Origin of the sequence: Maribacter caenipelagi, assembly GCF_004364175.1 — a bacterium.
GTDB lineage: Bacteria > Bacteroidota > Bacteroidia > Flavobacteriales > Flavobacteriaceae > Maribacter > Maribacter caenipelagi.
Map to the genome: position 1 here is coordinate 1 of NZ_SNZW01000016.1, position 57,671 is coordinate 57,671.

Sequence of the window (57,671 nt, forward strand, 5' to 3'; positions counted from 1 at the left end):
GTTTGCGCCGATGGTACTGCTATACCAAGTGGGAGAGTAGGTAGCCGCCTTTTTCGAAAGCCCTTTACAGAAATGTAAGGGGCTTTTTTTATACCTAATAGCCTAGGGAGAGGAGTGATGGTCTCATCTCTTGTTCTATTTTTGCCTTATAATTCATTAGAATAATCATTGAATGGAATATTGGATTGTAGGAATGTTCGGTATTATAATAACTAATTTAAATGTCTTACTTAAAATCATTAGAGAAAGAAGAAAAGTTCAATACCATTTCTCACGGTATCGGGGCATTATTGGCTATAGTAGGAATGATTTTATTGATTAATGCTAATAATCATAAATCTGAATATTCTACGTGGGGAATAGTTATATATAGTATGTCATTAATAAGCATGTTATCAGTATCTACAATATATCATGCAGTCGTCAATAAAATTTGGAAACTTAGAATGAGAATTCTAGACCATATAAATATTTATTACTTAATAGCTGGTACATATACTCCTGTAGCTTTAATAACACTTTTAAACGGTAATGGATGGTTGGTTTTCTTTGCTGTATGGGGTATAGCTACTATTGGAACTATTTTAAAGCTATTCTTCACAGGTAGATTTGAAATTGTATCATTATTATTATACTTGGCAATGGGCTGGCTGATTGTATTTGATTTTCAGAATTTAGTTGATAATACTTCTGAACTGGGAATTCAATTACTCATGATTGGTGGGGCATTCTATACTATTGGTATTATATTTTATGCAGTAAGAAGAATTCCGTACAACCATTTTATCTGGCATCTTTTTGTTCTAGCTGGTGCAATATGTCATTGGTTCTTTATCTACTTGGATGTCATTTAAGAAGTATATGGCTCCATTGATAATTTACGAATCTATAATATTTTTATATTCCTTGTAAAACGTTTCTATTTTTAACATCGATCGATTTAAGAACTCCATGGTCTCTCTCCAACTATTCTTGTTGTGTATGGATACATTTTTAAGTTGAATATATATTCTGGAAATGTCCTTTTTGTTATCTAGAATAAAGAAATCTTCATAAATAGCTTCAGGTAGATATTCATCTACTAATATTGATTTTAAAGCTACAAGTTTATCCCAAACCTTTACACGTTGTTCTAGATCTGAATCTACATCAATGGAAACCATTGCCATTTTTAAATCAAAATGAAACTTAAAGGATAGTCCTTTTACCTTTGTCTTATATAAGGTCCATTTATTCGGAAATGATTTTCCAAAAGCGATCCAAAATTCTTCACGTAATTTTCTTGAGTCTTCTTTACTGAACATTTATAAAAAATATGCGATTGTTATCCCTAGTATAATCACCAATAACTTTCTTAAATTGAATTTATGCCCTTCAGAACTTTCAAATAATATTACGGTAGAAATATGTAAAAATACTCCAATTACTAATGCATTTAAATAGACTCCATAGGTGGATAATAAATCAATAGTATGTGCTAAATAGGTGCCTAGGGGTGTCATTATAGAAAATAATACCATAAAGAGTCCGGCTAATACTGGTTTAATATTAGAGCCTAAAAGAAAGATACTTAATATAATGGCTATTGGAATTTTATGAATTAAAATACCAAATATGATAGTATCATTACTACCAATAGGAAGACCTTCAAGAAGTGAATGTATACAAAGACTTATAAAGAGTAACCACGGAAAATTTTGACTCTCTTTTGAGATATGTACATGACCATGTTCAGCTCCTTTAGAGAAGAATTCTAAAAATATTTGAAACAATATTCCCAACATTATAAAAACGCCAATGGACCTAGAATCAATTGTCGAATATACTTCAGGGAGCATTTCAAAGATGGTAAGCGCTAAAAGAAAAGCACCACTAAATGCTAGTAAGAGTTTAAATGATTCGTTTTTTTGTGGTTTGGTGATGACCACAAAAAGAAAACTAATAAGCACTCCCAGAATAGGTAAAATATAAATCATGTAGATGTTGATAAACCTTTTAAAAAAGGAAATAGGTCATTAATTAAACAGGCGTCAAAATTAGCGTATTTTTGCGGTACGAGAAAAGATGAATATGGGTAATAATTTTAAAATGGTCGCAAAGACCTTATTTGGTTTTGAAGAACTGCTTTCGAAAGAACTTAGAAATCTTGGTGCTAGTAATGTTGTAGAGGGAACTAGAAATGTATCTTTTGAGGGAGATACTGGGTTTATGTACAAAGCCAATCTATGTTTAAGAACAGCAATTAAAATTATAAAACCTATACATTCATTTCGTGTTAGAGATGAAAATGATTTGTATAAGAAAATTTATGCAATGGATTGGACAGAATATCTTTCTGTTAGTGAAACATTTGCTATTGATGCTACGGTGAACTCAGAACAGTTTACACATTCATTGTATGTATCGCAAAACACAAAAGATGCGATAGTTGATAAATTTAGAGATACAGATGGCACAAGACCAGATGTAGATGTTAAGGATCCTGATCTTCGTATAAATATTCACATTCATAATAATGACTGTAATGTTTCTTTAGATAGTTCTGGTTATTCATTGCATAAAAGAGGTTACCGTACCGCAACCAATATTGCGCCTATAAATGAAGTTTTAGCTTCAGGTTTGCTGTTGTTGAGTGGTTGGGACGGTCAATGTGACTTTCTTGACCCAATGTGTGGTAGTGGTACAATGTTAACAGAGGCAGCAATGATCGCATGTAATATACCAGCTAATATTAATAGAAAAGGTTTTGCTTTTGAGAAGTGGACAGATTTTGATGCTGATTTATTTGAGAAAATTATTGATTCAAGTTTAAAGAAAACGAGGGAGTTTCATCATAAGATTATTGGTTACGATAAAGCACCTTCTGCTGTAAGAAAGGCACAAGATAATATTGAGAATGCAAATCTTGATGAATATATAACTGTCGAAAGAAAAGATTTCTTTAAAACCTCTAAACAAACAGAAGGAACATTGCACATGTGTTTTAACCCACCATACGGTGAGCGTTTAGATATTGAAATGGAGAACTTTTATAGTGCGATAGGTGACACTTTAAAACAAGGCTACCCAGGTACTAATGCTTGGTTTATAACAAGTAACCTACCTGCTCTTAAATTTGTAGGCTTAAGACCTTCTCGCAAGATTAAAGTGTTTAACAGCCACTTAGAGTCTCGTTTGGTAAAGTATGAGATGTACGAAGGAAGTAAGAAAGCGAAGTATCAAAAAAACGCGGAGCAATGAAGTTAAAATACAAAGTTCTAATCTATAATTTTTTAAGTTTCGCAGTACTATTTGTCTTATTTCGTTATATTTTATACGTGAGTATATCTATGAACTCTCTTTATTTATCTGCTATAGCAGCTATTGCTGCTTCTATTTTAGCTCCGAAATTTGCAATAACTAGGATAGAGGGCTTTGAGAAAATAGTAATGAAATGGGTATTTATAAAAGGATTCAAGGTTTTATAAGCGTTCTTTTGGCTTGGGTGGACCTTCTGGTTCTGTAGAATTTTCAATCTTTTTCTTGATCTTATTTTTCTTTTTATAAAGAGGTAAGTAATAAGAAATGCTGTAGTTATATCCTATTCCGAAATTACTATCCCAGGTTACCTTATTAAAACCGGGTATCCAAAGATTTGGAAAGCGTTCATCATCATCTTCTTTTTGACTCAAAATAAGACCTAGTCGTATACTTGCTCCCAGATATAGATTAGAGAACAATTCAACTTTCGTACCAAAAACGCCCTCAATCCATGTAGCAGAAAGACCCGAAAATTTTTCAGGAATATCAGAGCCATTTGCAAAACCATCTGGACTCCAGTACCTATTCGTATCGAAATATTGATAATTATTAAGCGTATTGTCGAATGTACTGAATGCTAATCGACCACCCATGTAAATTAGGTTTTGCTCACCGTACCAGTTCGCATAAGTATTTTTGTTTACACCTAATTTTATGTAATTACCCGAGGTGGTGAAGTTATATAGGTCTTCTTGTCGCGTTTTCTCTTCTGTACCTAATTCTGCCGCTAAATATAAATTTTGGGTTAATCTATAATCAGCTACTATTTCAAAACCTTTATAATTATCATCTAAAGCTCCGGTTAAAATTCGGCTTAAATCAATTCCCAAGCCTAAGCCATATGACTGTTTGTACTCAATAGTATCTTTTGGGTTTAGATCAATAGGCTTATTTTGACTAAATGCCGACCAAGTAATTATTAAGAATAAAAGATTAATGAAATATCTTGACATGTGTAGAATCTGAGTTAGTGACTAACGATTGTGTTATTTCGATGTCTTGAATCCAATTATCGGAATCTTGTGTTGCATTTGCTTCTAGTTCATCATAGTTAACTACAAAACCACAACCACGAGAGAGAAAGTCTTCAATTCTTGAATATGTAAAATTAATGGTGTCAACATTACCTGTTTCAGCTCCATCATCGTTGGCAGCAGAGTTGCTTATTAATATAAAACTAGTAGCATCTTCGTCAGTTTTTAAAGGAATTGATATGGTACTTAAATTGCTGCGATCTGTCACCGTATTAACGGTAATAGTTTGCCCAACACCAACTACTCTTATATTAGGAACTTCCTTTAAGGTAGCTGTATCTGATATATCATAAAATTCTATGACGAGTAGGGGAGTATCACCTTCTACGCAGATATCATCTTTCTCACACGATGATGAGAACATTATCCCTAGAAAAATCAATAATCCGATTTGAAATCTTCTCATTTTAAACTTTCTTTTCTAAAAGTACAACATTTTCTACGTGATGGGTCTGTGGAAACATATCTACTGGCTGAACCTTAGTAATATCATACATCTCTTTCATTAGCTCTAAATCTCTTGCCTGTGTTGCGCTATTACAGCTAACGTAAACTACTTTTTTAGGCGCTATGTTCAATATTTGTTGAACTACATCTTTATGCATACCATCGCGTGGAGGATCTGTGATAATAACATCGGGTACACCGTTTTGAGCAATAAACTGTTCGTTGAACACATTTTTCATGTCACCAACAAAAAAGTCAACGTTTTTTATTTCGTTTCGCTCTGCATTTGCTTTGGCATCTAAAATTGCTTCAGGTACCGATTCTATACCCACTACTTTTTTTGCTTTTTTAGAAACGAATTGTGCAATAGTACCAGTACCTGTGTACAAATCATAAACCAGTTCATCACCCTTTAAATCGGCAAAATTTCTGGTGATTTTATATAGTTCGTAAGCTTGTTCTGAATTTGTTTGATAAAAGGATTTTGCATTGATTTTGAATTTCAAACCTTCCATTTCTTCAAATATGTGGTCTCTTCCAGAAAAACAGATAATTTCTTGATCGTATATTGTATCATTCTGTTTAGGGTTAATAACATATAATAAAGACGTAATCTCGGGAAAAGTTACAGAAAGGTGATTTAAGAGTAATTCTCTTTTTTCTTTATCATTTTCAAAAAATTGTACCAATATCATGATTTCACCGATAGACGACGTACGTATCATTAAAGTACGTAGCATGCCATATTGATTTCTTGGATTAAAAAAAGTTAATCCGTTCTCCGTAGCAAATCTTTTGGTTTCTAAACGTATTGCGTTTGATGGATCTTTTTGTAGGTGACATTTTTTAATGTCCAAAATCTTGTCCCACATGCCCGGTATATGAAACCCTAAGGCATTTCTATCTTCTATTTGATTATCAGATTTTACTTCTTCAAGGGTTAACCAACGGCTATCTGAAAAAGAAAATTCCATTTTGTTTCTATAGAAGTATTGTTGCGCTGAGCCAAGAATTGGCGTAAGCTCGGGCAAATCTAAATGACCTATTCTTTTTAGGTTATTTTCCACTTCTTTCTGCTTGTAAAAAAGTTGGTGCTCGTAGCCCATATCTTGCCACTTGCAGCCTCCACAAACATTAAAATGCTGACAAACCGGGTCTACCCTTTTATCTGAAAGACTATGAAAGTTAATAGCCGTACCTTCAAAATACGCTTTTCTCTTTTTGGTAGTTTGTACATCTACCACGTCGCCAGGTACGGTGTTATTTAAGAAAATAACCCTACCATCTGGAGCTTTACCAATAGTTTTACCCTTTGCAGCAGCATCGGTTACCATTACATTTTCAAAAACCACTCGCTTTGTCTTTTTTCGCATGTGGCAAAAGTAAGCATCCGTTGGCATTTATTATAACTAATAAACATAGTAGGTCTGTTATATTTAGTTAAAAAAGTGTGATTAATATGGTAGAAAAGCAATCATTTGTTTTGTGAAAATGAAAAAGTCCGGAAACCTTGAATGTAAGATTTCCGGACTTTAAAAAATTAAATAAATTTTTGCTGCTATTTAGTTTTATTGAATTTATTTAAAATTCTTTCCATTTGTTTACCGGCGGCTTCTCTACCTCCAAGTCCAAATGATAAAGCAATAGTTACCGCAATGGTACCTAATGTAATACCAAAAGCCATATTTATAATTTCATCGCCAAGACCCATTGTCTTAAGACCCATTGCCAAGAAAATAGCTAAAATACACATTCTTACAATTGAAGCAATAAAAAGACTGCTATCATCTTTCGCCATTGCTTTGTGGGCTGTTGAAGCTATCCAGTTCCCTATGATTAAAATTACCAATCCGAAAAGGATATTTCCAGAAACACCTACTAAAGTGTCTAGTACATTGGTAAGTTTTTCAAATTCTAATTTTTCTAATGCAGTAGTAATTCCGAAAAGAACAATAAAAAAGTAAACAACATTACCTATAAGTTTTGCAAGGTTTGTATTCGATGATAAGCTGCTTAAATTCATTCGGTTGACGATACCGTCTAAATTTAAACTTTCTAATAAATCGGTTACTAAGCCAGCAACAAATTTACCTCCGATAACGAAGATTAATAGAATAAGTACAGCAACAATTATTTTAGGAATTGCATTGAAGAACTGTTCTAGCATATGTGTAGCTGGTACAGAAATAGCATCCATATTTAATATATTCAGAGCCGTTATCAATAATGGTATAAATATAAAAATGAAAACTACTTTTTTAAGTATGTTTACTAAATCTAAATTCTCTGGTAATTTTAATTTAGGTACAAAGCTTTGTATAGTTTCGCCAGAAAGACCTACTAGTTCAGAAACTATGGTAGCCAACATATAACCGATGTAGCCCACTAGACCTGCACCTACTATATTAGGTATGTAATCTGTAAAGCCATTTAATAAATTTTTGACTGGGTCTAATACACTTGTCATGCCTAGCTTTTCTAAAGCTAGCATGAAAACAAAAATCATGATAAAGAAGTATACAAGTTTCCCTATAAAGGAAGAAAGTACAACTTTACCTGAGCCGAGTTTACTATCGATATTGGTTCGTTTAATTAATTTGGTAATAAACCTTTTTAGAAATCCGGCAATAAACCATCCTATTAAAAGAATAAGTATTGCGCCAATTGTAGTAGGTAAAAAATCTCCAACTGAGTTAGAAAGGCTAGTCATCATGTTCTCTAAATAATTCATAGTGTTCTTTTTATAATAAATTGGTTGTATTTATTAGGACACAAATTTTTGTTAATGGTCACATATTATCGTAGTTCATAGGTTCTTTTAGGTTTTATAGTAGTTCAAAAAAAATATTTATTAAGTTTGTATTTCTACAGGATGATTTCTCTCCCACGCTGAATTTTCGCCCCGTTAACTTTTCGGGATTTGAAAGGAAAAAGGTATAGAAGGAATTGCTAAAGTTTTATTTAAAGTAATTTTTATCATGTCAATTTTAGAAAACATCACTTCTAAGGATGCTATTGCATTAGAAGAAAAACACGGAGCTCACAATTACCACCCATTACCTGTTGTATTAAGCAAAGGAGAAGGTGTTCATGTTTGGGATGTGGAAGGAAAAAAGTATTATGATTTCCTTTCTGCATACTCCGCAGTAAATCAGGGTCATTGTCACCCAAAAATTGTAAACGCGATGACAGAGCAAGCCAAAACATTGTCTTTGACCTCTAGAGCATTTTACAATGATATGTTGGGTAAGTATGAGAAATATGCAACAGAAACTTTTCATTTCGATAAGTTGTTGCCAATGAATACGGGTGCAGAAGCTGTAGAGACGGCTTTGAAGATCTGTAGAAAATGGGCATATGAAGAGAAGGGAATTGCAGAGAATGCGGCTGAAATCATTGTTTGTGAGAATAATTTTCACGGTCGTACAACTACGATTATCTCTTTCTCTAACGATCCTGTAGCTCGTAAGAATTTTGGACCATATACAGACGGATTCATTAAAATAGAGTATGATAGTTTATCTGCCCTTGAAGAAGTTCTTAAAACAAATTCGAATATAGCAGGTTTCTTAGTAGAACCTATTCAAGGTGAAGCAGGAGTTTATGTGCCTTCTGAAGGTTATTTAAGCGGCGCTAAGGCATTATGCGAAAAGTATAATGTACTTTTTATTGCTGATGAAGTACAGACTGGTATCGCTAGAACAGGTCGTTTATTGGCAACTTGTGGCAATTGTTCTTGTTCAGATAAGCATTGTAGTGGAACACCTGAGATTAAACCAGATATTTTAATATTAGGTAAAGCTCTATCTGGTGGTGCATACCCAGTTTCTGCGGTTTTGGCTAATGATGCCATTATGAATGTAATACGACCAGGAAACCATGGTAGTACTTTTGGTGGTAACCCAATTGCTGCAGCTGTTGGTATGGCTGCTCTAGAAGTAGTAAAAGAAGAGAAACTTGCAGAAAATGCATTTGAATTAGGAGAGCTTTTTAGAGCAGAACTAAATAAGTTTATACCTACTACAGATTTGGTTAATAGTGTTCGTGGTAAAGGTCTTTTAAATGCAATACTTATTAATGATAGTGAAGATAGTTCTACTGCGTGGGATATTTGTATGGCGTTAAAAGAAAACGGATTACTGGCAAAACCGACTCATGGTAATATTATAAGATTTGCGCCACCACTGGTGATGACAAAAGAACAGCTTTTAGATTGTGTTTCTATTATTATTAAAACATTGAAAGAGTTTAAAAACTAGTAATAAAAAATCCCCAATGTAAATCGGGGATTTTTTTTTTGATTATAATATAATTATTGGAAATCTGTTGTCGCGAAAAATGCTATGATCAATCCAAAATAAATAATCGTGAATATTAAGAGAATTGCAGCTAATGCAAGCCCAATGTATGATAAAATCTTACCAGTGTTTACATTTTCATATCCTCTATAATTTCCAGGGTTTGCTTCATAAAAGTTCTTAGCTTTTTTTGCATTGCTTAAACCAATAATACTGAAAATAGCACCAAATGGTCCACAACAGAACAAGGTTAAAACGATAGATAAAATGCCAAAAGTTAATGCGTTACTAGCACCTGGTATTTGTTTGTATTCTGTATTGTTCATTTATTCCATTGGTATTCCAAGTTGTTCATAAATTTCAGAGGTTTGTTCCATATATGCATCCCAGCCACCCATAGAAACTATAGAGTAAACTGTCCATATAAGTGATAAAGCTCCTAAGACTAGTCCAATTATAGCTACTATTTTAGTTGTTTTAAGCGTACTAAAGTTGGAATACTCTTGCGGATTTTCTTGATAAGTTTTAGTGTCTTTGTTTACTAAAATCAATGAAATACCAGACATAATGACTCCTCCTATACCTGCACTTACGCAGCAGCATAAAAAAGAGACAATACTCAATATAAGAGCAATAGTTACATTAGGTAATTTTTGTTGTTCCATAATTTAAAGGTTTAGTTATTAGATAAATTTTAATATGTAATTGGTTAAAATAAAACCTACGGTACTTACCATAAGCGTAATTGTAATTGTGTTCGAATGTTTAAATGGGTATAGCTTATTAAGGCCTAAAAAGCCAAAAAGTAATAACATAGGGTATATAGCCGGGTACATTAAAAAAGCTGATATAAACTCACCCTTTATTAAAAATAATAGTGAACGCTGTAATCCACAGCCAGGGCAATCAACCCCTAATAACTGTTTTGTAAAACAGGGTAGCATAAAACTTTCTAATCCCAGAAAAATAATTAATGCCTTAAGGCGCATCTGTAAATAAATTAATAGTCCGAAAATTACCATTATTTTTGTGTATTCAAAACAAAAACATGTCTCATTTTAATATTGGCGATACCGTAGAAACAATTGATGACGTTATTAAAGGCGTTGTTGAAACTATTAATGGTAATACTATTACAATGTTAAGTGACGATGGTTTTCCGTTAACTTTCGCTGCTCATGAACTAGTATTAATCGCCGATGATATTCGAGTATCTAATTATGAAGTTGCTCAAATTAAAAAGGAAAAGGAAATACCCAAGCGCAGAAAGACGTCTGTTTTAAAGTCAAAAGAAAGAACGGCACCAAAGATGGAAGTTGATTTACATATCAATCAATTAATGAAAAACCCTAAATCGGTGAGTAAGTTCGATATGCTCAACCTACAGTTAGATACTGCCAAACGTCAGTTAGATTTTGCTATCAGTAAAAGAATACAGAAAATTGTATTTATACATGGCGTTGGTGAGGGGGTACTCAAAGAAGAGCTAGGTTATCTATTTCGAAAATACGACAACGTTAAATATTACGATGCCGATTATCAAAAATATGGGTTAGGGGCAACCGAGGTCTATATTTTTCAGAATTTTTAGACTACTCTATTGTCGTAGTTACAGTGCCAAATTCATTTATTTGTAAATCTGTAATTCTACTACCATTTTCATTTAAAAAGGTAATGCCGCTTAGCTGAATGGTATGGGTGAATGTAGTACTATCCTCAGTCGTTGTCGTTACAATTATACTGCCACCTTCAGCTTCAATTTCTTCTAAAACAGTTGGTGTAAGTGGTGGTGGCGAATCGCAAAAATATGCACTAGTAACAGTTTCTGAAAAAATTCTATAACTAATTTGCGAATTACCAGGTACCGCACTTTCTAAGCTAGATACCGTGACTTCATTTTTTAATAGTCCGCTAGGGATGGTCAAAATTAAAGCCTCATCACCATTTATCTTGAACAATACATTTTCGGTCGTGGTAGAAATATCATTGCAACTTTGAACTGTTTCTATACTATCAAAATCAACAGTTTCTATTTGAAGGTCACCATCATTACATCCAAAGAACAAAATCGAACAACCAATTAAAAGGTATTTTTTCATAATTCAAATTTAATTTAAAAATTGGAAATCTGTCTGTAGCTTCACTGTCAATTGTGGGTTAATTAACTATTTTTGTTCTTTATTTATATAAGAGTGCACCTTTATGAAAAATGTATATTTAGATAATGCCGCTACAACGCAAGTTCACCCTAATGTTATTGCAAAAATGCAGGAGGCCTTAGGTACTTATGGCAATCCTTCTTCTACCCATAGTTTTGGTAGAACAGCAAAGACAGCTATTGAAAGTGCGCGTAAAACTATTGCTAAGTATATTAATGCACAACCTTCAGAAATTATTTTTACATCTGGTGGTACCGAGGCAGATAATATGATTATTAGATGTACCGTTCGTGATTTAGACGTAAAGACAATTATTACTACAAGAATTGAGCACCATGCAGTTTTGCATACCGTAGAAGAATTAGAACAAAAGGGCTTAATACAATTATTATATGTGGATTTAGATGCATTTGGTAATCCAGATATTGCCCATTTAGAAATCCTTTTACAAAAAGATGAATCTAAGAAGTTGGTTAGTTTAATGCATGTAAACAATGAAATAGGAAACAAAATCGACTTAGAAGAAATCACACTATTGTCGAAGAAATATGGGGCTTTGGTTCATTCTGATACCGTACAATCTCTTGGTCATTATAATTGGGATGTAAAAGCATTTCCTATTGATTTTTTAGCAGCGGCAGCACATAAGTTTCATGGACCTAAAGGAATTGGTTTTGCTTTTATTCGTAAGAATTCTGGCTTAAGCTGTATGATATCTGGTGGATCACAAGAACGCGGACTTAGAGCTGGTACGGAGTCTTTTCATAATATAGTGGGTCTTGAGGAAGCTTTCATCCATGCTTATGACAACTTAGATGAAGAAAAGAAATATGTTGAGGACTTAAAATCTTACTTTATCGATAAGGTTTATAAAGAAATACAAGGAGCCAAATTTAATGGGCATTCTGGTGATTTGGAGAAAAGTACGTATACACTGGTGAATGTATGTTTACCAATTACAGAAGACAAGGCTATGCTTTTGTTATTTAATCTTGATATGAAAGGGATAGCTTGTTCTAAAGGTAGTGCTTGCCAATCTGGTAGTGATGCTGGTTCACACGTGCTTAACCAAATATTATCTGCTGAAGATATGAAAAAGCCATCTGTGCGATTTTCTTTTTCAACGTATAATACAAAAGAAGATATCGATTATACAATCGATGTTTTAAAAGGTATTATAGAGGCGTAATTAATTTTTACGATCGCGTTTGCGTTCTCTTTCGTAAGGGAATTTTCTAATTGCTAATTTCATCATACGATCAATAAGGTCTGTGGTGTTTTTACCGGTCTTCTTATTGATTTCCTTTTCGTATTTCCAAAGTAATTTACCAGAATCGCCATCGCTTATCTTAATGCCAATACGACCATAATTAGCACCACCAGAGAAATAATCGGTAAAGCTAAATTCTGTAGGTACGCCGTTAGATAATAGAATGTTCAAATCTAAAGTGCCACTGATAATGCCATCTACCCCTAAAATCTCACTAAGCTCCTTCGTTGTATATACATCGATGTTGTCATAGCTAATATTTTTTTTAGCTAGAATAGCTGCGGTGTTTTCTATGTTTTGAAAAGTTACCGGCAGTTTTTTCTTCTTACTTCGTTTAGAGAAGTAAGTTTCTAAAGCATTTTGTACGGCATAACCTTCGTTCTCTTCCAATCTTTTTTGTTCAGATTTAGAGATTTTTTCATTCAAGTCTAAATTAGTCAAGAAGGGTATAATGGCTAGAATATTATGATCAGAGCTTAAGTTGTCAAAACTCGGACTTTCATAAATGTTTTTCTGAGCCATAACGGCAAAAGAAGTAGTAAGTGCTAATAAGAAAAGTATTCTTTTCATCTGAAATGTTTAAAGGCGTAATCCTAATTTTAAATTCAATACTCTTGAAGTAAGGTAATTTGGTACGGCATATTCATTCTTGCTGTCTGCATCTCTTACCCAAGTATTGGTAATTGAATTCTGATTGTTGAATAAATTAAATATTTCAAAACCCAAACTCAATTCTTTAAATTTATGAAGCCAATGTGTTCTTTGAAATTTTTTGTCCTTATTTGCAAAAATATAGGAAATTCCTAAATCTGCACGTTTATAATCTCTTAATCTATTCTGAAAAATGTAAGGGTCGGAATAACTAGGCGACCCGCCAGGTACACCTGTTTGATAAACTAAATTCAAATACATTTTTAAATCGGGTATTCTAGGAATGTAATCTTGAAATAGAATAGCGAATTTTACCCGTTGATCTGTAGGGCGAGGAATGTAGCCTCTATTATTTATATTTTCCTCGGTTTTCAAGTAACCAAGACTTACCCAAGATTCTGTGCCAGGTACAAAGGCACCATTCATTCTAACTTCGGCACCGTAGACATAGGCTTCTGCTTCATTATTAGCAGCATAGCGAATGCGAACATCTTCTAAGGTATACGGATTTACATTTTCTAATTTCTTGAAATATGCTTCGCTAATCAAGGTAAAAGGTCTGTCCCAAAGCAAGAAACTATATTCGTTTCCGGCAACGAGATGAAAGGCTTTTTGTGCTTTTACATCAGGTTGTATAGTACCGGTATTGTCACGTAATTCTCGATAAAAAGGTGGTTGATGATAAACTCCCGCAGATATTCGAAAGAGCATATCCTTATCCCATTCGGGCTTTATAGCGAATTGTGCACGCGGACTAAATACGGTTTGTGATACTTTTTCGACACCAGTACCGCTCACCGTCCAATGATGCGATCGTACACCTATATTATAGTATACATCTGCATTGTTCCATGTTTTTTGGGTGCCTAATTGAACATAGCCAGAAAATCGGTTAGTTTTTACAAAATTTAGAGCATTTAAACCACTATAAGCAACCAGAGGTGCGACAAAAGGTTCAGATGGCTGATTATTAATGAATTCAGGACGAGGTGGTCTTATGGAGAATCCGGCAGAGTCTATAAATTCAGATTCTCGCAGTTGATCTCGTATATCTTCATGGGTATATTTTGCGCCCCATTCCAAAATAGAATTATTTATGGTGTGAGAACCTTTGTGCTCTACGTTAAAAATTAAGGCGTCTAAATCGTTTCTTGTTCGATTGAACTGAGAACCAATTCCGCGAGATGTTACTACCTCACCTGCTGTATCGCTACCTAAATTACTATCAACATCACCAAGTTCATAGGCTGCAATAACATCTGAATATTCTTCTTCAATGGTATGATAGATAGAGGTTATAAGTTTTAAAGTGGTCTTTTCATTTAAAAAATAACTTCCTTTTAAAGCACCTAAAGCTGTAGTGTATTTGTTATTTTCTTGCCCTTCATAATACACCACTAATGCCTGCGGATTGTCTATAGTTCCAAAATTAGTTTGTCTATTTAAAGGTTCGTTTTTATAATCGTTAACTGCTAAGTTTCCTAGAAAATTGAGTTGAAATTTAGGGGAGATTCGATACGTTAAATAACTCTGTACATCGGTAAAAGCTGGGTTAAAATTACTCTGTGTCTGCTGACTATTAACCAATAGGGAGTTGTTTCTATATCGCACACCAGAAACAGAGCTCAATTTTTGGTTTTTAGAAATAGTTTCTAGACTTGCGCTTGCACCAAGAAAACTTAAGTCTGCCCTTAAAGAAAATAGGGTAGGGGTCTTATACTTAATATCTAGAACAGATGCTAGCTTATCGCCATACTTTGCTTGAAAACCACCAGCTGAAAATTTTACGTTTTGTACTAAGTCACTATTTACAAAGCTTAAGCCTTCTTGTTGTGCAGAACGGATTAAAAAAGGTCTATAAACTTCTATTTCGTTTACATACACTAAGTTTTCATCGTAGTTGCCACCACGTACAGCATATTGTGTACTTAATTCATTGTTTGACGATACGCCGGGTAACAGCTTCAAAATTGTTTCTACTCCAGAATTTGCACCTGGTATCTTTCTAATTTTTTCTGGAGATATGTTTAAAATATTACTTGCTTCTTTTTGGCCAGTGGCAGAAACGGTTACTCCGTCTATTTGGGTGACATCACTTTTTAAAATAGGGTTGAACTCAAACGTTTCGTTCGTATTTAATATTAACTTTTCTAATACAACATCCAAATATGCAATGTGAGAGAAAATTATGGTGTTCTCTTCATCTGAGGTAATCTCTAAAATGTAAAACCCGTCAGAATTTGATGTGGTTCCTAAACCTTTACTCGTAATATTTACGTTTGGTAAGGGTTTATTATTATCTCCTAAGACGATACCTGAAATAGTAGCATTCTGAGCAAAACTAATGGAGCTGCACAGCAGTAGTATCAGGCTTAGAACGTTTGGTAGTTTCAAATATATTATTTTCTATAAAAAGAGGTCGTTAGGGTGTTCGTGTTCCCTACATTATCAGTAACGTTAACTTCAAGTACACATTGCGTTTGATCTGCAATCTTATCATCAAAATTATAGGTTAACGTATTGCGTTTAGGCTCATATTCCATTAAAATCCATTCACCATTTAAGGTGGCAGAATATTTATCTACACCACTTAAATCATCTGCTATTTGTACGCTCAGATATTTGTAATTATTTAACCATTGCTTCTCTTTGAAATTTTTAGTTCTAATGGTTGGGGCAACAGAATCTTTAGCTAGGGTATATGTTCCTAAATTACGAGTTCGCGTGGTAAACTCGTTACCACGTTTATAGGTGTTCGCGTGGTTTGGTCTAAGTTTAGAATCTAACCTAGCTATGAATAATTGTTTTTGTTCTTCTTTTGAATATTTAGAAACATCAAAAGTTATCGTAAAATTTCTATGAGCCGGTACTGTGTTGCTATGAATGGTTACCGTGTCTTTTCCCTTCTTCAAATCGATATAGAAATCTTCATAAAAAGTATTTGTTGGGAAATAAACCTTGGCACCACCTAAATCAAAATTATTAGGTTTTTTGGCAATCACGTAATTGTCGGTTTTCGTTATTTCCTTTTTATTACCTAATAAATTCTTTACGCCTTTAATTGGTATATGAAGTTCTATCTTATTACCTGCGTAATCTTTGATCAATAATTTTGCGGTATAGCTTAGGCCTTCGTTTATTTTTATTTTACCATCGTTATATAAATCTTTATAGATGCTCAGGTTGTTTCCTGGAGATTTAAAGCTTTTTTGAATCTTTTGTCTATTTCTACCGTAATAGTCATAATCTACGAGGGTGTTTATGTATCTAGTTTCCCCAAAAGAAAATGACTCAAAATCGTACAGAGAATATATTTTTCCATTTACACTAAGTTCTACACTATATACGCCGTTTTTATTAGCAGCCATATCTAATCTGTCAAAGCCAATAAAACCTACACCAATATCACCTAGGGCAGTAACTTTATCTGCTAAAAATGTTCCATCGCTCTGCTTGCTGAAATTTACCTGTGTTCTTTCATAATTATTATTGACATGAGATTTATCTGTAAGGGGATAAGCAAATAGTTTTTCTAGGATGGGATTTGTAGCATCGGCAACATCTAAACCATACATTAAAGGGTTTGTCGGCTTTTCAGAAATACTGCTTCTTATTTCAAAATGTAAATGCGGACCAGCGGATCCACCCGTATTACCACTATATGCAATTAGTTCACCTTTAGAAACCTTTAATTCTCCGTAATCGGGAAATACCTCGACTTCAAACGACTTTTTATTGTATTGTAATTTTTTGATATACGCTTCAATAGCAGGTGAGAATTTTTGAAGGTGCCCATAAACCGAAGTATACCCATTTGGGTGAGCGATATATAGAACTTTTCCATAGCCCCAAAGAGAAACCTTTATACGGGTAATGGTACCATCGCCGATAGCGTTTATTGGAATTCCTTCTCGCTGCTGTGTTTTAATGTCGACACCAGAATGAAAATGGTTAGAACGTAGCTCACCAAATGTACCCGCTAAAATAATGGGGATATCCATTGGTGGTCCAAAAGCATCTTTCGGATAATTTTCTTGTGCGAAAAGACTAAAACAAAATAATAATAACAGACCAAGGGATATTTTTTTCATAGGTTGACAGCAATACTGCGAAAATAATTAATCATTAACAATTCGATGAAGTTGAGCACGCTAAAATTATTATAAAGAGCTTATTGTAATGTATTCTGGAATTAAGAACAGCAGAATTGCGAATATTTCACAAAACTATTGCTAAGTCATATAATGTATGTTAACTTTGTGTAAATCGCATTGATTGTAATGTATGGGCGAGTTAATTAAAATCGTTGATTCTTTAGAAAATAAAATTAGCAAATTGTTGCATAAACTTGAGGTTTTAAACAATGCTAATATTGAATTGGAAAAGGAATTAAGGAATATAAAATCTTCACAAGAAAATGCCAGTAAGACGGTGTCTGAATGGGAAGAAAAATATAATTCACTCAAACTTGCAAATTCAATGCTTGGCAGTAATACCAATAAAACAGAAGCTAAGCTTAAAATAAATACATTAATACGAGAGTTGGACCATTGTATAGCTCAATTGTCGGAGTAATGTTTATAATAATATGTCAGAAAAGCTCAAAATAAAACTTTCTATTGCTGATAGGGTCTACCCATTGACTATTGACCCTGCTCAGGAAGAAGGCTTGCGTAAAGCCGCTAAAAATATAGAACAGTTGGCTAAAAAATTTGAGCAGAATTACGCAGTTAGAGACAAACAAGATGTTTTGGCCATGTGCGCCTTGCAGTTTGCGTCAAAAATTGAACAGAATGGCATAGAGCAAACAGAAGGAACCAAAGAAGCTGAAGAGCGTTTACAGGCGCTTGAAGATTTGGTGACATCTAAATTAGCTTTGAAATAAAAACGTTCTTTTAAATACATTAAGTTACTGCCCACATTGGTAATACCTTTTGACAAACTCAACATTTATTTTTTTAAAAAGGGTGAGTTTAGATTGTAAAAGCAAGCCCTACTTGTATAGGGATCCTTGATCAGTCTGTTAGCCCTAAACCTGTTTACCGGAGTTTGATCAAAACTTCTCCAATGTGGGCTTTTTTTTATTAATAAATTACACTATGGATAGTACAATGATAATTATTGCCGCAATAGTTGGGCTGGCAATCGGTTTTGCAATAGCAAAATTTTTGGAAAAAGGGAAAGCCTCTAAGACCATAATAAACGCAAAGAAAGACGCTGAACGCATATTAAAAGATGCAAATGCTGAGGGAGAGAGTGTCAAGAAAGAAAAAATTTTACAGGCGAAAGAAAAGTTTTTAGAATTAAAAGCTGAGCATGAAAAGGTAATTAATAGCAAAGACAGAAAGATAAGTGAAGCAGAGAAAAGAACTAGAGATAAAGAGTCTCAAGTAAGTAGTGAACTTGCCAAAAACAAGAACATGAACTCTCAGCTAGATAATAAACTGAAAGACGTAGAGCAGAAAAAAGAACTTTTTGACAAACGTCATGAGGAGTTGGATAAAATGCATAAAAGCCAAATTCAACAGCTAGAAGTTATTTCTGGTCTATCTGCAGACGAAGCTAAAAATCAGTTGGTAGAAAGTTTGAAAGAAACTGCAAAGTCAGATGCTATGGCTTACATACAATCTACAGTTGAAGAATCTAAACTTACAGCACAACAAGAAGCTCGTAAAATTATAATTAATACCATTCAGAGAATTGGTACAGAAGAAGCAGTTGAAAACTGTGTATCTGTTTTCAATATTGAATCTGATGATGTTAAAGGTAGAATTATTGGTAGAGAAGGTAGAAACATAAGAGCTTTAGAAGCTGCGACCGGAGTTGAGATTATTGTTGATGATACGCCAGAAGCTATTATACTTTCTTGCTTTGATTCTGTTAGAAGAGAGGTAGCAAGACTTTCACTTCATAAGTTAGTTACAGATGGTAGAATTCATCCTGCAAGAATTGAAGAGATTGTTAAGAAGACCGAAAAGCAAATAGAGGCAGAAATCGTTGAAATAGGTAAACGTACCGTTATCGACTTGGGTATTCATGGTTTACACCCAGAGCTGATACGTGCCGTTGGTAGAATGAAGTATAGATCTTCTTATGGTCAAAACTTACTACAACACTCAAGAGAAGTTGCCAAACTTTGTGGGGTTATGGCTTCTGAATTAGGATTGAATCCTAAAATCGCTAAACGTGCCGGACTTTTACATGATATAGGTAAAGTACCCAATACTGAAAATGAGATAGAAACACCACACGCTATTCTAGGTATGCAGTGGGCAGAAAAGTTTGGTGAAAAACCAGAGGTCTGTAATGCCATTGGTGCTCACCACGATGAAATTGAAATGAAAACCCTTATTGCTCCTATAGTACAGGTTTGTGATGCCATCAGTGGTGCAAGACCAGGTGCAAGAAGACAAGTGTTAGATTCTTATATTCAGCGTTTAAAAGATCTTGAAGAGATTGCATTTGGTTTTAGTGGTGTACAGAAGGCTTATGCGATACAAGCTGGTAGAGAGCTTCGTGTAATTGTTGAGAGCGAGAAAGTTAACGATGATAGAGCTGCTCAATTGTCTTTTGAGATTTCTCAGAAAATACAAACAGATATGACCTATCCTGGTCAGGTCAAGGTTACTGTAATACGTGAGACAAGAGCTGTCAATGTAGCAAAGTAATTATAATTTAATTTATGAAATTTAAGCCTCTATTATATAGAGGCTTTTTTTCTAATCTAGAGTATCTATTTAGTTCCATATTAGCTATTCTTCTTTTTAAATACTTGATGTGCTATAGTCTTTACGAGCCCGTTCATATTATTTAAGGAAAAGACAGTTCTGTTCTACTTGACAAAATTGCAAAAGTTATATTTCGTATTTAATACTACATAAGTTTCCTGCTTTACGTTTTTAGAATGACTGCACGTTACCTTCAATATACTAATTTATGGGACAGAGTTAAAGTTGATAATTGCCATAAAAAACAAGATTAAATGTTTCATATTCTTATGGTCATTTAAGAGATATTTTTTGAAAGTTTAAAATGAAAAAGCACACCTTCTTGATTAGCATTACGCTTGCCAATAGTAATATCTCCTCCTAATTTTTCTATGAGTTCTTTAATTGTCGTTAAACCAATACCAGTATCTGTTGCTCCGTCTGTACTTAGTTTTTCAAATAATAGGAAAACCTTTTTCCAGTATTTCTCGGGTATTCCTGGTCCGTTATCTTCATAGGTGAAAGAATAAGCGTTTTCGTTTTCGCTAAAAGAAACTATAATTTCAATATTGGACTTATTGGTAAATTTAATACTGTTAGATATTAAGTCTCTAAAAATTTGGTTAAAGCTATTTAAAGAATGTTTTATGCTGTGATCGCAATTTTCTAATTGTAATGAAACAGATTCGCTATCAGAATGTTTGCTGAGTACATGCTGTATTTCTTTTGAAACATTAAAGTCCTCTAGTTTTATCTCAGCATTTGTTATAGAGTTGTAATTGATGATTCCGTTAATTAAGGACTCCATATATTCAACTCTATTATCAATAATACTTAAATAATTTGGTAATTCTGTGTCTTTGAAAAAATCGGAAAAATCTTCTTTAATAAATCCTACCACAGAACTAATGCCTAGAAGGGGGGTTTTCATATCATGCGCCATGCGATACGACAAATGTTTAAGTTGATTATTCTTTATACGTAATTCTTCGTTAATAATCTTTTCCTTAATATTTTGTCTTCGAAGTTCTAGCTGTGCCATTACCTGATCAGCAAGGTCTTTTAAAGATGCTTGTTGCTTTTCGGTAAATGTAGTTCGGGGTTTTATGTCTATCACGCATAATGTGCCTATAGATTCACCCTCTTTAGTATTTAAAGGAGCACCTGCATAAAACTGCACTGATGGTCCACCGGTTACTAAGGGGTTATCGGCAAAGCGTTCATCTTTACTGGCGTCGTTTACTAAAAATAAGGAATCGGGAGTATTAATGGCGTGAGCGCAAAAAGCTAATTCTCTTGGGGTTTCGGTAGCATCTATGCCATGATGGGATTTAAACCATTGTCTGTCTTCATCTATTAATGAAACTAATGCCATAGGGGTATTACAAATGTCTGCTGCAATACGTGTTATGGCATCGTATTCTTTTTCTTCTAAGGTGTCAAGAACATTGAAACTTTGTAATGCTTCTAATCGCTTTTGCTCATTTTTGGGTATCTCTGGCTTAACCATATATTAAATATAACAAATCGCTACTTGTTAAGTAGGTAATTTCGTACTTAACTAACGCGTTCAAATTATAAATGTTATATATATCTCCTTAAAAAAACATTTGTTATTAGGAAGTTGGCTCTTCTTTCTCCTCAACTTCTTCGTCTTCTTTAAGAAGTGTGTTTTTTAAGATGTTCAATTTTTTTAATTTGGCTTTCCAAGCAGCTAATGATTCTTTGTGTTGGTTAACTCTTTTAATTACATCTTGTACTAATGGATTGGTTTCAGATGCGTTAGAGAAGAACTGTAAGTTATTTTCTAGCTGCCTAATTTCGTCTTTGCTCTCATCTATCTTTTTTCTGATAAATGCGCGCTCATTCTGTATAGCACGTTCTTGGTTGTCGTTATTGCTAAGTTGTTGAATCTTGTTACCATATTTCAACAGTTCAGATTCTTGCTTGCTAACACCACATTTTTGATATAGCGCATCTATTATTTTATCGAACTTCTGATTGATGTTTTTCTTTTTGAACGGAACTCTTCCATATGTTTTCCACTCTTCAGAAAATTTCTCGATAGTCTTTAAATCTTTAGCTTTGTCTCCACTTAACTCAAATGCCTTAAGACGGTCAATAAAATCATTTTTAAGTTTAAAATTAGCTTCCTCTTCTTTAAATGCATCATTTTTAAGCGCATTTAACCTATCAAAATAGTGGTTACAGGCAGTTTTGAAATCTTTCCACAATTTGTCGGAGTACTTTCTTGGTACATGTCCAATCTTTTTCCACTGACCTTGTATGCGCTTCATTTCTGAAGTGGTTGCATCAAAATCGTCACTATCCTTTATTGAAACCGCTATTTCTAATAAGGCCCTTTTTTTGTCTAAATTCTCTTGCTGGTCTTTTTTAAGGTTCTTGTAAAAGGCATTTTTGTTCTGATTGAATACACGCACCGCACCCTTAAAACTGTTCCAAGTTTTAGAATTTACTTTTTGTGGTACTTGACCTGCTTTAAAAAAGGCTTCTCTAAGTTCCTCTAATTTTTTTATCTGTTGCTGCAGTGTACCGTGATTGTTAGATACATTTTCACTAAGTGCACTTATCTCTGCAATAATTGCATGCTTACGTTCTAAATTTTCTTCTTTTATTTTATCAAGATTCTTAAAATAATCTTGTCTTCTTTCATGAATAATTTTTGTTGCGGCGCTAAATCGCTCCCAAATTTCTTCCCTATGATCTTTGCCTACCGGACCCAAATCTTCTTTCCAGATTTTGTGCAAAACCTGTAGCTCTCTAAATGCTCTATTTAAATCAGGTTCTTTTGAAAGCTCTTCGGCTCTAGCAACTATTTTACCTTTTTCTTCAAGATTATGCTTGAAATCTAAATCTCTTAAGTCTCTATTGATATTTAAAAAATCATAGAAAATTTCAATATGGTGGTGGTATGTTTTCCAAACATTATTATAGTCTGCACGAGGTATAGCCCCTGCATGGCGCCATTTAGCCTGTATATCTTTGAAATTGTTATACGTAGTATTTATATCTTCTTCAACATTGACCAATGCCTTCAGTTGTTCAATAAGGTCTAATCTATAGGCTAGATTGTCTTTATGGCTTTTTTCTAAGCTTTTATAATGTTGGTTACGTTTGTCTCTGTATTCTGAGTATACTTCGTTGAATTGTTGTTTATCTATAGAGTTATATCTAAAATCAATTTCATTACCACCGTTAGCAATAAACTCTTCTTTTTTTTCTTCTAAAAACTCATCGAATTTTTGATTGAATTCGTCTTTAATAGTGTCAACATGCTTTCTTATCGCTTGAACTTTTTCGTTTTTCACCAACCGCTGTAATTCACCTACCAAATTTTCCATACTCATTTCATGGTAATCTGGCATGGGTATTTCATGTCTTTTTACGGTATCGGTATCTTCAGCGTCTTCAGCATTAGAATCATCAATTTCATTCATTACATCAGTTTCTTCTACCTGTTCGTTAGAAACGGTTGAAGGTTCTGCTGGTAATTCTGTTGATTCTTCAGTAGCATTCACTGTTTCTTCTACTGTATTTTTAGTAGATTCTACTACAGTTTTTTCATCTATTGAATTCTCTGGTAATTGTTGTTCTTTATCCTCAGACATATTCCTAAATTATATGCATACAAGATAGTGACAACCCCAAGACTAGCAAAGAATTGATTGTTCTTTTTAGTTAAAACGTAATAGAGTAATTAAGCAGAAACCTATAATTTACAATGTATTTCTAGTAGATATGCTTAAGGTTAAGAGGTTAACGGTTCCATATTTCCCAAGATTTTTCAGCCTGAAACTCTAACATTTTATGACCGTTAGAAATTGTTGCCCCTTTAGCTTTGCCTGCGGATAAAAATGTAGTTTCTTCAGGATTATATATAAGGTCGAATAGAAGGTGCTCTTTACCTATTTTTGAATACGGAATTGCAGGCTTTTCTTCAATCTTCGGAAAAGTACCCACCGGAGAACAATTTATGATTAAGGTATGTTCAGCTATTATATCATCTGTTAAATCATGATAAGTAAACCCATTGTTTTTACCGCTTCTTGATACAAACGAAAATGCTATGTCTAATTCTTCAAGTACAAATGCAACGGCTTTTGATGCTCCTCCTGTACCTAAAATCAATGCTTTTCTATGATGTTCTTTTAGATATGGTTCTATAGATTTCTCAAATCCATAAGCATCGGTATTGAAGCCGACTAAACCATTCTTAGTGATTTTTATGGTATTTACCGCACCTATTTTATTTGCTGCAATATCGATATCGTCTAAAAAAGCCATTACTTCTTCTTTATAAGGTATGGTGATATTGAGCCCCTGTAGATTTTCAGTATTTTTGAAGATGGTCGGAAATTCTGAAATAGCTTGTAAATCGAAGTTTTGATAAGAGCAATTATCCAACCCCATATCTTCGAATTTTTTTTTAAAATATCCTCTTGAAAATGAATAAGAAATATCTTTACCTATTAAGCCGTAATTAGCTTTCTGTTTTTCTGTTTTTTCCATACCAATCTAAAAGTAGTAAAATACTAATACCAAATATAATACAGATGATAGCCATCCAGTTTTCTACGGTGGTCATATCTGGTAGAAACCGTTCGTAGTTCATTATTATTTGTTTTCCATTAGAATCTAAAATGCTTTCACCATCGATTCCCGTTTTAAAAATAGTTTTTTTCCATGGCCAAACGACACCCAGCGACCCCGTAATGAACCCCAATATAGTTGCCGTAGTAACATGTTTATAATGCTTTAGTACGAAGGTCAATACATGAGAAAGGGTAACTAGACCTGTTGCAGAACCTAATGTAAATACCGCTAAAATCTTTAGAGTGTGTAACCTTTCGGTGTTAGAGGTAAAACTGAAATCACCTACCAATAATTCTGAGAAAGTATCATATAATGCATTAACAGAATCTACCAAAAGTAGTACGTAATTACCTAGTAATATTAATATGAAAGACCCTGAAAGGCCTGGAAGCGTCATACCAGATACACTGATGATGCCACATAAAAAGATAAATAGCAAGTTGTCGTTTTCTTTTGCCGGACTAAGAAAACTAATAGCAACACCTACACTTAGCCCTATAATAGCAGCTGTGAATGTTTTCTTTTTCCAGTAATCGAAATCTTTGCCTATGTAATATATAGAACCTAAGATCATACCGAAAAAAGCAGACCATACATATAGCTCATGTGTTACTAAAAAATAGTCTAATATTTTTGAAACACTGAAATAGCTCACCAGCATTCCGAAAATAAGAAGGGTTAGAAAAGAACCATTTATATATCGGTAGAAACTTTTAAGCCTTCCATTAATAAGAAGCTTAAAAGCTTTGGCATTTATTTTTTGAAGTGAATAAATGAATTCTTCGTAAAAACCACCTACAAATGCAACAATACCACCAGATACACCTGGTACTTTATTGGCAGCACCCATACAAAGTCCCTTTACGACCAAGAAAAATTTATCGGTAAAGGATCGGGGTTGGTTCATGCAGGTTTTCGCTTTACTTCTTAGAAGCTGATTTTTCTAATATAAAAATAAGAGAAAAACCTATTACAGCGGCTAAAATGGCAAAGGTTAATTGATTATCACCCTGAAATGCGAAAGGTGATATGTTTTCGTCTATTATAATTTCTTTTTTACCAATCTGAATTACCTCAATAATATTCTTCCAAGGCCATATTTTGTTCAATGATCCCAAGATGAATCCGGTTAAAACAGCTAAGGTGGCATCTTTATAATTGCTAAACATCCACTTTAAAACTCTAGCAAAACTCAAAATGCCAAAAGCGGCACCAAAGGCAAAGGTGATAATAATGCCAAAATCTTTTTCATTAACGGCTTCTAAAACGGTTTTATAAGAACCCAATAAAACCAATATGAAAGATCCTGATATACCAGGTAAGACCATGGCGCAAATGGCTATGGCGCCAGAAAGAAATATAAAAGGCAAACTTCCTGAACTAGTAGAAGGCGGAAGGGTAGTGATGTAAAAAGCACCAGCTGTTCCAATTATAAATAACAAAATGGCTAAAACGTTCCATTTTTTAATTGATTTAGCTACGAAAATGACACTTGCCAATACCAAACCGAAAAAGAACGACCATGTTATTATTGGGTGCTCTTCTAATAACCAAGCAATAACTTTTGATAACGAGAAAATACTGATCATCATACCGATGACCAATGCTAACAGAAAATTGCCATTTAATTTCTCCCAGAATTTTTTGAACCCTTCTTCTTTAAGAACTTTTAAAGTAGTGAGGTTTACGTTATTTATAGAAGTAATGAATTCTTCGTAAATGCCTGTTACAAAGGCTATTGTACCACCAGAAACGCCTGGTACCAATTCTGCGATACCCATTGCCATACCTTTTAGAGATATGAATGTATAATCTTTGAGTTTTCTATCGTCCATGAAATGTAGAACCTTTTCTAAGAGGTTTTATTGTATTTTCTTACAATTTCTTGTGTCCATTCAGACTTGCCGTATTCCGGAAAATTTTCAGTGAACAAATGAAGTTTTTTTTGCTTTTTATCAATTTTCAATGCATCCATTAACATAATACGTGCATTAATAGGGTCTTCGGCAAGTAGAAGGTAGCCTACAGACTTATATAATAGTTTCAAACTTTCAGGGTAAAACTCTCTTCCTTGAGATAGAATTTGCACAGCTGATGATTCATCTCCATTAATATGAACTACTTCAGCCCAATTCAACCACGTGTCCAATTCATAATTACCTAATTCTACCGCTTGCTTATATGCAAAATCTGCTTGGTCATAATTCTTTAATGCCATGTGAATATTTGCACATTTTTTCCAGTATTGTGGATTCTCACCATCTATATTTAAGGCTTTGTTGATGTAAAAGATGGCTTTTTCAAAATCTTTATTATTAAAATATAGATTTGTAATAGCCAACCAGCCTTTGTCTAATAATGGATCTTCGTGAACTGTTTGGTAGAAATAGTATTTAGCCATTTCGGTATCCTTTAGTTTTTCATAGCATTTTCCTATTCTTAAAAATGCATGAGATGTGGGATCTTCAATAGAAATGGTGGTCTCGTAATTTTCGATGGCCTCTTTATGGCGCCCAAGTTTTTCAAGTACTTTGGCTTTTTCGAAATATGCACCTATAAAAGTATCATCTGAAATAACAGCAAAATCAAATGCGGCCAATGCCTCGGTAAACATTTCTTTGTAATAATATTGCTTACCTAATTGATGCCATGCTACTTCGCAATACGGGTTCTTTTCTAAATAACTGTTCAAGTAAACAATGGCACCATCGTAATCTTCAAGAAACTCAAAGCAATACACTACGTTATAAAGAGAAGAATAATCTTGTTCGTCGAACTCTACACATTTCATAAAGCTCTGTTTCGCATTATCGAAATTGTCCATGAACAAATACTCCATGCCTAAAAGACTATAAATGTCAAAACTATTGTTGGTAAAGCTTAATGCTTTTTGTAGTAATTCAATTGCACCTTGGTGATCATCTCGTTTCGAAAATATATTGGCACGTTGAATGTAAATTTCATCGTTGTAATTATCTAGTCTTTGTAGTTCATCTAAAAGTGCCTCAGCTTTTTCCATCTGGTTTTCGAAAACCATGACTTCTACCTGAAGTAATTTTAATTCAATTGAAGCCGGATGTTGCTGCAGACCTATTTTAATTCCTTTTTTAGCCAAAGAAATCTTCCCATGATTTAGGTAGTGATGCACAATATCTTCAAAATCCTCAGCATCAAAGAAATAGACATCGTCTGTCTTAAGCATTGACTCGAATTTTGTAATTGGCTTGTCCGGTCTCTCGTTAGATTCTAACGCCATAGGAACTATTTGGTTTTACAAGATATTTTAAAAGTAAGTGATTGTGCGGGGTTTCAGCCACTGTTCGAATCGATATTATTAACAAATTAGTTAACAACGTTGATTTGCATGGAGTTAAGAAGTGCTAAAATTATTGCACAACCTTCTCGAATTTCCTTTTCTGAAATAGTTAACGGTGGAGAAATTCTAACTGCTCTATTTTCAAATAATAACCAGAATAGAATTAAGTTCTTTTTCTTTGCTTGTAATACTAATTCATTGGCTGTTTCAGGTGTATCCATTATCAAAGCAAGCATCAATCCTTTACCTCTTACTTCTTTTATCTTCGGATGTTTTAATAGTGATTTAAATAATGCTTCTTTGCTTAGCGTATCAGCTATTAAATTTGAATTCAATAATACATTTAGCGTAGCCAAGCTAGATGCAGCAATTACGGGATTGCCACCAAACGTTGTAATGTGACCCATTTTCGGGTTTTCGCTCAACGTATTCATAATCTCTTTACTTGCTGTAAACGCACCAACGGGCAAGCCAGAAGCCATACCCTTACCGATAACTAAAATATCAGGTATGCAATCGAAATGTTCAAATGCGAACATTTTTCCTGTTCTACCGAAACCTGGCTGAATTTCATCAAGTATTAGTAAGGCACCCATTTCTTTGCAGCGTGCTTTTACTTTCTTTAAATAATTATTTTTTGGGAGTATAAATCCTGCACCACCTTGTATGGTTTCTAATATTACACATGCGGTTTTGGTGGTAATTTTCTCTAAATCTTTTTCGTTGTTGAATTCAATATGATAAATATCTGGTAACAAAGGTCTAAATACACTTTTGCGCTCTTCAAAATCCATAAGGCTTAAGCTACCCATGGTATTACCATGATATGCAGATTTTCCCGCGATAATTTCAGAACGACCTGTATATCTTCTCGCAAGTTTTAAAGCGCCTTCTATTGCTTCTGTTCCTGAATTTACCAAATAAGTAACTTCTAAAGGTGCGGGTAAATTGGCTGCCAATAATTTGGTATATATCGTTGCTGGTGATTGTGAATATTCGCCATACACCATTACATGCATGTATTTATCAACCTGTTTTTTTATTGCTTTGACAACCTCTGGGTGACAATGGCCAAGTGTGCATGCAGAAACACCTGCAACAAAGTCTAAATGTGCATTGCCATCGGTGTCATATATATAACTACCGCTGGCATGAGAAACTTCCATACCTAATGGGTAGGGGGAAGTTTGAGCTTGATATTGTAGAAAATCTTTGTTCATGTGAAATTTCTATTTCACTTTTTTTGGTTTCACAGATTTTTTTGGATCTGTTGCTTTATCTTGTGTTTGTATATTGTTGATAGGGTCAGATTCGTTTTGACTTCTTTGTTGCTCTTCTGCATCAATATCAATAGGGTTGTCAATTCCGTTAATGACAACAAGTTCTAAGTTGTTATCGTCTTCATCAAAAATATCATCTTTGGTGAGAATACGCTCATCACCACGCCACACAAAACCTTTTAATATTCTACTGTTTTTTGGTAAATCTTTTTCTGGAAAAATATCGCCATCTGGATCGGTGTAAAAAGTCAGATTTTCAATATCATTTTCAGCCATGGTTATACGAATTTTACTGCATACCGTTTTATCGATTCCAATAAGTTCGTCATCATCATTGTACATGTAATACACTACTTCTGTATTCTGAACCAAATCGATAATTTTTAGTTCATTTTCTATAAACTGTCCGTACAAATTAATGCCTTTTGCTTGGTTATAGCCAGTCATGCTTACACTATCTAAAGAAATAATAAAAGCATTTTGCAATACTTTTAAAGAATCTAATTTCTCAGTCTCTAGGTTCGATTTTAGGTGAATACTATCACCGGTCATTTGATTGGCACCGTTCCAAATAATCGGATTTTTAATTAGCTGTGTTATACCCGTCTTTTGTTCTGAGTGTATACTGTCGCATTTTCCGCTTAAATCGGTTTTATAGAATTTTGCATTTCTAAAGGCACGTAAAATTCTATCTTCTGGTTTACCGGTGACCATTAATGTATCGCCATGAACAAAAAGCGAATCTCTTTCTTGTACTGAGATTGATACCGCTCTTCTGGTCGCAAAAACGGAATCTTTTGCTTTGAACACCTCTGCATAATGAGCTCTTATTATACCGTTGTTGATGGTATCGGTTACGGTAATGTTGTTTGTTGCCGATGCAAATTCTTTTGCCTTATTGAAGTAAACACTATCCCCTTCAATAATTCGGTTGTTATAGTCTATTCGGGTATTTTTAATACCGTAGCCACTCTCAATTTTAGTGTCATAAAACCCTCTTTCGCAATATATTTTGTAGGTCTCTCCATTGATTGTAGATGGTCCATACATATAAAAATTTTTAGAGGTTGTGTAATAATCTAATTGCTCAGAGTCTACCGTATATTTCGGATTCTCAACATGCACACTATCTAAAAATTGATACTTTTTAAGCTCCATGAAATACTTGCCAATTTTACTTGTCAGTGTATTTGCAGAGTCTACTACAGTACCGTTATCTTGATAAAAAGCTTCTTGTTTTTCTCGATCTAAACGAAGGGTATCTGTTTTTAAGGTCATGTCTGAATTTGTCAGTACAACGTTGCCCCAGGCTTTCGCCAATTTCACATCACCTAAATAGTTGATTTTTTTACTGGTCATTTCTACCGAATCGCCTTGCTTTAGAATAACATTGCCAATAGCTTCTAATCGGTTTTCTAATTGGTAGTAAATAGCAACATCGCACCATAGATCGGCACCTTGATGTTCAAATTGAACTTGTCGGTTATCTTTACTAAAAATAGAGGCACCTGGGTATTCAGCTTCATTTTTAGTGAAGTTGGCACCATAGACAATATTAATTTGTTTTGATTCTTCTTCAGCTGTAACATCTTGGGCTAAACCCAATATTGAAAAAGCTAGAAATAATAAGATGGATGCGCAAAAGGTTTTCAATCTACTTTTTTTTCAAAAATAGAACATTTTAAAAGAGCGCATAAAACTATTAGCATACATTTAGTAAAGTACTACTTTATAGGCTCTGGTTTTTATTTCTTTTTGAATTTTTATCAGAATTCTTAACTTTTTTATTTGAAGCGAGTGCTGCAGTGTGTTCTATATGTTGGTGATTTTGAATTTTCGATTAACCGTTCAATAGATGAGAAATCAATATCAATTGTGGAATCTAAAAATGTTTGTATAGATTGTTGTCATTTTTGAGTAAGTTGATAGCGGTATGTTTCAAAAAATCTAGAGATAAAAAAAACCACTCGAAAGCGGTTTTTTTATTTTTAATATTTGATTTAGAAATTTCTATAATCGCCTTCTAAGAAAGCGTTTGCTTCATCTTCAGAGAATTTAGCATTCTCACTATCCCAATGTAAAACCTGATTTGGGAACCTGCCGGCAATTACACCAAGTAAAATAGTTTCTGTAAGCCTAGATGCATATGAAAATGGTGCCGTGGTTTTATCTGTGCCTAAACAGGCATCTACGAACTGGTGGTAATGTTTAGGTCCTTCCAAATCATAATCTCGAATTGGTTTACCCATATTATTCTCTTTTTCTAGAGCTTCTATTTCTGCTGAAATATCAACATATTTACCGTCTACTATCTTTTTCGGTAGTTGCATAAAATGCGGTAGTAAGAGCCTTCCTTTTTCACCAATGAACATAGCGCCTTGTTCCGGCAGTGTCCCTTCACTCGCGGTTTTAGTATCTAGCGACATTTTATCTTCCATAGAATCTTCAGCTATATCTTTTGCATCTGCCTTGTTTTCACCACCAGGAAGTATTAAATCTTCATGGTCTTTTGGTGCCCCCGGACCATCATACCAAACCCATTTTAAAGTTTCGGTGGTATAATCGGTCTGAGGAAATTCGTAAGTCACGACATTGTTTTGTGGAAAACCGAATCCGTTTGGTTCTCTACATTCATTTTTAATGGTCATAGGAACTTGAAGGTCTAATGCATTATACGGAGTGTCAAAAATATGAACGCCCATATCACCTAAAGTACCACAACCATAATCTACCAATTTTCTCCAATTACCTGGGTGGTAGAAACCTTCTTTATATGGTCGTTCAGCTGAAGTTCCCAGCCATAAGTTCCAATCTAATGATTCTGGTATTGGGTCTGAACCAGTAGGTTCCGGGCCGTCATACCCCCAGTCTTTAGGAGACCATGCACGTACGGTATGTACTTTACCAATAATACCAGATTGTATTAATAAGGTCGCTAATTTATAATCGTAAAAGGAATGTACTTGAATTCCCATTTGGGTAATCAAGCCTTTTTCTGCCGCCAGTTTATTCATTGCTCTAGCTTCAGATACGTAGTGGGTCAATGGTTTTTGACAATATACCGGTTTGTCCATCTCCATAGCCATCATTGAAGCGGGTGCATGGGTATGATCAGGAGTAGAAACGACTACTGCATCGATTTCATCACCCATTTCTTTTAACATTACTCTATAGTCAGAATATGTTTTAGCATTTGGATGCAGTTTTTTTGCTGCTGCCAAGTTATTTGCATCAACATCGCACAATAGAGTTACATCAACTTTATTATGAGATGAAATAGCTTTTAAGTCTTCGGCGCCCATATTACCAACACCAATATGCGCAGTACGAAGTCTAGTTAATTTCTTTACTTCCTTTTTACAAGACCAAAGTCCTGATGGTAATAATACAAATGTGGACAAAGCCGCTGCGTTTTTTAAAAAGTCTCTTTTATTCATTGGTGTGGTGGTTAAAGTTTTTTGATTTTAATGTTTCTAAACCAGATGGGGCTAGAGTGATCTTGGAAGCCAATATAGCCAGTTTTAAATTTGCCATAATCTTCACTGTTTTTCCATTTATCGGAATTCTTTTTTTCGTACCAAGCTTCGTCCCATGGAACAAAGGAAACTACTTTTTTTCCGTTCAGCCAATGTTCTACCTGTTCTGGAGTGAAGATGATTCTTGTAGTGTTCCATTCGCCCACCGGATGCAATATTTTACCATCTGGGTCTGCAGCATGCATGGCATAGTCTGAGGCGGTCTGTTGTAACGGTTTAAGCTCTTCTGGCTTGTCGGTATACCCTAAACTTAAATTGTAATCGGTAAGATCGTGAATGCTGGCATAGTTTTCATCATCTATTAATTGATACTCTGGTGAAACTTCTGGCGGACTATCATAGCCTTCTTTTAAATGATAGAAAATACCACTATTACCACCTTTTGGTAATTTCCACTCGACATAAAGCTCGAAGTTATCAAATTCTTCTGCTCCATAAATAATATCTGTTCCACCTGTATAATCTTGCTCTTTTCCTAATTCGGTGTCAAATTGTAATTCTCCATCTTTGGCAATCCATCCAGGAGGAAGTTCTTTGCCATTATATGCGCGCCAACCTTTGGTGGTGGTGCCATCGAATAAGGTAATCCATTCTCCTTTAGATGGCTGTTCGGTTTTTGATTGCTCCTCTATTGTTTGTTTTTTTTCCGTTTTACAAGCAATTGTTAAAGCAACAAGTGAGAGTAGTGCGGCGAAGGTAGTTTTTTTCATATTTCGAGTAGTTGTTAAAATGTGAAATGTACATTTTATACGATATGGAAATTACAAAAAAAAAGAATGGCGATAAAGGTATTTCCCTATATCGCCATTCCTGTAAGTTGAACAACCTCTCTTGGTCGTTAAATGTCTATCTTGAAATTGTTTGAGTTCTATCTGGACCGACAGAAACAATCTTGATTGGCACTTCTAATTCTTTTTCCAGAAAGTCAATATACTCGTTAAGTTCTTTCGGCAATTGGTCAGCAGAAGTCATTTTGGTTAAATCTTCTTTCCAACAAGCGAACTCAGTGTAAATAGGAGTTACATTTTCTGGCTCTATGTTGTAAGGAAAATGAGTGATGGTTTCACCTTTATATTCGTAAGCGGTACATACTTGTAGGCTATCAAAACCAGAAAGTACATCGCCCTTCATCATATTTAATTGTGTAACGCCATTAACTTGACATGCATATTTTAATGCCACAAGGTCTAACCAACCACAGCGACGAGGTCTACCGGTTACCGCACCAAATTCGTGACCTACTTTAGCCATTTCTTCACCAACTTCATCGAACAGTTCTGTTGGGAAAGGACCAGATCCTACACGTGTAGTATATGCTTTGAAAATACCGTATACCTCTTTTACTTTATTAGGGGCAATACCTAAACCTGTACAAGCACCTGCTGCCGTTGTATTAGATGATGTAACAAATGGGTATGTACCAAAATCGATATCTAATAAAGATCCTTGTGCACCTTCTGCTAAAATCGTTTTACCTGCTTTAATAGCTTGATTCAAATACTCTTCACTATCTATAAAAGTTAATTCTTTTAAACGCTCAATTGCTTCAAAGAATTCTACTTCCATTTCATCCAAATCATACTGTACATCAACATTGTAGAAACTAATCATAGTTTCATGCTTATCTGCTAAATGACGGTATTTTTCTTTCCAAGAATCTAATTCTAAATCTCCAATACGCATACCGTTTCTACCGGTCTTGTCCATGTAAGTTGGACCAATACCTTTTAACGTAGATCCAATTTTAGCCTTTCCTTTAGATGCTTCAGAAGCTGCATCTAACAAACGGTGTGTTGGTAATATTAAATGTGCTTTTCTAGAAATAATAAGTTTTGCCTTGTAGTCAATGTTGAATTGGTCTAAACCTTCTAGTTCTTTTACAAAAACAACTGGATCGATAACAACACCGTTACCAATAACGTTCATTGCTTTTTTATGAAAAATTCCTGAAGGAATAGTTCTAAGTACGTGCTTAATACCGTCGAATTCTAAGGTGTGACCAGCATTTGGACCACCTTGAAAACGCGCAATAATGTCGTAATCTCTAGTTAATACATCAACAATTTTTCCTTTTCCTTCGTCACCCCATTGTAGGCCTAACAATAAATCTACTGCCATCTAAATATTATATACTTGGTTAGTTCTATTTAATTTCTTTTTTGCCTGCATCTTTTGCAGGAGTATTTTTAGTCCCATAAAAATAAAGGGAATGTGTATTTATTGTAATATCAAAAACTTCTTCTATTGTTTTCTTTATCGATTGAATTCTAGGGTCGCAAAATTCCATTACCTCACCGGTATCGGTAAGAATTACGTGGTCATGCTGACGGTCAAAATATGACTTTTCGTATTGTGCCTGATTTTTTCCAAACTGGTGCTTACGTACCAATTTACAATCTAAAAGAAGTTCTATGGTATTGTATAGGGTAGCCCTACTAACACGATAGTTTTTATTCTTCATTTTAATATAAAGTGATTCTATATCAAAATGCTCATCACTTTCATAAATTTCTTGAAGAATAGCGTATCGTTCAGGGGTTTTTCTATGTCCTTTGTCCTCCAAAAAGGTTGTGAAGACGTTTTTTACAATTTCTTGATTTTTATCAGAAGACATATATGCTGTATTAATACACAAAGGTACAGTTAAATTTTAATTTCCTTTTTCTAAATACGTGTAACTTTATCAATACCGTTGATGTTCATAAGATTATCGGTCAGCTTTTTTAATACTGCTTTATTTTTGACCACTACTGTAATCTTACCTTTAAAGGTTCCACCATCGGTGCTGAAATTTAAATTACGCATATTCACGTGCATAATATCAGATATAACTTCTGTAATATCACTAACAAGTCCCATGTTATCAATACCGGTCATTACAATATCTGCTTGGTATTCTTGTTGAGATGAATCTATCCATTTTGCACTGATTATACGGTATGCATAATTAGATTGTAATGAAATTGCATTGGGACAGTTCTTTTTGTGAACCTTAATACCTTCGGAAACACTTACAAAACCAAACACTTCGTCACCAGGTATTGGGTTACAACATTGCGAAAGTTTATATTCTAATTTTTCTTCTTCCTTACCAAAAACAAGCATATCATACTTAGATGTGATTTCATCTTTGTTGATGTCTTCTTGCGTTGGTGATTTGCGCATTCTGTTTTTAAAGAAACTGATGAATGCATTGCTGTAAGAAGAGGCGAAATCTTTGATCATGGCATTATCAATAGAACCAATACCAATTCTGTAAAATAAATCGAGACTTGTTTTTAACTTAAAGAAGGATACCATTTTGTTGATAGAATCCTCATTGAGCGAAATTTTTTGAGATTTTAATTTTCTACGTAAAATCTCTTTTCCGTCTTCAGCAACAGATTTTTTCTCTTCTCTAAGAACAGATTTAATTTTTGCTCTTGCTCTAGCGGTAGTTGCATAGTCTAACCAGTTTTGATTTGGTTTTGCTTGGTCAGATGTTATAATTTCTACTTGATCCCCACTTGATAGCGTGGTGTTCAAAGGAACCAATTTGCCATTTACTTTGGCGCCACGGGTACGCATACCAACTTCTGTATGAATATTGAATGAAAAATCTAAGGGTGTTGCCCCTTTAGGTAATGATTTTAACTCTCCTTTAGGGGTGAATACAAATATCTCTTTTGAATATAGATTGAGTTTGAATTCCTCAACGAAATCAACAGCATTGGCATTTGCGTTCTCAAGCGCTTCTTGAAGTTTGTTCAACCAAACCTCTATACCTTGTTCTTTTTGATCACCATGTTTGTATTTAAAATGCGCGGCATAGCCTTTTTCAGCTATTTCATGCATACGCTCACTTCTGATCTGTACTTCTACCCATTTACCTTTTGGGCCCATTACTGTTATGTGTAGGGCTTCATAACCAGTTGATTTAGGAGAGGATATCCAATCTCGTAATCTAACTGGGTTAGGGGTAAAGTGATCGGTAACTATAGAATATATTTTCCAAGCAAGAAATTTTTCGTTCTGTGAGTCGGATTTATAAATAATTCTAATGGCAAATTTATCATAGATTTCTTCAAAAGTGACATTTTGGGCAATCATCTTTTTCCGCATAGAGAAGATAGATTTCATTCTCCCTTTTATAATGTAGTTGAGTCCTTCTTTTTTAAGTGAATTATCTATAGTGCCAGAAAAAGCATCGATATATGCCTGCTGGTCTTCTTTGCTATCCTCTATTTTATCTTTAATAGAGTTGTAAACCTCTGGTTCTGTATACTTTAAACTTAAATCTTCTAGCTCTGTTTTAATATTGTAAAGCCCTATTCTATGGGCAAGCGGAGCATAGATATACAGTGTTTCTGATGCAATCTTTACTTGCTTATGCTCTGGCATAGAATCCATAGTTAGCATATTGTGATAACGGTCGGCAATTTTTATGATAATTACACGTACATCATCATTTAAAGTCAAGAGCATTTTTCTGAAATTCTCCGCTTGCTGGGAGATGTTCATGTCTTTTTTTAAATGAGATATTTTTGTGAGTCCGTCTACAATGCGCGCCACGGTTTCACCAAATATACGATCAATATCATCTAAAGTGTATTCGGTATCTTCTACAACATCATGTAGCAGGGCAGAGGCAATGGAAACCGCATCAAGACCTATCTCTGAAGCGACTATTTTTGCTACCGCTATCGGGTGAAAAATATAAGCTTCACCCGATTTTCTTCGTTGTGTTTTATGCGCATCAACAGCAACCTCAAAAGCGCTTCGTATTAGTTTTTTATCCTCATCAGATAGGGTTTGGTAACTAATACGCAGTAATTCTTTATACTCGTGAGCTATAAGCTTGTTTTCTTCTTCTATCGCTGCCTGTGTCATACTAGATTAAAAATAAGATAATCTTATATGATGCACAACAAAAATTAAGCCTTTAAATTACGTATGCGATCGATTAATGGCGGATGGGAATAGTGCATGAAAACATATGCAGGATGTGGAGTAAGGTTGCTAAGACTGTTTTTTGATAGCTTTTTTAAAGAAGTTACTAATGGCAAGGCTGCGTAAGTGTTCTTTGCATAGTCATCTGCCTGATATTCAAATTTTCTTGAAAAATGATTCATTAGCAAGCCTGTGACTTCTGAAATCGGACTGTATAAGATTCCGAAACCGATTAATGCGGCATGAAAACTTGGTCTGTCTACACCGATTGCCAAAGAAATTTCAGGATTATTTATAAATAATGATAGTATAAATAGCATAACTCCTGCAAGGACGATTGATGTGGCTAAATTAAATACGATGTGCTTTTTTTTATAATGCCCAATCTCATGGGCTAAAACAGCAACAATTTCTTCTTCTTCTAAATCCTTGATTAAAGTATCATATAGGGTTACGCGCTTCTCTTTTCCGAATCCAGAAAAATAGGCATTTGCTTTTGTAGAGCGTTTAGATCCGTTAATGACAAAAATGTTTTGCAGATCAAAACCTACTTGAGCTGCGTAATTCTCGATTTTCTCTTTTAAACTACCAGCCTCTAAAGGCTCTTGTTTATTGAACAATGGCACAATTAATTTACTGTAGAATAAATTCATGAACAACGTAAAAATTGCTACAAAAGCCCATGTATATAACCAAAAGTTAGTGCCTGCCCATTGAAAAAACCAAATGATCAGTGATAGAATTGCACCGCCAAAAATGATGGTCATTGCCCATTGCTTTAACTTATCAATGAAAAATGTAGCTTTTGTGGTTTTGTTAAATCCGAATTTTTCTTCGATTACAAAGGTTTGGTAGTATGTAAACGGAATGTTGAGAATATCGCTTCCAATCATAATTATACCAAAGAAAACCAATGCTTGTATAATGATGTTATCGCTGATATTTTGAGCTACATTATCTACCCAAGCAAATCCGCCGAATAGTAAAAAGAATAAAATTAAGACTAACGAAAAAATAGAGGTGAAAACGCCGAACTTGTAATTGGTTAATTTATATGCTTGAGATTTTTCATATTCCTCAGTATTGTAAACGTCATTTAAATCTTCAGGTATAGGGTCCTTAAAGCGTTTTGCATTCAAAAAATTCATTACTGTAGCAAGTATGAATTCTGCAATTAAGATAAAAAGAATACAATAAAAGACGAATGTATTATCCATATAGTGTAGTTGCAAACGAAAACCTTAATATAAAAAGTATAAATGTTACTTGTTTATTTTTCGCTGACGTTTCGCTTCAAAGATAAGTATTGCCGCAGATACCGAAACGTTCATAGAGTCTATTTGACCTTCCATTGGAATAATAATATTTTGGGTACTGTTTTCTAACCATTCATCACTTAGTCCCGAATGTTCGGTACCTACTACTATTGCTGTAGGGTTTTTAAAATCGACTGTCGTATAATCTTTAGATGCAGAAAGGGCTGCACAGAATATCTGAAATCCTTCTTTCTTTAAATAAGATATAATTTCTGTAGTGCTGCCTATTTTAACATTTCTAGAAAAAACACAACCAACACTTGATCTAATGATATTCGGATTATATAAATCTGTTTTTGGGTTGGCAATTAAAACAGCGTCTAAGTTTGCTGCATCTGCCGTTCTAAGTAATGCGCCAATATTACCAGGTTTTTCCGGTGCTTCAGCAATAAGTATCAACGGATTTTCAGTCTCGAATTTCAATGTCGAAAGTTGGTGGTCTTTGCTTTTGGCAATTGCGATTACTCCCTCAGTCGTATCTCTATAAGCTAATTTCTTATAGATTTCTGTGCTTACCGAAATAAGTTGATCTGAGTGAAATGATTTTAAGATGTCGCTACTTTCAGAGTGTTCTAAGATATCTTCACAATATAATATCGTTTCTATCTCATATTGAGCGCCAATTGCTAGCTGTAATTCAAGTAGCCCTTCTAAAACAAAAAGACCTGTTTTTTTTCGCTCCCTAGATTTATCTTTTAATAGTAAAACCTTCTTTATAAGTGGGTTTTGGGCGCTGCTTATGTGTTTAGTTGCTTGCATGAAATACAAAAATAAGTCAATTTAGTAAGTCCTCTATAGTTTCTCGACTAACGGGTTTCAAAAAAATAATTAATAATTAATTGAAATGATGAGTAAAATTTACCTTTTAGTTTTAGCCTTGGCTATATTTTCATGTAATGAAGCACCTAAAAAAGAAATGATTGCCGATGCTGTTGAGGAAGTATCGATTCAGGTAAACTTAAATAAATATCCATCCGAATTAAATAAAGTATTTGGAGCTCATGGCGGATTAAAAGCTTGGAAAGGGTATAAAACATTGAATTTTGAAATGCCTAATGAGGAATTCAACGAAATTCAAACAATTGATCTTCATAAAAGGTTCGATAAAATTTCGACTCCTGCGTACACACTTGGTTATAACGATTCGGAAGTTTGGCTTATAGATAATATCGGTGACTATAAAGGAAAACCAAAGTTCTATCACAATTTAATGTTCTATTTCTATGCAATGCCTTTTGTATTATCAGATGATGGAATAATATATGAAGAAGTTGATGCTTTGGTATATGAAGGGGTTTCATACCCAGGTTATAAAATTTCATACAATAGCGGAGTGGGGGCTTCTTCTACAGATGAGTACTACATTCATTATGACGCAAAAACATATGAAATGAGATGGTTAGGGTATACTATGACCTATTTTAGTGGAGAACCATCTGATAAAATTAGCTGGATAAATTATGCGGATTGGGTAAAGGTTGATGAGGTATTATTGCCAAAATCAATTACATGGCATAAAGTAGAAGAGGGTAAAATTAAAGAAGCGGTCAAGACCGTTAACTTTGAGAATGCAAGTTTGTCTACTGCCGCTAAACCAATAGATTTTTATTCTAGACCTGAGAATGCGGTAATTGTAGAGTAAGACATTTCTCAAAATCATATAATTCTTTTAAAATAGGTGCCATTTTTATGGCACCTTATTTTTTATACCTAACTTGGAATTTATCTAATTTTCATAAGACATGAATGTACTTTTTTTTGGCATTACAAAAGATATTGTAGGTAGTTCTGAAATCAGTTTTTCTGATGGATTTAAGCCTGTTAATGTTGCCGAACTTAAAAAACATCTGATTGATTCTTATCCTGAATTTTCAAAATTAAATTCATTGGCGGTAGCTGTAAATAGTGAATATGCCGATGATAATGTATCTTTAATGGGCAATGAGGAAATTGCCATTATACCACCAGTAAGCGGAGGCTAATGAAGAAAGTGATTGAAATAGTTAATATTATTGATACCGCTAAGGTATACGCTGAATTAAGTGATGCCAAAAGTGGCGGAATCTGTGTTTTTGTAGGTGCCGTACGAGAGTTTACAAACAATGAAGAAGTAGTTGCTTTAGAGTTTGAAACCTATAAGTCAATGGCATTAAAAGAGATGGAGAAGATTGCTGACAGGGCCTTGGAAAAATGGTCATTGAACAAAGTGGTCATGAGACATGCAGTTGGTGAAAAAGGTGTTGAAGAACCCGTTGTAGTTGTAGGTGCATCATCTGCACATAGAGATGCCTGTTTTGAGGCATGTAGATTTCTTATTGATACTCTAAAAGAAACTGTTCCAATTTGGAAGAAAGAGAAATTTAAGAATAAAACGGTGTGGGTTTCAGCGCATCCGTGATTTTTGGAGAAGAGAGGTTAGAAGAGAGAAAATAGAAAATAGAGAAGAGGAGCTAGAGTAAAGAGAATAGAGGAAATTGAGTTTGTATTTGAACTTGAACTTGACTCTTGAACTTGATTTTTGAGTTTGAACTTGTATTTAAAAAGTATGTTAGTAGACAACCATAATAGAGCAATTAATTACTTGAGATTGGCGGTGACAGACCGTTGCAATCTTCGATGTAATTATTGCATGCCAGAAGAGGGAATCAATTTTGCCAAAAATGACAAGCTGTTTACTATAGACGAGTTAGTGAAATTAAGTGAGATAGTTGTTTCTCAAGGCATTGATAAAATACGGATTACCGGTGGAGAGCCTTTTGTACGTAAAGATTTAATGGTGTTATTGCGTAGTTTGTCAAAATTAGACGGGTTAAATGACATTTCAGTTACTACGAATGCAACATTAATTGGTCCGCATATAGATGAGTTGAAAGAGCTTGGTATTAAGAATATTAATGTGAGTATGGACGCCATCAATCGTGAGACTTTTGAGCGAATTACGCGTAGGGATCACTATGATGTGGTGTATAATAATATGATTCGCTTAATTACCGAAGGCTTTAATGTTCGTATTAATTTCATTGCTTTAGATGGTCAGAATACAGATGATATTCTACCAATGCTAGAGTTGACCAAACACTACAACGTATCTGTTCGTTATCTTGAAGAAATGCCTTTTAATGGGGGTTCTAAAGAGTTTCAGACTATCAAGTGGGATTTTAAGACCATACTTGAACATATTAGAAGCGAACACCCAAATTACTATAAATTAGAATCTCCAAAAACTTCTACTTCAATAAACTATAAGATTCCGGGTTTTAAGGGAACTTTTGGGGTAATTCCTTCTTTTAGTAGAACATTCTGTGGTAGTTGCAATCGTCTTAGAATTTCTGCTACAGGAGATGTTATTACTTGTTTATATGCCAAAGCAAGTGCAAATCTTAGGGATATTATGAGAGCGGATGATGTAGAGGAAAATATCAAAAAGGAAATTTTAAAGGCTGTCGGCAGTCGCGCAAAAACAGGTTTTGAGGCACAAGAAAAGTACAAAGACGTATTCAGTAATTCAATGACTTCAATAGGAGGGTAATGCAGAAGAAATTATCACATATAGATGAATCTGGAAATGCTACTATGGTAGACGTTTCTCAAAAAACAGCTTCGGTACGTACGGCAATCGCTAGTGGAATAATAAAATTTCCAGCAGATGTTTTTAAAACTTTGTCTGACCAAGATTTTGTTGGTAAAAAAGGGAGTATCGTACAAACCGCTGTTATCGCTGGTATACAGGGAGTAAAGAAAACGGCAGAATTGATTCCGCTGTGTCATCAAATAAACCTATCAAAAATCAATGTTGAAATTGAACCTGCGTTAGATTCATTTCAAATTACATGTACCGTTAAGTGCAATGAGAAGACCGGTGTGGAAATGGAAGCTTTAACCGGAGTTTCTATCGCCGCTTTGACAATATATGATATGTGTAAGGCGCTTTCACAAGATATCATAATTGGTGCAATTCAGCTAGAACAAAAAACAGGAGGGAAGAATGATTTCCAAAGATAAGTTATATGGGTTGGTGCTTTCAGGTGGTAAAAGCACAAGAATGGGCGAAGATAAGGGATTGATTACTTATCACAATCTTCCGCAACGTGAGCATTTATACCACTTGTTAAATGAGGTTTGCGATAAAACTTTTCTAAGTATTCGTCAAGATCAAGAGAGTGAAATTTCTAATTCGTTTGAAACGATAATAGATAATGATGAATTTCGTGGTCCTTACAACGGATTACTATCTGCGCATAAAGCACATCCTGAAGCTGCTTGGTTGGTATTGGCGTGTGATTTACCGTTGATGGATAAAAAAGCTTTGCAGGAATTAATTGCGGCAAGAAATTCAGATAAAATAGCAAGTGCTTTTGCAGATTTGGATAACCCTTTACCAGAGCCACTTTGTGCAATCTGGGAACCAGAAGCTTTACAACAGTCTGTGGCATATTTAGAGGCGGGTAACGGTTCTTGTCCTAGAAAATTTCTTATAAATGCTGAGGTAAACTTGGTGTTTCCAAAACATAAAGAAGTATTGCTCAATGCAAATTCTAGAATAGAGTATGAAGAAGCGCTACTTAAAATAGCACCATGAACAAAGAGCGATACCTAAGACAAATTACTTTGGACGGATTTGGAACTGAGGGTCAGCAAAAACTTAACCAAGCTAAAGTTTTGGTAGTTGGAGCAGGCGGACTCGGAATTCCCGTACTAACTTATTTGAACGCAATGGGTGTTGGTACTTTAGGTGTTGTAGATGCAGATGTTGTTTCTTTATCTAACCTTCATCGTCAAGTTTTATTTACTGAAGCTATGGTGGGTATGCCCAAAGTAGAGGCAATAATTAATCAATTATCAGCTCAGAATTCCAATACTATTATCAATACCTACCCATCTTATTTAACAGTCTCGAACGTACTTGATATTATTAAAGAATATGATATCGTGGTCGATGCTACCGATAATTTTCCAACTAGATATTTAATTAATGATGCTTGTGTAATTTTAAATAAACCTTTTGTTTATGGTGCATTACACGCTTTTGAAGGTCAAGTAAGTGTTTTTAATTATAAAGGTGGACCAACATATCGCTGTTTGTTCCCCACCATGCCATCAGCAGATGCCGTTCCTAATTGTAATGAGAATGGTGTACTGGGTATTTTACCAGGAATCATAGGTAATCTACAAGCTTTAGAAGTAGTAAAGATTATTGCAGAAATAGGGGAGGTGTTATCAGGTGTTTTATTACTTTTTGATACACTGAGCCAACGAACACAGCGAATGAAATTTAAGTTGCAATTGGGGAATAACGAGATAAAAAACCTTGCTTCTAACTACGATTTTGATTGTGAACTTCCTTTAAAATCTATGGAAGCTAACGAACTTCAACAATTGCTTTCAAGTAAGTCCATTGAACTGATAGATGTTCGTACAGATAAAGAATTTCAGAGGAAGCATTTAAAAGAAGCGAAACATATTCCTTTAAGTGAATTAAACAATAGAATATCTGAGGTTGATTTAGAAACCACGGTTTATGTTATTTGTCAGTCTGGGGTTCGTAGTAAAAAGGCTATTGCAACCATGCAAAAATTATTTCCAGGAAAAGATTTTGTAAATGTTACCGGAGGTATGAATCAGATGAAGAATTATGTTGATACCTATTGAGCATTTGATACTCTTATGCATCGGTTTTTTTATCATCGCCACATTATATTCTTCTGTAGGTTTTGGTGGTGGTTCTAGCTATTTGGCACTATTGACGCTATTTTTAACTAGTTTTTTTGCCATTAGATCTATTGCGTTAGTTTGTAATTTGATGGTAGTTTCAGGAAGTACGTATCTGTATTTTAAAAACGGTCACGCAAAATTAAAAGATTTTCTTCCCTTTGTTATTGCAAGTATTCCGCTGGCTTATCTAGGCGCTACATTTCGCTTAAAAGAAAGTGTGTTTTTTATGATTTTAGGATGTTCTCTAATTCTATCCGCATTGTTTTTGGCTGTTCAGACTTTTGAAATGAACAAAGTGAAAAAAGAGGTTGAAGATTATCCAAAATATTTGAGCTATGTTTTAGGAGCGGGTATTGGATTCTTATCTGGATTAGTAGGAATTGGCGGAGGTATTTTTTTAGCTCCAGTTCTAAATCATCTACGGTGGAGCAAAGCCATAAAAATAGCCGCTCTTGCAAGTTTCTTTATTTTGGTAAATTCTGTTTCCGGCTTATTCGGATTGATAACCAGTGAGTCCTTGTCATTGCCATGGCGAGAAACAATTTGTTTGGTCATAGCAGTACTCATAGGCGGACAGCTAGGTATTCGCATCAGTCTTAAAAAACTATCGGCAAATGGTATTAAAAGGGTTACGGCTTTATTGGTTTTTGTAGTGGGTATACGGGTCTTATTGGTAAATGGACTTGGATTGTTTTAAAAGTTTAGACTAATTGGCTGCAATTCTTCCATGGTATAATTTATAATAGTTTTACCTTTAATTCCATGATTACATTTAAAGAAGCATACCAAAAAGTGTTGGAACATCCTCTAGATTTAGGAACGGAGAATGTTCCACTTTTAAGTAGTTTAAATAGAATATTGGCTGAAGATATTTATGCCGATAGAGATTTTCCTCCCTTTGATCGCGCTACCAAAGATGGTATAGCAATTCAATTTTCTGATTTTGCAAATAATGGTCATTCTTTTAGTATTGAAGGTATCGCTGCCGCTGGTGTAGTTCAGCAAGTTTTAAAAGATAAAAGTAATTGCTTGGAAGTGATGACGGGTGCCGTAGTACCAGAGTATTGTGATGCCGTTATCATGTATGAACATATTACTATTGAAGATAATAAGGTAACTATCAATGAGAAGGTTACAAAAGGTCAGAATATACATTATAAGGGTAGTGATGAAAAAGTTGGTGCGCTTCTATTAACCAAAGGAAAAAAAATTAGTCCCGCAGAAATAGGAGTAATGGCTACAGTGGGAAAGTCAACTGTAAAAGTGATGGCTAATCCTAAAATTTGTACCATAGCTACAGGCAATGAATTGGTTGAGGTTAATGAAATTCCAAAACCACATCAAATAAGAAAATCGAATATGCTGACAATTGAGTCCGCATTATTGGACTCTAAAATTGAAGCCAGTTCGCTTCATTTGTTAGATGATAAATCCATCATTCAAAATGAATTAAAGAAAGCTTTAACTGAAAATGATGTGCTTTTGTTAAGTGGTGGTGTATCTAAAGGGAAGTTTGATTTTATTCCAGATGTAATGGAAACATTGGGTGTTGAGAAGGTTTTTCATAGAGTATTACAAAGACCTGGTAAGCCATTTTGGTTCGGAATTCACCCTAAAATGAAGACGGTTGTTTTTTCTTTTCCAGGAAATCCTGTTTCTACATTTGCCAATTATCATCTCTATTTTTTACCGTGGTTACAAAACTCATGGGGAATTTCAATAGATAAATCGTATATTAAGCTAGGTGTAACAATTAATATAAAGCAACCATTGACCAGATTTATACAGGTTGTTACGGCAGAAAAAGAAGGTGTGATTTGGGCAACTCCTGTTGTTGAAAACGGCTCGGGAGATTTAACCAGTTTGGCAAAAGCAGACGGATTTATTTGCTTAGAACCAAGGGATATGGATTATGAAGTAGGCGAGGTTGTACCTTTTGTAAAGACCAGGTAGTAATCAATTAAATTTTTCTATATGAATCCAGTGGTAAAGAATATTTTGGCTGTCGTAGCAGGAGTAGTTGTTGGTAGCATCGTAAATATGGGAATTATTATGATAAGTGGTTCTATAATTCCGCCACCAGAAGGTGGAGATATAACGACAATGGAAGGGTTAAAGGCTACCATGCATTTATTTGAGCCTAAACATTTTATTTTTCCTTTTCTTGCCCATGCTTTGGGAACCCTTGTTGGAGCTTTTGTTGCTACTAAAATAGCCGCAACAAGAAAAATGCTAATGGCTTTAATCATTGGCTTATTTTTCTTGATCGGCGGTACTGCAAATATTGCAATGCTTGGCGGACCAATGTGGTTTACGGCATTAGATATAATAGTGGCTTACATGCCTATGGCATATATAGGCTATATGCTTGGCAAGAAATAAGTACACATATCTGCAAATAAAAAGAGGCTGTCTAAATTTTTAGACAGCCTCTTTTTATAAGTAACATAAACGTACTACTTTCCTTCGTATTTGTTCATGTAACGTTTCCAAATCTCGGTTTGGTGTGTTTCTAATGACACGGTTCTGCCATCTATAAATACATGTGTTAATTGATTGCCTGCCATGTCAAGGGCATCACCTTCAGAAATGAAAAGTGTTGCACTCTTACCATTTTCTAAAGTACCATAAAGATCATCAATGCCTAAAATTTTAGCAGTGTTTCCGGTTAACAATTGAACGGCGACTTCTTTGTCCAATCCTTGTTGTGCAGCTTGACCTGCGTAGAAGGGTAGGTTTCTAGTTTGAAAGTTTTCTGCATCAGAATTTTGTATCCCTACTAATAAACCTGCATCTACCAATAATTTTGGTAGTTTGTAAGGTAGGTCATAATCGTCATCATCAAAAACAGGTAAGTTATGTGTGTATTGCACTAAAACAGGAATGTTGTTACTTTTTAAAAATTCAGGGATTTTGTATGCATGGTAACCACCTATTAACACCACTTCTTTTGCACCATTGCTTTTTAAAGTATTAATAGCATCGATTATTTGTTTTTCATCATCGGCATGAACATACAGTTTTTGACTACCATCAAATATACCTTGCATTGCGGCAAATGCAGGGTTCACCTCTTTTGGATTAGATTTGCCATATGCCGCCGCATTTTTAAAGAATGTAGTTACCTCTTCAATTTGATCACTGTAATCTTTGTTTGGATGATATCCTGGTTCTTCACCTGCCCACCAACGACCTTGCTTGAAAGTAGTTGGCCAATTTAAGTGAACGCCATCATCTACCTTGATAGCTGCATCTTCCCAATTCCATGCATCGAACTGTACTATACTTGATGTACCTGAAATACGACCACCAGTCGGTGCAATTTGAGAAATTAAAACTCCGTTAGGGCGCATACTTTCTACAACTTTAGATTCTGCATTATAAGCAATTAAACTTCTTACATGAGGAATGAAATCTCCTATTTCATCTTCGTCTTTAGAAGCTCTAACAGCATCTATCTCTACCAGCCCCAATGTCTTTGCAGGAGCAATGAAACCTGGGTATACATGTTTTCCTGTAGCGTCTATTACTTTACCTTTTCGGGCAATTTTCATATTAGAATCGCCCACGAAAGTGATTTTTCCGTCTTCGAACATAATTAGAGAACTCTCAATTACTTCACCGTTACCTAAGTGTGCGGTAGCACCTTCAATGGTAATGGCTTCGGCTTGTTTAGAACCGGGCGTTTGTTGCGCCATAGCTGGTATAACTACTATGGCGATGATTAGGGTTATAAATTTTTTCATTTGTATTGTTTTATATTTTTGAACTTTAGCTTGTAGAATTAAAGACTTTCACAAGTGAAATCTCTTTTTACACTTTGTTTCGGACCTTGCGTCTTTTTACCGCCGCTTTTTTCCTTAAGCATCATCGTAACCAACTCGTTTCTTTCTTTTTTAATGGTTTCGCGGTTTTTCTTATCGATTTCCAGATCGAAATAAGTAACCCCTTCAATCATAGTTTTTTCAGCTTTGGAGTATATTGAAAGCGGACTACCAGACCATAATACTAAATCTGCATCTTTACCTTCTTTAATACTACCTACACGATTATCTAAGTGTAGTAATTTAGCAGGGTTTATGGTCACCATTTTCCAAGCTTCCAATTCTGTCATGCCGCCATACTTAATAGTTTTGGCAGCTTCTTGGTTTAATCTTCTGATCATCTCGCGGTCATCACTATTAATTGCCGTTATAACACCTTGCTTTTGCATTATTGCAGCATTGTAAGGTATAGCATCGTTTACTTCAAATTTGTATGCCCACCAGTCACTGAACGTACCTGCACCAACACCGTGTTCAGCCATTTTGTCGGCTACTTTATAACCTTCTAATATGTGGGTAAACGTGTTGATTCGGAATCCGAAATGCTCGGCAACTTTCATCATCATGTTAATCTCGCTCTGTACATAAGAGTGACAAGAAATAAAACGCTCTCCATTAATTATCTCTGCCAGTACTTCCATTTCCTCATCATAACGATAAGGCTCGCCGTTTTTCTTTTTGGTGTCATATTCCTTTGCTCTTTGAAAGTAGTTCATATACAACTGCTCTACACCCATACGTGTTTGTGGAAAACGAGAGAAACTACCCCAGTTACTTTGTTTTACGTTTTCACCAAGGGCGAATTTTATGAACTTTGGCGAGTTGTCATAAATTAATCCGTCTGCTTCTTCTCCCCATTTTAATTTCAAAATAGCCGATCTACCACCAATTGGGTTCGCAGAACCATGCAATAATTGTAAAGAGGTAACTCCACCTGCAAGAGAACGGTAAATTCCCATATGCTCGGGGTCTACTACATCTTCCATTTTTACTTCTGCGGTACTATTTGACCCAGCTTCATTTACTGCTAAAGCCGCAATATGACTATGTTCGTCTATAATACCTGCGGTTAAGTGTTTACCGGTAGCATCAATAACGGTTGCGCCACCGGCACTTAGGTCTTTTCCTATTTTTACAATTTTTCCGTTTTTAACCAATACATCGGTATTTTCTAAAATACCAGCATCTTCACTTGTCCACACGGTAGCATTTTTAAATAATGTATTTTGTGCTTTTGGTTTTGATGCGAATCCGTACCCTACATTAGGGAAGGTTACCGGCATAACTTTGACCGTATCTTCTTTTGCTTTTTTCTCAGCTTCTTTTTCGGTAAACGATTTGGATTTTGTTGCGGTAAAATGTGATTCTGTACCGTTGGGTAATACCAAACGACCAGTTAAGTTGTCTGATGCTTTAGTAACGGCACCTATCATTCTATATGTTTTTTCACCTTTATCTGTAGCAAATGAAAGTGTTACCCAATTATCGTCATAAATAATTTTGGAACTAAGCTTTGTAGTATCTTGCTTTACCTCAATTTTAGGTTTAGAGATTTCTCCAGTTATAGAAACATCATACAATTTTCCTTGTACGGTTAGATTGTAATCACCACGAATGTCTTTTTTATCCATAGAATTAACAACACTTTTTGTGCCTTGAACCCAATTTTCATAAAGCGTGGTAGACTTATCAAAAACATCACCGGAAGTGATTAAGAAATTGGCAAGCGCTCCAGATTTTAAGGAACCTATTTCGTTTGATTTTTCCAGTATCTGAGCAGGTACCGTAGTCAATGCTTCTAGCGCTTTGGTAGTTGAAAGTCCGTATTCTATGGCTCTCATCAACTTTTCTTTGAATTTAGCGGCAGATTTTAAGTCATGTGTAGTAAGTGAAAACTGTACTCCGTTATCGGCCAATACTTTTGGATTGGAAGGAGCTTGATTCCAATAGCGCATGTCTTGTAAAGAAATATAACCTTCAGCATACGGATTAGAAACATCATATGCATCAGGGAAATCTAATGGTATTATATACTTAGCATTTGTCCCTTTTATTTCTTCTATACGCTCAAATTCATTTCCACCACCTAATATAGTGTATTGTATTCCGTTTGCGTCACCAATTTTATCTACACGTAGGTCATGAGATTTATCTTTAGCTTCGAAAATTTGTACTAAATTTTTATTTGCATTCAATGCTTCTAATGAAAGGTCTGTAGTTGTTGCATTCCCTTTGGCGTACCAATCTGCATCGCTATACATTTGTCTTAACAAAGCCAATGTTCCCATTAAAGAACCTGGGTAAGATTGCCCTTTGGTAATACTTCTACTCAATGAAAAATACTGTGCAGAACGATCATCTAGAATTCTGTTTGCATTGGTGCCATTACCGTTTAATGCAATAAGAACACCTGTACCTCTAGCAATACCATCTTGAATGTGAGAGTTAACGACACCAAAACCAGCTTCACGCAATACTTTGGCTTCTTTGTCATCATAGGTAAATTTTTCAATAGCCCTATTTTCGGGCATAATATGATCGTTCCAGTAGTAGCCTTCTCTAGATGGTTCGTATTGGGCTGATCTTCCTCTACCTGATTTCTTTTTTGCTTGTTCTACTCCGAATTTTGAATACACATCAATAAAAGATGGATAAATAGATTTGCCTTCTACATCTATTACAACAGCATTTTTCGGAATGCTAACAGAGCTTGAAGCACTGACCACCTTACCATGTTGAATTAATAATGTTCCTTTTTCGATTACTTGTGTAGGGGTTACAAAGATTTTTGCATTTGTAAAAGCCGTGTAGTTGTTATTGTTGACTTTAACCCCAGCGTTTTCTGGAAAATAATCTTGTGCAGTTAAAAATGAGCCATACCCGAGTAGGCATAGCGCAAAAATTAGTTTTTTCATTACGTTTGGTTTGAATTAGTGTTTTAAAAATACTCGGATTCTGTAGTAAATTCAGTCTATTTCACTTTTGTTTAACACTTGAGTGTACGGTAATTACGAATAGTTAGTATTTTCTTAAAATATTATAAGAAGGGTGGTTAGAATGCCCTAAGATTACGAAGTTCTAAACTTATTTTAAAGAGGATGGTCTTTATGGTAAGCGACTAAAAATAGTACAACTGCATTGTAGCTTCGTATACCTTCAGATTGATTGTTGGCTTTTAGAAATGTATCGAATATTGATTTAAATACCGGTTCCATCGGGTTTTCATAAGAATTCCAAAAAATTGACATTTCTTGAAAATTACTTTTTACCCCAGAATTTAAGAGTAGCATTAATCTATCAAAATCATCTGTATTTGCTCTTCTTATATCACTTAAACAATAACCTAAAGCATAGGCGTAAGCAGCATATTTAAAATATACATCTTCATTATTCGATGTTACCAGGTAACCAATAAAGTTTGTTTCGTTTTCGGCGGAGTAACCTAACTGATGCCCAACTTCGTGACCGGCAACAAAAGGGAATCTAAAGTTAGGCAGTAGGCCATTAACTTGAGCTTCGTTGGTAAACGGATTTAAATATCCGGCGTAGCCCATATATGTTAATCCTGTGCTGAATAATGATTTTTTTATACTTGGTCTATCGTAAGCCAAAAACGGATGTATGGTTTTTAATTGATCATAGCCTTCAATAGTTTTCTTGAAAATTTCCTTTTGTGAATACGGAATTTTAACGGCTACACTAGAGTCTTTGGTAATTGTAAATTGTGATTCGTTGGTTTTGAGAATTAACCGTTCTGTAAATTCTAATAGATCTTGGTAGTCTTTATTCGGTACTAACGCTAACTTTTTTGACAGCGGTTCCCGATAATAATTCATGCCCCACATTACATGAAATGTAAAATATACAACAGAGAGAACCATGGCTATATTCTGTAAAAACTGAAGTTTATGGCGCCAAATATATTTTCGGTTTTTAATTACATATATAAGTACGAGCAGTAGAAGAATAAAGTAAATAATATCGCCTACTGAGAAAGGTACCCATCCAAACAGGAGTCTAAAGAATTTTGAAATTACAGGGTATAATGCGTTGCTGTAATATTCCTCAACTATATCGGTACGCTTACCTAGCCATTTTACAATGATGATTTGGGGAATCAATGAAATTGCAATGGCATTCTTAAAAGATATCTTCATTATCTCAAAAATAGCGAAATCCTTTTTCTATCAGTATTTTTGCAAGCACTAACCGTGAAAAAAAAAGTATGGAAATTAATAAATTGGAGCCAACGGCTGTTTGGAAGAATTTTTCAAGATTGAACGCGGTACCTAGGCCTTCTAAAAAAGAGGAAAGGGTAATTAGATTTATGTTGGAATTTGGTAATGATCTTGGTCTAGAAACTTTTTCTGATGAAATAGGTAATGTTATTATTAGAAAGCCTCCGACCAAAGGTATGGAGGCTAAGAAAATGATAACGCTGCAAAGTCATTTAGATATGGTGCACCAAAAAAATGCAGATACCGTATTTGATTTTGATGCACAAGGTATAGAAATGTATGTTGATGAAGATTGGGTGAAAGCTAGAGGAACTACGTTAGGTGCCGATAATGGTATGGGTGTAGCTGCAATTATGGCTCTTTTAGAGAGTACTGATATTCCTCATCCTGCTCTTGAAGCCTTATTCACTATTGACGAAGAAACGGGTATGACGGGAGCATTTGAATTAAAAGCAGGTGTTCTACAAGGTGAAATTCTTTTGAATTTAGATACCGAAGAAGATGACGAAATTGATATAGGTTGTGCAGGTGGTATTGATGTTACGGCAAAAAGAACCTATAATGAAAAAGATGGTACGCATGGTGATGCCGGTATGGAGATTACCGTAAAAGGTTTAAAGGGTGGTCATAGTGGTATGGATATTCATAAAGGTTTAGGTAATGCCAATAAAATTATGAATCGAATACTTTTCTTAGGTCTTGAATACAATGTTCGTATTAGTTCATTGAACGGTGGCAGTTTAAGAAATGCGATACCAAGAGAAAGTGTCTGTAAATTAAATGTTGGTAGAAAGCACGCCGATCAATTTTTAAAGAAAGTCAATAAGCTTTCTGAAGCAATTAAAGCGGAGTTGAGTGTTCAAGAACCGAATTTACAAATTGAATTAGTAGATGTAAAGCCTGCTAAAAAAGTAATGGGACTTGGAGCTCAAGAAAAATTGATTAAAGCTGTTTATGCGGCGCAAAACGGAGTGTATGCTATGAGTGGTGCTATCGATGATTTGGTAGAAACTTCGAATAATATAGCAATTGTAAAAGTAGACAAAGGAGAAATAACTATTGGTTGTTTAACTCGTTCATCGGTTGATACTGCGAAGTTAGATTTAGCGAATTCTTTACGTTCGGCTTTTGAGATCAGTGGTTTTGATGTTGAACTTAGTGGTTCGTACCCTGGGTGGAATCCGAATCCGAATTCTGAAATTTTAACTGTGGCTAAATCTACCTATATTGATTTGTTTAAAGAACAGCCAAGGGTTGTTGCTTGTCATGCAGGTTTGGAATGTGGTATTTTTGGTCAAAATTATCCTGATGTAGATATGGTAAGTTTCGGACCTACTATACTTGGAGCTCATTCACCAGATGAGCGTGTAAGTATTTCATCTGTTCAGAAATTTTGGAAATTACTTTTAGAGATATTGAAGAACACGAATTAGATTAAAAAATAAAATTTTGTACTAAAGAATCCCTAGTTAAAACTGGGGATTTTTGCTTTTTAACTCTTCTCGCACCATTAATCCGCTTTGCGTTAAATCGCTAGTATTCCATCCTCCGGTAAAACTGGCGTCAGGTAAAAGGGCAGCTGAACTTTCTTCTTTATTGGCTATAGACCAGTTACACCATGATATTTTGTTCTCGTCTAAGAAAGCCCACCAAGTATTAGCTTCGTCAACATCAATATAGCCATCACCAGAAGCATCTGTAGTTCCGAATTCAGTAGCAAAGATGGGAATGTTGTTATCTAATGCTTCTTGAGCGGTATCTCGTAATTCTTGTCTATGTGTGGTAGCATAATAGTGTAAGGTGTAGGCAACATTATCATCTTCAATTTTATTACCTATGACATCATCTACATTTTGCGACCAGTTTCTTGTGCCACAAACTACAATATTATCTGGGTCGTATTTTCTAATTTCAGCGATTACACTCTCATGATAGGGTTTTAAAATAGTGTTCCATGATACATTTAATGGTTCATTGTAAATTTCATAAATGATGTTCGGTTGATTGCCGTACTTCTGTGCAACTTCAGTAAAAAAGGCTTTTGCTTGCGCTTCATAATCTTCTGCATGGTGACTATGCCAATCTACAATAACATATATACCTTCTGCGATTGCAGCATCTATTACAGTAAATACTTTTTCTTTTTCGGTCTCAGGATTTGTTATGTAGCCTTCTGAATCTTCTACTCCCATAGCAGCTCGTACAATGGTACATTGCCAATCATCTTTTAACCATGCTACAGTTTCTGGGGTGTAGTATTCTCCGATCCATTGGCTCCAGAAAAATGACATACCTCGAAGTTGAACCTCCTTGCCATTTTTGTCAAGTATTTTGTTGCCTTCTATGTGTAGCTGCCCGTGTAATGATACCACGGTATCATCTGAATTTGGAGCTGTGGGAGTAGTTGGGGTTGTGGGTGTTTCTTCTGCAGTATTTTCTGTGACAGTTACTGGATTAGTGTTGTCATTATTGCTAGTGCCGCAGGAAAGAAAAATACTAAAGAAAAGAAAAACTATAATCGTAACCCTAAATGGTTTAAACATAAGAGTTCTAATTTAAAAGGTTAACGATTATAGTTTTGTATAGTTATACTATTCAGAAATACCTGTAATTTCTAAGTCAAAAATCAAATCTGCATCTGGGGGGATTGGACCGCCACCTTGTGGACCATATCCTAAATGAGAAGGAATGAACAAACGAACTTTATCACCAACTTTCATTGTTAGAAGTCCCTCTCTAAACCCTGCAATTAAACGAGATTCAGGAGAATAGTCCATTGGTACTGGCATATAACCGCCTCCTTGTTCTCTGTTCCAATCAAAAACACCATACTTCTCTGCAATCTCTTTATAATTACTGTCAAATAAAGTACCGTCCATTAAATAACCAGCATACATTACATTTACTTTTTGACCAACTTTTGGTTTGTCACCAGAACCGCTTTCTAAAGTTAAAACTTTAAGACCAGAAGGTAAAGTCTGAGCTTTTGCTTTTTGAGCTTCGGTGGAAGAAGCAAATTCAGCTTTTATTTTTTGAACTTCAGCTAATTTTTCAGCTTTTTCTTTTTCAATAGCTGCAAGTCTATCTTCTTCACCATCAAAATAATCGGTCATTATTTTAACAGCATCGAACTTACGTGCTTCTTTACCGTTTCTAATGATTTCTACGGTATTCATTAAAACTGGTTCTACAGGTTTGTTGCCTGCGCCTACTGCAACATTTGCAATGGAATCAACTACATCCATACCTTCTACAACTTCACCAAAAACGGTGTGCTTGTTGTTTAGCCAAGGCGTTTCTTTATGTGTGATGAAAAACTGGCTACCGTTAGTTGTAGGGCCAGAGTTTGCCATTGAAAGAATACCTTTTTTATCATGTACTAAAGAATCATTGAATTCGTCCATGAACTTGTAACCAGGGTTTCCGGTTCCTTGTCCTAATGGATCTCCACCTTGAATCATAAAATCCTTCATAATTCTGTGAAATGTTAGTCCGTCATAATATTTTTTGCCTTTGTATTCTTCGCTAACGAAAGTATTTGTTCCTTCGGCCAAAGAAATAAAGTTGGCAACTGTAACGGGAGTTTTATCTTGCTCTAACCGAACAATAATATCGCCTTTAGATGTTTTGATGTCGGCAAACAAACCGTCTCCTAAATCAGCTCTTTTACTGGTTTTACAGCTGGCTAAAACTAAGCCTATAACTGCAAGCAAGTACATTTTTTTAATCATAATGGTCATTTTAATTTACTGTATTGTCTTGTTGTTTTTCTATTTGTAAAATTGTAATTGTTGATTTTATAGGAACATTACTTCCTATTTTGTTTTCATCGCCATGGTAGCCAAATGCAATCGATGATGGGAAAAGAAACGTAGCTCTTTCATTTTCTTTTAACATCTTAACGGCATCCCTAAGGCCTAAAAACAGTTCTTGCTTATCAACTTTGTAAGTAACAACACCAATTTCTTCTTTAGAGTAGATTGTGTCGTTATCTAAAGTTAATATATCATAGCTAAATGCTACTAAATCATCTGATTTAGGCGTATAATCGCTTTCTTCGTTTACGTTTAAATAATGATACCAAGATCCAGAATTACTGTGCGAGTAGTGTTTTAAAGAATCTAGCTTTATAATTTCTTGAATTTTATTTTCTTCTGCTTCAAGTAGTTTGCGGCTTCTTTCAATAGATGCCTTAAAAAAACTCCCGCTTTTTGTTTGGATTGGTTTTCTAGGTTCAGGACCATCGCAACTGATGACCAAGATGACTAAAAATAAAAATGAAACTAATCTCATGATTGTAATTGATTCTTATATAAAGGTAGTAAAGAAGTAAATTTTGTAATGGTTTCTTCTAAATTATCATCACTTTTTCCGCCTGCGGCATTTGTATGTCCGCCACCGTTAAAATGCTTTCTTGCAAAATCATTTACCGAAAACTCGCCGACTGATCTAAAAGAAATTTTATAGATACCTTCTTCTCTGTTTTCTATGAATATTACGGCAAACTTAATGCCATCTAAGGTTAGGCCGTAGTTTACAAAACCTTCTGTATCTCCTTTTTGATAGTTATAGGTGTCTAATTCGTCTTGACTCATGGTTATGTATGCCGTCGAATACTCTTCTAAGATGACCATATTCTTCAATGCGCAACCTAATAAATGTAGTCTACTCGGAGAATTAGTGTCATATATGCGGTGATGAATTTCTGTTCCTTCAGCACCTTTATCCATAAGGTCAGCAATAACTCTATGCGTATTACTTGTAGTCGCTGCGAACTTGAAAGAACCGGTGTCAGTCATAATACCGGTGTAAATACAGTTGGCCATTTCTGGGGTAATACTGTTTTCATTACCTAATTGGTTGATCAGTACATACACCATTTCGCAAGTAGAGCTCATTTTTACATCTGAGTACATAATCTTAGCGTAATCTGATGGCTCTTGGTGATGGTCAACCATAACAAAAGTTGCCTTTGCCGATTCTAGTATCTCGCTCATCTGACCAACACGACCTAAGTGATTAAAGTCTAAGGTAAAAATG

Annotated in this window: 55 protein-coding genes and 1 other RNA gene (1 of these 56 running past the window's edge); 21 read left to right on the forward strand and 35 right to left on the reverse strand. The window is 34.7% G+C overall.

All coding sequences use genetic code 11. From position 1 onward, the window contains the following. Window positions 1-221 precede the first annotated feature (221 nt). The gene (gene trhA, locus DFQ03_RS12590; RefSeq protein ID WP_133673542.1) at window positions 222-854 is read left to right on the forward strand and encodes a PAQR family membrane homeostasis protein TrhA; all 633 of its coding nucleotides are present in this window, start codon (window positions 222-224) and stop codon (window positions 852-854) included. A gap of 24 nt (window positions 855-878) precedes the next feature. Here trhA and DFQ03_RS12595 read toward each other — a convergent pair whose 3' ends face one another. Together DFQ03_RS12595 and DFQ03_RS12600 are read right to left on the reverse strand one after the other, a co-directional pair. Then, window positions 879-1,304, reverse strand: a complete 426-nt coding sequence (locus DFQ03_RS12595) for a DUF4268 domain-containing protein (protein WP_133673543.1) — start codon at window positions 1,302-1,304, stop codon at window positions 879-881. After that, window positions 1,305-1,976 carry a ZIP family metal transporter gene (locus tag DFQ03_RS12600; RefSeq protein WP_133673544.1) on the reverse strand — a complete coding sequence of 224 codons (672 nt, stop codon included), beginning with the start codon at window positions 1,974-1,976 and terminating at the stop codon, window positions 1,305-1,307. A 94-nt stretch (window positions 1,977-2,070) separates the two neighbouring features. On the opposite strand from DFQ03_RS12600, the gene DFQ03_RS12605 reads away from it, so the two are divergent. Both DFQ03_RS12605 and DFQ03_RS18845 read left to right on the forward strand, forming a co-directional pair. Beyond that, the gene (locus DFQ03_RS12605) at window positions 2,071-3,240 is read left to right on the forward strand and encodes a THUMP domain-containing class I SAM-dependent RNA methyltransferase (protein WP_133673545.1); all 1,170 of its coding nucleotides are present in this window, start codon (window positions 2,071-2,073) and stop codon (window positions 3,238-3,240) included. 89 nt (window positions 3,241-3,329) lie between these two features. Then, window positions 3,330-3,467 (forward strand): hypothetical protein, encoded by a 138-nt coding sequence (locus DFQ03_RS18845; RefSeq protein ID WP_166637471.1) that lies wholly within the window; start codon window positions 3,330-3,332, stop codon window positions 3,465-3,467. Here the strand turns inward: DFQ03_RS18845 and DFQ03_RS12610 are convergent. From DFQ03_RS12610 to DFQ03_RS12625, 4 genes are all read right to left on the reverse strand, one after another. Then, on the reverse strand, window positions 3,462-4,253 hold the full coding sequence (locus DFQ03_RS12610) for a DUF6048 family protein (RefSeq protein WP_133673546.1): 792 nt from the start codon (window positions 4,251-4,253) through the stop codon (window positions 3,462-3,464). The two genes, DFQ03_RS18845 and DFQ03_RS12610, sit on opposite strands and share 6 nt — an antisense overlap. After that, window positions 4,234-4,740 carry a DUF6452 family protein gene (locus DFQ03_RS12615; RefSeq protein ID WP_133673547.1) on the reverse strand — a complete coding sequence of 169 codons (507 nt, stop codon included), beginning with the start codon at window positions 4,738-4,740 and terminating at the stop codon, window positions 4,234-4,236. Before DFQ03_RS12615 ends, DFQ03_RS12610 begins: the two co-directional genes overlap by 20 nt. Before the next feature lies 1 nt (window position 4,741). Further along, window positions 4,742-6,154, reverse strand: coding sequence for a 23S rRNA (uracil(1939)-C(5))-methyltransferase RlmD (gene rlmD / locus DFQ03_RS12620; protein WP_133673548.1), 1,413 nt, complete (start codon window positions 6,152-6,154; stop codon window positions 4,742-4,744). A 185-nt stretch (window positions 6,155-6,339) separates the two neighbouring features. Beyond that, window positions 6,340-7,512, reverse strand: a complete 1,173-nt coding sequence (locus DFQ03_RS12625; RefSeq protein ID WP_133673549.1) for a mechanosensitive ion channel — start codon at window positions 7,510-7,512, stop codon at window positions 6,340-6,342. A gap of 247 nt (window positions 7,513-7,759) precedes the next feature. On the opposite strand from DFQ03_RS12625, the gene rocD reads away from it, so the two are divergent. Then, window positions 7,760-9,040, forward strand: coding sequence for an ornithine--oxo-acid transaminase (gene rocD / locus DFQ03_RS12630; protein WP_133673550.1), 1,281 nt, complete (start codon window positions 7,760-7,762; stop codon window positions 9,038-9,040). A gap of 53 nt (window positions 9,041-9,093) precedes the next feature. Here the strand turns inward: rocD and DFQ03_RS12635 are convergent, their stop codons facing one another. Genes DFQ03_RS12635 through DFQ03_RS12645 form a run of 3 tightly spaced genes read right to left on the reverse strand, consistent with a single transcriptional unit; the run spans window position 9,094 to window position 10,101 of the window. Continuing rightward, the gene (locus DFQ03_RS12635) at window positions 9,094-9,405 is read right to left on the reverse strand and encodes a CCC motif membrane protein (RefSeq protein ID WP_133673551.1); all 312 of its coding nucleotides are present in this window, start codon (window positions 9,403-9,405) and stop codon (window positions 9,094-9,096) included. Continuing rightward, the gene (locus DFQ03_RS12640) at window positions 9,406-9,744 is read right to left on the reverse strand and encodes a CCC motif membrane protein (RefSeq protein ID WP_133673552.1); all 339 of its coding nucleotides are present in this window, start codon (window positions 9,742-9,744) and stop codon (window positions 9,406-9,408) included. An 18-nt stretch (window positions 9,745-9,762) separates the two neighbouring features. Next, window positions 9,763-10,101 (reverse strand): DUF2752 domain-containing protein, encoded by a 339-nt coding sequence (locus DFQ03_RS12645; RefSeq protein ID WP_317128179.1) that lies wholly within the window; start codon window positions 10,099-10,101, stop codon window positions 9,763-9,765. Window positions 10,102-10,127: 26 nt separating this feature from the next. On the opposite strand from DFQ03_RS12645, the gene DFQ03_RS12650 reads away from it, so the two are divergent. Further along, window positions 10,128-10,670: a Smr/MutS family protein gene (locus tag DFQ03_RS12650; RefSeq protein ID WP_133673554.1), complete on the forward strand. Its 543-nt coding sequence runs from the start codon at window positions 10,128-10,130 to the stop codon at window positions 10,668-10,670. A 1-nt stretch (window position 10,671) separates the two neighbouring features. Here the strand turns inward: DFQ03_RS12650 and DFQ03_RS12655 are convergent, their stop codons facing one another. Beyond that, window positions 10,672-11,178 (reverse strand): hypothetical protein, encoded by a 507-nt coding sequence (locus DFQ03_RS12655; RefSeq protein WP_133673555.1) that lies wholly within the window; start codon window positions 11,176-11,178, stop codon window positions 10,672-10,674. A 103-nt stretch (window positions 11,179-11,281) separates the two neighbouring features. Between DFQ03_RS12655 and DFQ03_RS12660 the strand changes: the two genes are divergently transcribed. Further along, the gene (locus DFQ03_RS12660) at window positions 11,282-12,427 is read left to right on the forward strand and encodes a cysteine desulfurase family protein (protein ID WP_133673556.1); all 1,146 of its coding nucleotides are present in this window, start codon (window positions 11,282-11,284) and stop codon (window positions 12,425-12,427) included. Here the strand turns inward: DFQ03_RS12660 and DFQ03_RS12665 are convergent, their stop codons facing one another. From DFQ03_RS12665 to DFQ03_RS12675, 3 genes are read right to left on the reverse strand one after another with little or no spacing between them, the layout of a single operon-like run. Continuing rightward, window positions 12,428-13,078: a hypothetical protein gene (locus DFQ03_RS12665; RefSeq protein ID WP_133673557.1), complete on the reverse strand. Its 651-nt coding sequence runs from the start codon at window positions 13,076-13,078 to the stop codon at window positions 12,428-12,430. It abuts the gene before it with no gap. A gap of 9 nt (window positions 13,079-13,087) precedes the next feature. Continuing rightward, on the reverse strand, window positions 13,088-15,553 hold the full coding sequence (locus tag DFQ03_RS12670; RefSeq protein ID WP_133673558.1) for a TonB-dependent receptor: 2,466 nt from the start codon (window positions 15,551-15,553) through the stop codon (window positions 13,088-13,090). Window positions 15,554-15,558: 5 nt separating this feature from the next. Then, on the reverse strand, window positions 15,559-17,250 hold the full coding sequence (locus tag DFQ03_RS12675; RefSeq protein WP_133673559.1) for a M23 family metallopeptidase: 1,692 nt from the start codon (window positions 17,248-17,250) through the stop codon (window positions 15,559-15,561). Between the two features lie 193 nt (window positions 17,251-17,443). On the opposite strand from DFQ03_RS12675, the gene DFQ03_RS12680 reads away from it, so the two are divergent. From DFQ03_RS12680 to rny, 4 genes are all read left to right on the forward strand, one after another. Further along, on the forward strand, window positions 17,444-17,734 hold the full coding sequence (locus DFQ03_RS12680) for a hypothetical protein (RefSeq protein ID WP_133673560.1): 291 nt from the start codon (window positions 17,444-17,446) through the stop codon (window positions 17,732-17,734). Window positions 17,735-17,747: 13 nt separating this feature from the next. After that, window positions 17,748-18,044, forward strand: a complete 297-nt coding sequence (locus tag DFQ03_RS12685; protein ID WP_073246067.1) for a cell division protein ZapA — start codon at window positions 17,748-17,750, stop codon at window positions 18,042-18,044. 56 nt (window positions 18,045-18,100) lie between these two features. Beyond that, window positions 18,101-18,210: non-coding RNA, 6S RNA (gene ssrS / locus DFQ03_RS12690), on the forward strand. Between the two features lie 48 nt (window positions 18,211-18,258). Next, a complete protein-coding gene (gene rny, locus DFQ03_RS12695) occupies window positions 18,259-19,827 on the forward strand; it encodes a ribonuclease Y (RefSeq protein ID WP_133673561.1) in 1,569 nt (522 codons plus the stop codon). Between the two features lie 337 nt (window positions 19,828-20,164). Here rny and DFQ03_RS12700 read toward each other — a convergent pair whose 3' ends face one another. The 15 genes from DFQ03_RS12700 to DFQ03_RS12770 all read right to left on the reverse strand — a co-directional run bounded on the left by DFQ03_RS12700 (window position 20,165) and on the right by DFQ03_RS12770 (window position 39,616). Further along, window positions 20,165-21,376: a sensor histidine kinase gene (locus DFQ03_RS12700; protein WP_133673562.1), complete on the reverse strand. Its 1,212-nt coding sequence runs from the start codon at window positions 21,374-21,376 to the stop codon at window positions 20,165-20,167. 106 nt (window positions 21,377-21,482) lie between these two features. Further along, window positions 21,483-23,495, reverse strand: a complete 2,013-nt coding sequence (locus tag DFQ03_RS12705; protein WP_133673563.1) for a DUF349 domain-containing protein — start codon at window positions 23,493-23,495, stop codon at window positions 21,483-21,485. 148 nt (window positions 23,496-23,643) lie between these two features. Beyond that, entirely contained in the window at window positions 23,644-24,396 is a 753-nt protein-coding gene (locus tag DFQ03_RS12710; protein ID WP_133673564.1) for a shikimate dehydrogenase family protein, read from the reverse strand. Next, complete coding sequence (locus DFQ03_RS12715) at window positions 24,368-25,387, reverse strand: DUF368 domain-containing protein (RefSeq protein ID WP_133673565.1); 1,020 nt, start codon at window positions 25,385-25,387, stop codon at window positions 24,368-24,370. Before DFQ03_RS12715 ends, DFQ03_RS12710 begins: the two co-directional genes overlap by 29 nt. 13 nt (window positions 25,388-25,400) lie before the next feature. After that, a complete protein-coding gene (locus tag DFQ03_RS12720) occupies window positions 25,401-26,315 on the reverse strand; it encodes a DUF368 domain-containing protein (protein ID WP_133673566.1) in 915 nt (304 codons plus the stop codon). Between the two features lie 17 nt (window positions 26,316-26,332). Further along, complete coding sequence (locus DFQ03_RS12725) at window positions 26,333-27,736, reverse strand: tetratricopeptide repeat protein (RefSeq protein WP_133673567.1); 1,404 nt, start codon at window positions 27,734-27,736, stop codon at window positions 26,333-26,335. An 86-nt stretch (window positions 27,737-27,822) separates the two neighbouring features. Then, window positions 27,823-29,016, reverse strand: coding sequence for an aspartate aminotransferase family protein (locus DFQ03_RS12730; RefSeq protein WP_133673568.1), 1,194 nt, complete (start codon window positions 29,014-29,016; stop codon window positions 27,823-27,825). A gap of 9 nt (window positions 29,017-29,025) precedes the next feature. Then, window positions 29,026-30,729 carry an OstA-like protein gene (locus DFQ03_RS12735; protein ID WP_394346270.1) on the reverse strand — a complete coding sequence of 568 codons (1,704 nt, stop codon included), beginning with the start codon at window positions 30,727-30,729 and terminating at the stop codon, window positions 29,026-29,028. Between the two features lie 347 nt (window positions 30,730-31,076). Beyond that, window positions 31,077-32,513, reverse strand: a complete 1,437-nt coding sequence (locus DFQ03_RS12740; RefSeq protein WP_133673569.1) for a Gfo/Idh/MocA family protein — start codon at window positions 32,511-32,513, stop codon at window positions 31,077-31,079. 11 nt (window positions 32,514-32,524) lie between these two features. Then, window positions 32,525-33,322 carry a 3-keto-disaccharide hydrolase gene (locus tag DFQ03_RS12745; RefSeq protein WP_133673570.1) on the reverse strand — a complete coding sequence of 266 codons (798 nt, stop codon included), beginning with the start codon at window positions 33,320-33,322 and terminating at the stop codon, window positions 32,525-32,527. 136 nt (window positions 33,323-33,458) lie between these two features. Next, window positions 33,459-34,730, reverse strand: coding sequence for an adenylosuccinate synthase (locus DFQ03_RS12750; RefSeq protein ID WP_133673571.1), 1,272 nt, complete (start codon window positions 34,728-34,730; stop codon window positions 33,459-33,461). A 25-nt stretch (window positions 34,731-34,755) separates the two neighbouring features. Further along, on the reverse strand, window positions 34,756-35,226 hold the full coding sequence (locus DFQ03_RS12755) for a Fur family transcriptional regulator (protein WP_133673572.1): 471 nt from the start codon (window positions 35,224-35,226) through the stop codon (window positions 34,756-34,758). A 50-nt stretch (window positions 35,227-35,276) separates the two neighbouring features. Continuing rightward, the gene (locus DFQ03_RS12760; RefSeq protein WP_133673573.1) at window positions 35,277-37,481 is read right to left on the reverse strand and encodes a RelA/SpoT family protein; all 2,205 of its coding nucleotides are present in this window, start codon (window positions 37,479-37,481) and stop codon (window positions 35,277-35,279) included. A gap of 44 nt (window positions 37,482-37,525) precedes the next feature. Further along, window positions 37,526-38,758, reverse strand: coding sequence for a M48 family metallopeptidase (locus DFQ03_RS12765; protein ID WP_133673574.1), 1,233 nt, complete (start codon window positions 38,756-38,758; stop codon window positions 37,526-37,528). Window positions 38,759-38,803: 45 nt separating this feature from the next. Next, window positions 38,804-39,616 (reverse strand): TrmH family RNA methyltransferase, encoded by an 813-nt coding sequence (locus tag DFQ03_RS12770; RefSeq protein WP_133673575.1) that lies wholly within the window; start codon window positions 39,614-39,616, stop codon window positions 38,804-38,806. Between the two features lie 85 nt (window positions 39,617-39,701). Between DFQ03_RS12770 and DFQ03_RS12775 the strand changes: the two genes are divergently transcribed. The 10 genes from DFQ03_RS12775 (at window position 39,702) to DFQ03_RS12820 (ending at window position 46,951) form a co-directional block, all read left to right on the forward strand. Beyond that, window positions 39,702-40,499 (forward strand): DUF6503 family protein, encoded by a 798-nt coding sequence (locus DFQ03_RS12775; protein WP_243834494.1) that lies wholly within the window; start codon window positions 39,702-39,704, stop codon window positions 40,497-40,499. Between the two features lie 100 nt (window positions 40,500-40,599). Then, complete coding sequence (locus DFQ03_RS12780) at window positions 40,600-40,839, forward strand: MoaD/ThiS family protein (RefSeq protein ID WP_133673576.1); 240 nt, start codon at window positions 40,600-40,602, stop codon at window positions 40,837-40,839. Further along, on the forward strand, window positions 40,839-41,255 hold the full coding sequence (locus DFQ03_RS12785; RefSeq protein WP_133673577.1) for a molybdenum cofactor biosynthesis protein MoaE: 417 nt from the start codon (window positions 40,839-40,841) through the stop codon (window positions 41,253-41,255). Before DFQ03_RS12780 ends, DFQ03_RS12785 begins: the two co-directional genes overlap by 1 nt. A gap of 147 nt (window positions 41,256-41,402) precedes the next feature. Then, a complete protein-coding gene (gene moaA / locus DFQ03_RS12790) occupies window positions 41,403-42,386 on the forward strand; it encodes a GTP 3',8-cyclase MoaA (protein WP_133673578.1) in 984 nt (327 codons plus the stop codon). Further along, window positions 42,386-42,859 (forward strand): cyclic pyranopterin monophosphate synthase MoaC, encoded by a 474-nt coding sequence (gene moaC / locus DFQ03_RS12795; RefSeq protein WP_133673579.1) that lies wholly within the window; start codon window positions 42,386-42,388, stop codon window positions 42,857-42,859. The genes moaA and moaC overlap by 1 nt, the downstream gene beginning before the upstream one ends. Continuing rightward, the gene (locus DFQ03_RS12800; RefSeq protein WP_133673580.1) at window positions 42,843-43,436 is read left to right on the forward strand and encodes an NTP transferase domain-containing protein; all 594 of its coding nucleotides are present in this window, start codon (window positions 42,843-42,845) and stop codon (window positions 43,434-43,436) included. The genes moaC and DFQ03_RS12800 overlap by 17 nt, the downstream gene beginning before the upstream one ends. Beyond that, window positions 43,433-44,506 (forward strand): HesA/MoeB/ThiF family protein, encoded by a 1,074-nt coding sequence (locus tag DFQ03_RS12805; protein WP_133673581.1) that lies wholly within the window; start codon window positions 43,433-43,435, stop codon window positions 44,504-44,506. The genes DFQ03_RS12800 and DFQ03_RS12805 overlap by 4 nt, the downstream gene beginning before the upstream one ends. Further along, window positions 44,490-45,266: a sulfite exporter TauE/SafE family protein gene (locus DFQ03_RS12810; protein WP_133673582.1), complete on the forward strand. Its 777-nt coding sequence runs from the start codon at window positions 44,490-44,492 to the stop codon at window positions 45,264-45,266. The genes DFQ03_RS12805 and DFQ03_RS12810 overlap by 17 nt, the downstream gene beginning before the upstream one ends. 65 nt (window positions 45,267-45,331) lie before the next feature. Continuing rightward, window positions 45,332-46,522, forward strand: a complete 1,191-nt coding sequence (locus tag DFQ03_RS12815; RefSeq protein WP_133673583.1) for a molybdopterin molybdotransferase MoeA — start codon at window positions 45,332-45,334, stop codon at window positions 46,520-46,522. 21 nt (window positions 46,523-46,543) lie between these two features. Next, window positions 46,544-46,951, forward strand: coding sequence for a hypothetical protein (locus DFQ03_RS12820; RefSeq protein ID WP_133673584.1), 408 nt, complete (start codon window positions 46,544-46,546; stop codon window positions 46,949-46,951). Window positions 46,952-47,025: 74 nt separating this feature from the next. Here DFQ03_RS12820 and DFQ03_RS12825 read toward each other — a convergent pair whose 3' ends face one another. The 3 genes from DFQ03_RS12825 to DFQ03_RS12835 all read right to left on the reverse strand — a co-directional run bounded on the left by DFQ03_RS12825 (window position 47,026) and on the right by DFQ03_RS12835 (window position 52,550). Continuing rightward, window positions 47,026-48,315 carry an amidohydrolase family protein gene (locus DFQ03_RS12825; RefSeq protein ID WP_133673585.1) on the reverse strand — a complete coding sequence of 430 codons (1,290 nt, stop codon included), beginning with the start codon at window positions 48,313-48,315 and terminating at the stop codon, window positions 47,026-47,028. Window positions 48,316-48,353: 38 nt separating this feature from the next. Continuing rightward, a complete protein-coding gene (locus tag DFQ03_RS12830; RefSeq protein ID WP_133673586.1) occupies window positions 48,354-51,308 on the reverse strand; it encodes an amidohydrolase family protein in 2,955 nt (984 codons plus the stop codon). Window positions 51,309-51,482: 174 nt separating this feature from the next. After that, the gene (locus tag DFQ03_RS12835; RefSeq protein ID WP_133673587.1) at window positions 51,483-52,550 is read right to left on the reverse strand and encodes a DUF3810 domain-containing protein; all 1,068 of its coding nucleotides are present in this window, start codon (window positions 52,548-52,550) and stop codon (window positions 51,483-51,485) included. Window positions 52,551-52,618: 68 nt separating this feature from the next. Here DFQ03_RS12835 and DFQ03_RS12840 point away from each other — a divergent pair, with 68 nt between their 5' ends. Continuing rightward, window positions 52,619-54,064 (forward strand): aminoacyl-histidine dipeptidase, encoded by a 1,446-nt coding sequence (locus DFQ03_RS12840; RefSeq protein ID WP_133673588.1) that lies wholly within the window; start codon window positions 52,619-52,621, stop codon window positions 54,062-54,064. Window positions 54,065-54,100: 36 nt separating this feature from the next. On the opposite strand, the gene DFQ03_RS12845 is transcribed toward DFQ03_RS12840, so the two are convergent. The 4 genes in view from DFQ03_RS12845 to DFQ03_RS12860 are tightly spaced (at most 48 nt apart) and all read right to left on the reverse strand, a layout consistent with a single transcriptional unit that may run on beyond the window. Next, a complete protein-coding gene (locus DFQ03_RS12845) occupies window positions 54,101-55,174 on the reverse strand; it encodes a glycoside hydrolase family 5 protein (RefSeq protein ID WP_133673589.1) in 1,074 nt (357 codons plus the stop codon). A 48-nt stretch (window positions 55,175-55,222) separates the two neighbouring features. After that, a complete protein-coding gene (locus DFQ03_RS12850; RefSeq protein WP_166637472.1) occupies window positions 55,223-56,362 on the reverse strand; it encodes a peptidylprolyl isomerase in 1,140 nt (379 codons plus the stop codon). 10 nt (window positions 56,363-56,372) lie between these two features. Then, a complete protein-coding gene (gene gldI / locus DFQ03_RS12855; protein WP_133673590.1) occupies window positions 56,373-56,924 on the reverse strand; it encodes a gliding motility-associated peptidyl-prolyl isomerase GldI in 552 nt (183 codons plus the stop codon). Further along, a protein-coding gene (locus DFQ03_RS12860) for a DHH family phosphoesterase (RefSeq protein ID WP_133673591.1) crosses the window boundary here: on the reverse strand, window positions 56,921-57,671 show its 3' portion. It continues 266 nt past the right edge of the window; only the last 751 of its 1,017 coding nucleotides appear in the window; its start codon lies off the right edge, out of view; its stop codon occupies window positions 56,921-56,923. Before DFQ03_RS12860 ends, gldI begins: the two co-directional genes overlap by 4 nt.

What these genes read in the sequence shown, in the direction of transcription:
- DFQ03_RS12665 (WP_133673557.1), bottom strand. Translation starts at nt 13,078, where the DNA reads ATGAAAAGAATACTTTTCTTATTAGCACTTACTACTTCTTTTGCCGTT.
- DFQ03_RS12840 (WP_133673588.1), top strand. Translation starts at nt 52,619, where the DNA reads ATGGAAATTAATAAATTGGAGCCAACGGCTGTTTGGAAGAATTTTTCA.
- DFQ03_RS12815 (WP_133673583.1), top strand. Translation starts at nt 45,332, where the DNA reads ATGATTACATTTAAAGAAGCATACCAAAAAGTGTTGGAACATCCTCTA.
- DFQ03_RS12660 (WP_133673556.1), top strand. Translation starts at nt 11,282, where the DNA reads ATGAAAAATGTATATTTAGATAATGCCGCTACAACGCAAGTTCACCCT.
- DFQ03_RS12600 (WP_133673544.1), bottom strand. Translation starts at nt 1,976, where the DNA reads ATGATTTATATTTTACCTATTCTGGGAGTGCTTATTAGTTTTCTTTTT.
- DFQ03_RS12710 (WP_133673564.1), bottom strand. Translation starts at nt 24,396, where the DNA reads ATGGAAAAAACAGAAAAACAGAAAGCTAATTACGGCTTAATAGGTAAA.
- DFQ03_RS12715 (WP_133673565.1), bottom strand. Translation starts at nt 25,387, where the DNA reads ATGAACCAACCCCGATCCTTTACCGATAAATTTTTCTTGGTCGTAAAG.
- DFQ03_RS12830 (WP_133673586.1), bottom strand. Translation starts at nt 51,308, where the DNA reads ATGAAAAAACTAATTTTTGCGCTATGCCTACTCGGGTATGGCTCATTT.
- DFQ03_RS12730 (WP_133673568.1), bottom strand. Translation starts at nt 29,016, where the DNA reads ATGAACAAAGATTTTCTACAATATCAAGCTCAAACTTCCCCCTACCCA.
- DFQ03_RS12765 (WP_133673574.1), bottom strand. Translation starts at nt 38,758, where the DNA reads ATGGATAATACATTCGTCTTTTATTGTATTCTTTTTATCTTAATTGCA.
- DFQ03_RS12775 (WP_243834494.1), top strand. Translation starts at nt 39,702, where the DNA reads ATGATGAGTAAAATTTACCTTTTAGTTTTAGCCTTGGCTATATTTTCA.
- DFQ03_RS12705 (WP_133673563.1), bottom strand. Translation starts at nt 23,495, where the DNA reads ATGTCTGAGGATAAAGAACAACAATTACCAGAGAATTCAATAGATGAA.
- DFQ03_RS12610 (WP_133673546.1), bottom strand. Translation starts at nt 4,253, where the DNA reads ATGTCAAGATATTTCATTAATCTTTTATTCTTAATAATTACTTGGTCG.
- DFQ03_RS12605 (WP_133673545.1), top strand. Translation starts at nt 2,071, where the DNA reads ATGGGTAATAATTTTAAAATGGTCGCAAAGACCTTATTTGGTTTTGAA.
- DFQ03_RS12760 (WP_133673573.1), bottom strand. Translation starts at nt 37,481, where the DNA reads ATGACACAGGCAGCGATAGAAGAAGAAAACAAGCTTATAGCTCACGAG.
- DFQ03_RS12850 (WP_166637472.1), bottom strand. Translation starts at nt 56,362, where the DNA reads ATGATTAAAAAAATGTACTTGCTTGCAGTTATAGGCTTAGTTTTAGCC.
- rlmD (WP_133673548.1), bottom strand. Translation starts at nt 6,154, where the DNA reads ATGCGAAAAAAGACAAAGCGAGTGGTTTTTGAAAATGTAATGGTAACC.
- DFQ03_RS12595 (WP_133673543.1), bottom strand. Translation starts at nt 1,304, where the DNA reads ATGTTCAGTAAAGAAGACTCAAGAAAATTACGTGAAGAATTTTGGATC.
- DFQ03_RS12810 (WP_133673582.1), top strand. Translation starts at nt 44,490, where the DNA reads ATGTTGATACCTATTGAGCATTTGATACTCTTATGCATCGGTTTTTTT.
- DFQ03_RS12785 (WP_133673577.1), top strand. Translation starts at nt 40,839, where the DNA reads ATGAAGAAAGTGATTGAAATAGTTAATATTATTGATACCGCTAAGGTA.
- DFQ03_RS12770 (WP_133673575.1), bottom strand. Translation starts at nt 39,616, where the DNA reads ATGCAAGCAACTAAACACATAAGCAGCGCCCAAAACCCACTTATAAAG.
- DFQ03_RS12700 (WP_133673562.1), bottom strand. Translation starts at nt 21,376, where the DNA reads ATGGTTAAGCCAGAGATACCCAAAAATGAGCAAAAGCGATTAGAAGCA.
- DFQ03_RS12740 (WP_133673569.1), bottom strand. Translation starts at nt 32,513, where the DNA reads ATGAATAAAAGAGACTTTTTAAAAAACGCAGCGGCTTTGTCCACATTT.
- DFQ03_RS12640 (WP_133673552.1), bottom strand. Translation starts at nt 9,744, where the DNA reads ATGGAACAACAAAAATTACCTAATGTAACTATTGCTCTTATATTGAGT.
- DFQ03_RS12800 (WP_133673580.1), top strand. Translation starts at nt 42,843, where the DNA reads ATGATTTCCAAAGATAAGTTATATGGGTTGGTGCTTTCAGGTGGTAAA.
- DFQ03_RS12645 (WP_317128179.1), bottom strand. Translation starts at nt 10,101, where the DNA reads ATGGTAATTTTCGGACTATTAATTTATTTACAGATGCGCCTTAAGGCA.
- DFQ03_RS12780 (WP_133673576.1), top strand. Translation starts at nt 40,600, where the DNA reads ATGAATGTACTTTTTTTTGGCATTACAAAAGATATTGTAGGTAGTTCT.
- DFQ03_RS12820 (WP_133673584.1), top strand. Translation starts at nt 46,544, where the DNA reads ATGAATCCAGTGGTAAAGAATATTTTGGCTGTCGTAGCAGGAGTAGTT.
- gldI (WP_133673590.1), bottom strand. Translation starts at nt 56,924, where the DNA reads ATGAGATTAGTTTCATTTTTATTTTTAGTCATCTTGGTCATCAGTTGC.
- DFQ03_RS12835 (WP_133673587.1), bottom strand. Translation starts at nt 52,550, where the DNA reads ATGAAGATATCTTTTAAGAATGCCATTGCAATTTCATTGATTCCCCAA.
- DFQ03_RS12635 (WP_133673551.1), bottom strand. Translation starts at nt 9,405, where the DNA reads ATGAACAATACAGAATACAAACAAATACCAGGTGCTAGTAACGCATTA.
- trhA (WP_133673542.1), top strand. Translation starts at nt 222, where the DNA reads ATGTCTTACTTAAAATCATTAGAGAAAGAAGAAAAGTTCAATACCATT.
- DFQ03_RS12615 (WP_133673547.1), bottom strand. Translation starts at nt 4,740, where the DNA reads ATGAGAAGATTTCAAATCGGATTATTGATTTTTCTAGGGATAATGTTC.
- DFQ03_RS18845 (WP_166637471.1), top strand. Translation starts at nt 3,330, where the DNA reads ATGAACTCTCTTTATTTATCTGCTATAGCAGCTATTGCTGCTTCTATT.
- DFQ03_RS12725 (WP_133673567.1), bottom strand. Translation starts at nt 27,736, where the DNA reads ATGGCGTTAGAATCTAACGAGAGACCGGACAAGCCAATTACAAAATTC.
- rny (WP_133673561.1), top strand. Translation starts at nt 18,259, where the DNA reads ATGGATAGTACAATGATAATTATTGCCGCAATAGTTGGGCTGGCAATC.
- DFQ03_RS12625 (WP_133673549.1), bottom strand. Translation starts at nt 7,512, where the DNA reads ATGAATTATTTAGAGAACATGATGACTAGCCTTTCTAACTCAGTTGGA.
- DFQ03_RS12655 (WP_133673555.1), bottom strand. Translation starts at nt 11,178, where the DNA reads ATGAAAAAATACCTTTTAATTGGTTGTTCGATTTTGTTCTTTGGATGT.
- DFQ03_RS12675 (WP_133673559.1), bottom strand. Translation starts at nt 17,250, where the DNA reads ATGAAAAAAATATCCCTTGGTCTGTTATTATTATTTTGTTTTAGTCTT.
- DFQ03_RS12825 (WP_133673585.1), bottom strand. Translation starts at nt 48,315, where the DNA reads ATGAAAAAATTTATAACCCTAATCATCGCCATAGTAGTTATACCAGCT.
- DFQ03_RS12845 (WP_133673589.1), bottom strand. Translation starts at nt 55,174, where the DNA reads ATGTTTAAACCATTTAGGGTTACGATTATAGTTTTTCTTTTCTTTAGT.
- DFQ03_RS12650 (WP_133673554.1), top strand. Translation starts at nt 10,128, where the DNA reads ATGTCTCATTTTAATATTGGCGATACCGTAGAAACAATTGATGACGTT.
- rocD (WP_133673550.1), top strand. Translation starts at nt 7,760, where the DNA reads ATGTCAATTTTAGAAAACATCACTTCTAAGGATGCTATTGCATTAGAA.
- moaA (WP_133673578.1), top strand. Translation starts at nt 41,403, where the DNA reads ATGTTAGTAGACAACCATAATAGAGCAATTAATTACTTGAGATTGGCG.
- DFQ03_RS12680 (WP_133673560.1), top strand. Translation starts at nt 17,444, where the DNA reads ATGGGCGAGTTAATTAAAATCGTTGATTCTTTAGAAAATAAAATTAGC.
- DFQ03_RS12720 (WP_133673566.1), bottom strand. Translation starts at nt 26,315, where the DNA reads ATGGACGATAGAAAACTCAAAGATTATACATTCATATCTCTAAAAGGT.
- DFQ03_RS12805 (WP_133673581.1), top strand. Translation starts at nt 43,433, where the DNA reads ATGAACAAAGAGCGATACCTAAGACAAATTACTTTGGACGGATTTGGA.
- moaC (WP_133673579.1), top strand. Translation starts at nt 42,386, where the DNA reads ATGCAGAAGAAATTATCACATATAGATGAATCTGGAAATGCTACTATG.
- DFQ03_RS12750 (WP_133673571.1), bottom strand. Translation starts at nt 34,730, where the DNA reads ATGGCAGTAGATTTATTGTTAGGCCTACAATGGGGTGACGAAGGAAAA.
- DFQ03_RS12685 (WP_073246067.1), top strand. Translation starts at nt 17,748, where the DNA reads ATGTCAGAAAAGCTCAAAATAAAACTTTCTATTGCTGATAGGGTCTAC.
- DFQ03_RS12745 (WP_133673570.1), bottom strand. Translation starts at nt 33,322, where the DNA reads ATGAAAAAAACTACCTTCGCCGCACTACTCTCACTTGTTGCTTTAACA.
- DFQ03_RS12755 (WP_133673572.1), bottom strand. Translation starts at nt 35,226, where the DNA reads ATGTCTTCTGATAAAAATCAAGAAATTGTAAAAAACGTCTTCACAACC.